Origin of the sequence: Parapedobacter pyrenivorans, assembly GCF_014636865.1 — a bacterium.
Classification (GTDB): Bacteria; Bacteroidota; Bacteroidia; order Sphingobacteriales; family Sphingobacteriaceae; genus Parapedobacter; species Parapedobacter pyrenivorans.
The window spans coordinates 1,798,175-1,855,845 of sequence record NZ_BMER01000001.1 but is presented as its reverse complement, the minus strand read 5'-3'; the positions used below and the strand labels follow the sequence as shown (position 1 = coordinate 1,855,845).

The window sequence follows — 57,671 nt, the reverse complement described above, 5'->3', positions numbered from 1 at the left end:
CCACAATTGCTTGATCCAAAAAGCTGGCGACAAAAGTAAAAATTATATTGTTAATTCACAAATAGTTACACAAATGACGCTTGATTTTTAACATTATTTAACGTACCTTTTTCGGTTATCTTTATGTAAAAAACCAATGCTGCAACCAATTAACCCGTATTTTTGACTACCTTTGCAACTCATATTTCTTACGGTAAAAAATCATGCCATTTAGTAACAAAAGGAACAGTCGCGACGACAAATCCAGACGCACACGAAAATCAACCTCCAGCTTTTCAAATCCCAAGGAAGGCAAGTTTCGTAGCCATGACACACCGGGTAACGACAAGCGACAACCTAATACCAAATCAGGCAATTTCGGCGAAAAGCGCCGAGGTTCCGAACAATCCAGTAACCCCGACCGGGATAGTGCCCACAAAAGAAGCGGTCAAAAACCTCCCTACGGCAAAGATAAACCATACAGCAGAGAGAATCGCGGGTTCGGCGGCAAGCCTTTTGATCCAACAAAGAAACGACGGGAGCGTACCGATATCCGCCCTAAACCAGCCACTTGGAATACACCACAGGATGATGGGCTCATTCGGCTCAACAGATACATAGCCAATGCCGGTGTCTGTTCAAGACGCAAGGCCGATGAATTGATCGAAGCGGGCGTCGTTACCGTAAATGGTCAGGTCATCACCGAATTGGGTGTAAAAGTAGATCCCGCTAAGGATGAAGTCCGTTACAACGGCGAGCGTTTGAAGCGCGAAAAGATGGTATATGTACTATTAAATAAGCCGAAAGATTACATCACAACCACAGACGACCCCCAGGAAAGACGTACAGTCATGCAGTTGGTGACCAAAGCTACTAGGGAACGGATTTACCCCGTGGGCAGGCTTGACCGCAACACCACCGGATTGCTGTTACTAACGAATGACGGCAATCTTGCCGAAAGGCTATCCCATCCACGCAATAACGTAGTCAAGATATACAATGTAGAGTTGGACAAAAATCTAACACAAGGTGACTTTAATAAGATTACCTTCGGATTGGAGTTGGAAGATGGGTTTGTGAAACCCGACACATTAAGTTATGTGCAAGGTGGAAGTAAACGCGAAATCGGCATTCAAATCCATAGCGGGAAAAACCGCATTGTACGGCGTATCTTTGAGCATCTGGGCTACGATGTCGTTAAATTGGATCGGGTAGTCTATGCAAACCTGACCAAAAAGGACCTTACCCGTGGGCGCTGGCGTTACCTGGAGGAAAAGGAAATCATCCAACTCAAGCATTTTATCAAATAGTTTTTACTTTTAGCTTTTCAATATCATAAAATGACGGATCCCAAAACGTTGACGGCTGTCGCCGAGTTTCACAAAACATTTAAACATCCCATCCTACAGCATCCGTCAATACCCGACGAGAAGCGCTGTCGGTTACGGGTGGCTTTGCTGGCTGAAGAACTCAAAGAGCTCGAAGAAGCGATAAAAGACAACGACATTACGGAAATTGCTGATGCATTATGCGATCTGCAATACGTTTTATCCGGTGCTGTGCTGGAATTCGGATTGGCGGACAAATTTGCACAGCTTTTCGACGAGGTGCAACGTTCCAATATGAGCAAAGCATGCAAAACCATTGAAGAAGCCGACGCAACCGTTGCTCACTACCAGCAGAAGGGAGTTCCCTGTTTTTATGAGGAGGCCGACGGCCATTATTTGGTGTTCCGTACGGAGGATCGGAAAACACTTAAATCTGTCTTTTATTCACCAGCAGATCTGAACGGAATCTTACTCCCCTGATAAGCTTCCCGCCGTTCCAATTCTTTATCAATATAGGTCTGGATTGCTGACTTTCCCTTACCCCAATTGGGAGCAATTAACAACTCTTGGTCCGCCAGTCCAAAAAGTCGCTGGATCACGATATCAGTGCGCAGCAACGGGATAAACTCGCAGAGGAAATCTGTGTACTCTTCCAAACTGAACACATGAAACGGCTCCCGCTTGTATTGGACTCCCATAATGGAGCCTTCAACGATATGGAGATGGTGCAGTTTGACGAATTTGATCTGTGGGAAACGGTTGATTTCATCGGCATATCGTAGCATCATATCTTTGGTTTCCCAAGGAAATCCAAATATGGTATGCACGCAGATATCCAGCGGACTATCGGCCACCAGTCCAAGGGCATTTACCAATTCTTCGTGCGAGCAACCCCGATTTATCCGATTGAGTGTGTCGTTATAAATGGATTCCATCCCCATCTCTAAGTCGACATCATAACGATCAGCATAGCTCTCCAGTAAAGCCACCTTCTCCGCATCGATGCAATCGGGCCTAGTGCCGACTGACAATCCGACTACGTGCTCGGGGGCGACGCTTAGCGCCTCATCATAAAGTGCTTTGAGGTAATGGGCAGGCGCGTACGTATTGGTATTAGGTTGGAAATAAATCACGAATTTCTCAGCTCCATACCCGTTTACGGCACGCTTGATGCCTTCTTCTACCTGCTCCCGGATATCCGGTTGCCTACGGGCGGAGTCGGGGGTAAACGAATCAACGTTGCAATATGAACATCCACCGAACCCCTTACTACCATCACGGTTGGGGCAGGTAAAGTTGCCATCTACAATGATCTTGAATACACGCTTACCTTCGTATTTAGCACGCAGGTAAGCGCCGTAATGATTATAAGGCTTTTGTCCGATGTCCAAGAGGGTACCCATAGTGGTGCAAAGATACAACAAACTTAGAGAAGCGAACATCAATAAAAAAACCGCCAGGCAGAAATACCTGGCGGTTTAACCTATTTTATCAGCAACCTATTACAGCTTGCCGACCACCAACTAATCTTCCTCTTTCGAAGCCAACAGTTGATCATATTCTTCTTGAGAACCCACAATAATGCCCTCGTAATCACGCAAGCCCGTTCCAGAAGGAATCAGGTGGCCTACGATGACGTTCTCCTTCAAACCAAGTAGATTGTCTCGCTTACCTGCTATGGCAGCTTCGTTCAACACCTTCGTCGTTTCCTGGAACGATGCCGCAGAAATAAATGACTTGGTACCTAACGATGCTCGGGTAATCCCTTGCAACAGCGGACTGGATGTGGCAGGTATTGCATCCCGCACTTCTACCAATTTGAGGTCACGACGCTTCAAACCGGAATTTACATCCCGCAATTTGCGTAGTGAAACAATCTGTCCGGGCTTCAACTCGTTGGAATCTCCGGCCTCTACGACCACTTTCTTGTCGAAAATATCGTCGTTCTCTGCTACGAAATCCCACCTGTTTACCGCCTCCCGTTCCAAGAACCGCGTATCGCCCGGGTCTTCGATTTCCACCTTCTGCATCATTTGATGTACGATGGTTTCGAAGTGCTTATCGTTGATCTTCACCCCCTGTAAGCGGTAAACTTCCTGTATGCCGTTCACGAGATATTCCTGTACCGCAGATGGGCCCTTGATATTCAAAATATCAGCAGGGGAAATAGATCCGTCAGACAACGGCATGCCCGCTTTTACAAAGTCATTGTCCTGTACAAGGATATGCTTGGACAACGGAACCAGGTATTTCTTGATTTGCCCGTCGCGCGATTCAATGGATATTTCGCGGTTACCACGCTTCACACCACCTAACGTCACCACGCCGTCTATCTCCGTCACTACCGCCGGATTAGATGGATTGCGCGCTTCAAACAATTCTGTAACACGTGGTAAACCTCCCGTGATATCTCGCGTCTTGCCTGTCGAACGGGGTATTTTGGCGAGGATTACACCTTCCTTGACCGCAATACCATCATTCACCGAAACGTGTGCCCCCACGGGAATGTTATACGTCCGGATCACAGCACCCTTGCTATCCACAATCTTGATAGCCGGGTTCTTCGTTTTATCACGCGTATCGATGATCACCTTTTCACGGTGTCCGGTCTGTTCGTCAGATTCCTCCCGGAATGTTACTCCTTCGATAATGGCTTCAAATTCCACTTTACCACCAAACTCGGAGATAATCACGGCATTATAAGGATCCCAAGAACAAATACGCTGTCCTTTGGTTACCGTGTCCCCGGCATTGATATAAAGGTACGAACCATAAGGGATATTATTGGTCATCAACACCTTCCGCGATTCCGGGTCGACAATCCGGAACTCACCTGAGCGGCCAATAACCACTTGGTCAGGGCCTTCTTCTCCAACATGCGGTACCGAGCGGATATTTTCCAATTCAACGACACCGTCAAACTTCGCCAATATCTGCGATTCCGCTGCAATGTTAGACGCCGTACCACCTACGTGGAACGTACGGAGTGTAAGCTGCGTGCCCGGCTCACCGATGGATTGTGCTGCAATAACACCCACAGCTTCACCTTTTTGCACCCGCTTACCGGTTGCTAGGTTACGGCCGTAGCAAAGTGCACAAACACCGCGCTTGCTCTCACAGGTTAATACCGAGCGGATTTCCAAACCCTCTACTGCAGAGTGCTCGATTTTCGAGGCGATTTCCTCATCAATATCCTGATCGGCAGCGACCAGCTGATCACCGGTTATCGGATCAAAAACGTCATGCAGGGAAACGCGGCCGAGTATACGATCATACAACGGTTCGATGATGTCTTCATTATCTTTCAGCGCCGTAGTGTACACGCCTCTCAATCCACCGCAATCGCTATCCACAACGATCATATCCTGGGCCACATCATGCAAACGCCGGGTCAGGTAACCTGCATCGGCTGTCTTCAATGCCGTATCGGCAAGACCCTTACGTGCACCGTGCGTAGAGATGAAGTATTCCAATACAGATAGCCCTTCCTTGAAGTTCGACAAGATCGGGTTTTCGATGATCTCCCCACCTGACGAACCGGATTTCTGTGGCTTGGCCATCAGTCCCCGCATCCCACAGAGCTGGCGAATTTGCTCCTTGGAGCCGCGCGCTCCCGAATCGAGCATCATATAAACGGAATTGAACCCTTGATTGTCGGTCGAAAGGATTTCCATCACATTCGCGGTCAACCGGTTGTTGATACGCGTCCAGATGTCGATGATTTGGTTATAGCGTTCGTTATTGGTAATGAAACCCATGTTATAGTTATTCATTACCTCGTCCACTTCCCGCGTAGCCTGCTCAATCAAGTCAACCTTCGCATCCGGGATGTTCAAATCTTGCAGATTGAAAGACAGACCGCCCTTGAATGCCATTTGAAAACCCAGCTCTTTGATATCGTCGAGGAACTTCGCGGCCCGCGCCATACCGGTGATTTTCACCACCTGGCCAATCGTATCCCGCAACGACTTCTTTGTCAGCAATTCGTTGACATAGCCAATCTCTTGGGGAACAACCTGGTTGAACAGCACGCGTCCTACAGTAGTTTCAATGATGCGGTCCTCAATACTGCCATCCTTGCTCATCACCTTGGTTTTCACCTTGATCAAGGAGTGCAGCTCGATTTGCTTTTCGTTATGCGCAATAATTACCTCTTCGGGAGAATAGAAGGTCATGCCTTCCCCTTTCATCACCCGCGTTTCATCCGTCTTACGGCCTTTGGTCATGTAATACAGACCCAGTACCATGTCTTGTGAAGGAACGGTAATCGGCGTTCCATTTGCCGGGTTGAGGATGTTGTGTGAGGCAAGCATCAATATCTGCGCTTCCAAAATAGCTGCATGACCCAAAGGCAGATGCACCGCCATTTGGTCACCGTCAAAGTCAGCGTTGAATGCTGTACACACTAGCGGATGGAGTTGGATAGCCTTGCCTTCCACAAGCGTCGGTTGAAATGCTTGAATACCCAAACGGTGCAGCGTAGGTGCACGGTTAAGTAACACCGGATGCCCCTTCAGCACATTTTCAAGGATATCCCATACAACGGGGTCTTTGCGGTCCACTATCTTTTTTGCGGACTTTACCGTTTTCACAATCCCTCGCTCAATCATCTTGCGGATGATAAACGGCTTATACAATTCGGCCGCCATATCTTTCGGTAGGCCGCATTCATGTAATTTCAAGTTAGGGCCAACCACAATGACCGAGCGCGCGGAGTAGTCTACCCGTTTACCCAATAGGTTTTGGCGGAAACGGCCTTGCTTGCCCTTCAGGATATCCGAAAGCGATTTCAATGCCCGGTTACCTTCTGTTTTCACAGCATTCACCTTCCGGGAGTTATCAAAAAGGGAATCTACCGCTTCCTGCAACATCCGTTTTTCATTGCGGAGAATCACTTCTGGCGCCTTGATTTCCATCAAGCGTTTCAACCGGTTGTTGCGGATGATCACACGGCGATACAAATCATTTAAGTCCGAAGTGGCAAAACGTCCGCCCTCTAAGGGCACCAATGGCCGCAATTCAGGCGGGATAATCGGCACGATTTTCACAACCATCCATTCTGGACGGTTCTCGATCCGATCCCGGGAACCACGGAACGCCTCCACTACCTGCAACCGTTTCAGGGCTTCATTCTTCCGCTGCTGCGATGTTTCGTTGGCAGCTTGGTGGCGCAGATCATAAGAAAGTTGATCCAAATTGAGACGTTTCAATAGCTCCTCCAACGCCTCCGCACCCATCTTGGCGATGAATTTCTGCGGATCGGTATCATCAAGGAACTGATTTTCTTTCGGCAGGGTATCCAGAATATCCAAGTACTCCTCTTCCGTCAGGAAGTCCATGTATTGGATGCCGTCTTCTTCCTTCACGCCAGCTTGGATCACCGCATACCGTTCGTAATAGATGATCATATCGAGCTTTTTGGTGGGCAAGCCCAGCAAGTAGCCAATCTTGTTTGGCAACGAACGGAAGTACCAAATATGTGCTACGGGCACAACCAAGCTGATATGGCCCATACGCTCACGGCGCACCTTCTTTTCCGTTACCTCCACGCCGCAGCGATCGCATACAATGCCTTTGTACCGGATGCGTTTGTACTTACCGCAATGGCATTCATAGTCCTTTACTGGACCAAAAATACGTTCGCAGAACAAACCATCACGCTCCGGTTTGTATGTCCGGTAGTTGATTGTTTCCGGTTTCACGACTTCACCGCTGGAGCGCTCGAGAATGGTCTCGGGAGACGCCAAGCTGATGGTAATGGAGGTGAAGTTGCTTTTTATCTTGTTATCCTTTTTGTAAGACATACTTTCGTTTCTAAAGTTAAAGCGCTATGCTTGATTAATCCAACGTGATATCCAAACCTAAACCACGCAACTCATGCACGAGTACATTGAACGATTCGGGCACGGATGGTGTCGGCAAGTTATTGCCCTTGACAATGGATTCATACGTCTTGGCCCTGCCCACCACATCGTCAGACTTGACGGTCAGGATTTCTTGGAGGATATTTGAAGCACCGAATGCTTCCAAAGCCCACACTTCCATCTCACCAAAACGTTGTCCACCGAATTGCGCCTTACCACCAAGCGGTTGCTGGGTGATGAGTGAATACGGCCCGATGGAACGTGCATGCATCTTATCGTCTACCATGTGACCCAGTTTCAACATATAGATCACACCCACCGTAGTCGGTTGGTCGAAACGTTCTCCTGTCAAACCATTGTATAGGTAGGTCCGTCCAGATTCGGGAAGCTCGGCTTTTTCCACCCAGCCTTCTACTTCTTCGGTGGATGCACCATCGAAAATCGGCGTTGCGAATTTAACCCCAAGCTTTTGCCCGGCCCAGCCCAGTACCGTTTCGTAGATCTGGCCAAGGTTCATCCGCGAAGGCACACCCAGTGGATTCAGCACAATATCTACCGGCGTTCCGTCTTCCAGGAACGGCATGTCTTCGTCACGCACAATCCGCGCCACGATACCTTTATTTCCGTGGCGGCCGGCCATCTTATCCCCTACTTTGAGCTTACGCTTCTTCGCAATGAATACTTTGGCCATTTGTACAATGCCCGAAGGCAGTTCGTCACCCACACTAATGGCAAACTTATCCCGCTTATAGGCACCGAGCTCCTCATTGAGCTTAATGTTATAGAAATGGAGCGCCTGCTTGATTAGCTCGTTCTTATCCTCGTCGGTAGTCCATCCGGTAGGATTGACATTTACATATTCCAGATCCGTCAGGATTTTCTGCGTGAACTTAGCTCCCTTGGGTACCAACAGCTCCTTGTAGACATTGTAAATCCCCTGAGAAGTCTTGCCGTTTACGATCGTAAATAACTTATCGACCAGCTTATCCTTCAGCACTTTCAACGCTTTTGCGTGCTGGGTATCCAATTGATCGAGGGCTTTCTTCTCTTCTTCCTTGGCTACCTTCTTTGCCCGCGAAAACAGTTTGGTATCAATCACCACGCCATTGATAGACGGTGGGGTTTTCAACGAAGCATCCTTTACGTCACCGGCCTTATCGCCAAAGATTGCACGCAGCAACTTTTCCTCAGGCGAAGGGTCTGATTCGCCTTTGGGTGTAATCTTACCGATCAGGATATCGCCGTCACGAACCTCGGCGCCCACGCGGATGATACCATTTTCATCCAAATCCTTGGTGGCTTCCTCGGAAACGTTAGGAATATCAGCGGTCAATTCCTCCTCGCCGCGCTTCGTATCGCGCACTTCCAGCTCAAACTCTTCAATATGCAGTGAAGTGAAAATATCCTGGCTAACCACCCGCTCCGAAATCACGATCGCATCCTCGAAGTTGAACCCTTGCCATGGCATGAACGCCACTTTCAGGTTTCGTCCTAATGCCAACTCCCCATTCTGGGTCGCATAACCTTCGCACAACACCTGCCCCTTCTCCACCTTTTGCCCTTTTTTGACAATGGGCTTCAGGTTGATGCATGTACTTTGGTTCGTTTTCTTGAACTTGATGAGCCGATAAGTCTTCACGTCGTCGTCAAACGATACCAACCGTTCATCATCATTACGTTCGTAACGGATTTTGATTTCATTCGCATCTACATATTCCACTACACCGTTCGCTTCCGCGTTGATCAACGTACGCGAGTCACGAGCAACCCTTCCTTCCAAGCCCGTACCTACAACCGGAGCCTCCGGCCGCAATAATGGCACCGCTTGACGCTGCATGTTTGACCCCATCAGGGCACGGTTTGCATCATCATGCTCCAGGAAAGGAATTAAGGATGCTGCGATGGAGGTGATCTGGTTTGGCGCGATGTCCATCAGGTCCAGCTTCTCCGGCTCAATAACCGGGAAGTCACCTTCAAATCTCGCCTTCACTTTCGGCGTAATAAAATTCCCTTTATCATCGTACTCGGCGTTAGCCTGAGCGATGGTTTTGCCATCTTCATCCTCGGCAGAAAGGTAAATCACCGGTTCTTCAACCACAACCCGCCCTTCATCAACTTTCCGGTATGGTGTTTCAATAAAGCCAAGGTTATTGATTTTCGCGTGTACACACAGCGAAGAAATCAGACCGATGTTGGGACCTTCCGGCGTTTCGATGGTACATAGTCGGCCATAGTGTGTATAATGCACGTCGCGCACCTCAAAGCCCGCGCGTTCACGTGAAAGGCCGCCGGGTCCTAACGCCGATAGCCTGCGCTTATGCGTGATCTCCGCCAACGGATTGGTTTGGTCCATAAACTGCGACAGCTGGTTTGTACCAAAGAACGAATTGATCACAGACGATAAGGTGCGTGCATTGATCAAATCGGTAGGCGTAAACACCTCGTTATCCCGGATATTCATCCGTTCACGGATGGTACGGGCCATACGTGATAACCCTACCCCAAACTGCGAATAAAGCTGCTCTCCGACGGTACGTACCCGACGGTTAGACAAGTGGTCGATATCGTCGACTTCCGCACGCGAGTTAATGAGGTTAATCAAGTACTTCACGATCGCGATGATATCCTCCCGGGTGAGCACCTTGGTTTCGTCCGGCGTACCCAACTTCAACTTGCGGTTGATACGGTATCGGCCTACATCACCAAGATCATATCGTTTGTCGGAGAAGAACAAGCGCTCGATGATGCCACGAGCCGTTTCCTCATCGGGTGGTTCGGCATTACGCAACTGGCGATAGATGTGTTCTACAGCCTCTTTCTCCGAATTTGACGTATCCTTTTGCAAGGTATTGTAGATGATGGAATAGTCGGCATTGTTGGCCGCATCTTCTTTCGTCAGAATGATGGATTTCACGCCCGCGTCAATGATCAGATCAATGTGATCGTCTTCCAATACCGTTTCACGCTCCAATATCACCTCATTGCGGTCTATGGAAACCACTTCACCGGTATCTTCATCTACGAAGTCCTCTATCCATTTCTTTAATACCCTTGCGGCCAGCTTACGGCCTACATATTTCTTGAGTCCGGATTTGCTCACTTTTACCTCATCAGCTAATTCAAACAATTCCAAGATATCCTTGTCGGAATCATAGCCGATTGCGCGCAAAAGCGTGGTTACCGGAAACTTCTTTTTACGGTCTATATACGCATACATCACGTTGTTTACGTCCGTAGCGAATTCAATCCACGACCCTTTAAACGGGATAACCCGAGCCGAATACAACTTCGTGCCATTGGTGTGGCGGCTTTGGCCAAAAAACACACCCGGCGAACGGTGCAGTTGCGAAACGATGACACGCTCAGCGCCGTTGATCACAAAGGTCCCTTTCGGGGTCATGTAAGGAATAGTCCCCAAATAAACATCCTGCACGATGGTTTCGAAATCCTCATGTTCCTCATCATTACAGGAAAGGCGAAGTTTCGCCTTCAGGGGGACGCTATAAGTCAGCCCGCGTTCGATACACTCCTGGATACCATAACGCGGTGGATCAATGAAATAATCCAAAAACTCAAGTACGAAAATGTTCCTTGAATCAGAAATAGGAAAGTTTTCGGAAAATACCTTAAACAGCCCTTCCTGGTGGCGGTTGTCTGAAGTTGTTTCGAGCTGAAAAAACTCCCTGAAAGATTCCAATTGCACATCCAGAAAATCGGGGTAATCGATTACCTTTTTGCTGCTTGCAAAATTCACTCTTTCTTTTTGAATACTTTTGTTTGCCAAGGGAATAAGATTTTAGTTTAACTATTTAAACTGCACTTTTGATGCTGTTTTTGCCGTGTGAGGCATCCATATACAGCGTGGATATGATGGTAAGAGGAAAAGTCATAAACAGGGATAGACTCTGACGAAATCCACGTCAGAGTCTAACCCATTCAGGTACGTTGTATGATCTGAATTAGTTGATCTCAACAACTGCTCCTGCTTCTTCAAGTTGTTTCTTCAAAGCCTCAGCTTCGTCTTTCGCAACACCTGTCTTGATTTCTTTAGGTGCTCCGTCAACCAAGTCTTTCGCTTCTTTCAGGCCGAGACCAGTCAAATCCTTAACCAACTTAACCACGGCTAATTTCTGACCGCCAGCTTCTTTCAAAATCACGTCGAAAGAAGTTTTCTCTTCAGCAGCGGCAGGTGCATCACCGCCAGCAGCCGGACCGGCAACAGCAACAGCTGCAGCAGCAGGCTCAATACCGTACTCGTCTTTCAAGATTTGAGCTAACTCGTTAACTTCCTTTACTGTCAAGTTTACCAACTGCTCAGCAAACGCTTTTAAATCTGCCATTTTATTTTTAATTTTTGAATTTACTTTTTAAAAAACTATTAACAATCCTTTGGGTGTTTTGATTGGAGGAACCCATTTAACCTCTTTCTTGTAACGTCTTAACCAATCCGGCCAATGTATTGCCTCCAGACTGGAGTGCAGAAACAACATTCTTGGCAGGTGACTGCAACAGACCAATGATGTCACCGATGAGCTCATTTTTAGATTTGAGCTTGCTCAGCGTGTCAACTTGATTGTCGCCGATAAAAACGGCCGCATCGATATAGGCACCCTTCAGTACCGGCTTATCGCCTTCTTTCCGAAGCTCCTTGATCAATTTAGCCGGCGCGTTACCTGTTTCCGAAAACAGCATCGTAGACGACCCTTTCAGTATGCCGAGCAGGTCTTCTGAATCCACACCGGCCTCAACAAGTGCCTTTTGAATCAAGGTGTTCTTTACTACCTGGATCGCGATGCCCCTATCAAAGCACTTACGACGGATGCCATTGATCTTAGCCACAGTCAAATCAGCAGTGTCGGTAATATAAAAATTACCGTACGATTTAATCTGCTCAGCCAAAGCTTTAACAATTTCTTGTTTTTCTTCTCTTTTCATGATTAAATTCCCGCTACTGATTTAGTTTCAACATGGATACCCGGACTCATGGTAGAAGATAGGTAAATGCTTTTGAAATACGTACCTTTAGCAGCCGAAGGCTTCAATTTGGAGATTGTCTGTAACACCTCCAATGCGTTCTCATAAATTTTTTCCGGAGAAAAAGACGCTTTGCCGACGGATGTATGGATGATTCCGGTCTTATCAACCTTGAAATCAATTTTACCTGCCTTCACTTCAGTCACCGCCTTACCGATATCGGTCGTTACCGTACCTGTTTTAGGGTTAGGCATCAAGTTACGTGGCCCTAATATGCGGCCCAACTTACCCACCTTCGCCATCACACTGGGCATGGTAATAATGATATCAATGTCGGTCCACCCACCTTCGATCTTACTGATGTAGTCGTCCAATCCCACATGGTCTGCTCCCGCAGCTTTGGCTTCTTCCTCCTTATCAGGAGTACAAAGCACCAATACGCGAACGGTTTTACCCGTGCCATGTGGCAATGTAGCGATACCACGTACCATTTGGTTTGCCTTTCGGGGATCCACGCCGAGGCGCACATCAATATCCACCGAAGCGTCAAACTTGGCATTGGTAATATCCTTCACCAAGGCGGAAGCCTCTTGCAAAGAGTATGCTTTACCAATTTCAATCTTGGATAGTGCCGATTTTTGATTTTTTGTTAATCTTGCCACTTTCTTAAACTGATTTCGTTAATTAATTATTCCAGGGCGCACTACCGTTCACGGTAATACCCATACTACGTGCCGTTCCGGCCACCATGCGCATGGCTGACTCCAGCGTGAACGCATTCAAATCAGTCATCTTATCATTGGCAATGGTCTCTACTTGTTCCCAAGTTACCGAACCAACCTTATTACGGTTAGGCTCACCCGAGCCCCCCTTTATGCCCGATACCTCCATCAATTGTATGGCAACGGGAGGGGTTTTAATGATAAAATCGAACGATTTGTCGCTGTACACGGTAATGACAACGGGCAATACCTTACCAGGCTTGTCTTGGGTACGTGCATTGAACTGCTTGCAAAACTCCATGATATTGACCCCCTTTGCGCCCAATGCGGGCCCAACTGGAGGCGATGGATTCGCAGCGCCGCCCTTCACTTGTAATTTTACTAACGCACTGACTTCTTTTGCCATTTCTCGATCTTGAATTTAATTAATAAATGTTTGTTAGTAAGTTGGAAGCATTTAACGTAACATTTAGATTTTGAAGCGCTTATCGCTTTAATTGCAAACGCACCCCAAAATGGAGTGCAAAGGTACAATTTTTTTTCAAATATAAAGCAAAATGAAAAAATAAAGGCTCATCCTATCCAGGCGGCCTCCATCACTCCTTCTCCACTTGTATATAATTCAATTCCAATGGTGTCTTGCGGCCAAAGACCTTCACCATCACTTTCAATTTCTTTTTCTCTTCGTTCACTTCCTCAATCTCACCGGTAAATCCATTGAACGGACCATCGTTCACCTTCACCAATTCACCAACGTAGAAAGGTACATTTACGAGTTCGCCCTGTCCGGACATTTCGTCTACTTTACCCAAGATTCGATTAATCTCGGCCGGACGCAACGGAATCGGATTGCCCGATTTATCACCCAAAAAGCCAACAACACTATTGATATTTTTGATGACGTGCTCCAGTTCACCATCCAATGCAGCTTCCAATAACACATACCCTGGGTAGAAATTACGCTCTTTAGCCACTTTCTTGCCATCGCGCATCTGGTAATATTTCTCCATCGGAATCAGCACCTGAGGAACAAGATGATTGATACCCAATCGATTTATCTCAGCCTCAATATACTGCTTTACCTTCTTTTCCTTACCACTTACAGCCCGTACAACATACCATTTCAGCGCTTGATCTGCCATTTCTTCTTTCCCGTCTTAAGACCCAATGTTATAGAACAATTCCAGCACGTTACTCGATGCTTTATCCATCGCAAAAATAAGCAATGCGATGATGATAGACGCTACCAATACCACAATAGCAGAACTCTGCAGCTGAGACCAAGTGGGCCAAGTAACCTTTTGGCTCATCTCGGTATAGGAGTCTTTTATAAATTCAAGTACGTTTGCCATGTTCTGTCGATAATTAGCACGGGCACCAGGATTCGAACCCAGATCAAAGGTTTTGGAGACCTCTATTCTACCATTGAACTATGCCCGTGTTTAAATCATGTATTAGACACGATTAGCTAATCAGCGCATTCACTGATTAGCTAATCGGTTGGAATCGCAATCCCAAAGAATTGCAATTATTTAATGATTTCAGTTACCTGTCCGGCACCTACTGTCCTACCACCCTCACGGATAGCGAAACGAAGGCCTTTCTCCATTGCAATAGCGTTGATCAGCTCAACAGTAATCGTCACGTTATCACCAGGCATTACCATCTCTACCCCATCAGGAAGCGAGATTTCGCCCGTTACGTCTGTGGTGCGGAAATAGAACTGCGGACGGTATTTGTTGAAGAACGGCGTGTGACGTCCACCTTCTGCTTTCGACAAAACGTACACTTCAGCTTTGAATTGTGTGTGTGGCGTTACCGAACCTGGCTTGCAGATTACCATGCCCCGACGGATATCGGTCTTTTCGATACCACGCAACAACAAACCTACGTTGTCACCAGCTTCGCCACGATCCAATATCTTACGGAACATTTCCACACCCGTAACGGTAGATTTCAGGTTCTCGGCACCCATTCCCAAAATATCAACCTGATCTCCGGAATTGATCACACCACGCTCAATACGACCGGTAGCCACTGTTCCACGGCCAGTGATAGAGAATACGTCTTCCACAGGCATCAGGAACGGAAGCTCTGTCAACCGTGGAGGAATTGGGATGTAGTTATCTACAGCATCCATCAATTCCATGATTTTGTCTACCCACTGAGGCTCACCATTCAGACCACCAAGGGCAGAACCGCGAACTACAGGGATATCATCACCAGGGTATTCGTAGAATGACAACAACTCACGGATTTCCATTTCTACCAAGTCCAACAACTCGGGATCGTCTACCAAATCCACTTTATTCATGAATACGACCAATGCAGGTACACCTACCTGACGAGCCAATAGGATGTGCTCGCGAGTTTGGGGCATGGGACCGTCAGTAGCGGCTACTACGATGATAGCACCGTCCATTTGGGCAGCACCCGTAACCATGTTCTTTACATAGTCGGCGTGACCGGGGCAATCAACGTGTGCATAGTGACGGTTTGCTGTTTGGTATTCTACGTGCGATGTATTAATGGTGATACCACGCTCTTTTTCTTCTGGAGCGGAGTCAATCGAATCAAAAGAACGGACTTCAGAAAGTCCCTTATCTGCCAATACTTTTGTAATTGCAGCAGTAGTGGTTGTCTTACCGTGGTCAACGTGACCGATCGTACCAATGTTTAAGTGCGGCTTACTGCGGTCAAATTTCTCTTTTGCCATGTTGTATGCGAATTAGTAATTTAAAATTTTAATTGTATGAATGTTAACCTTATGTTACCCTTACGAGCCAATGATGGGACTTGAACCCATGACCTCTTCCTTACCAAGGAAGTGCTCTACCGCTGAGCTACATCGGCTTTGTGCCTACAATCCAAATCTCCGCCAATTCACCAACTTGATGGGCTGACGGAGTATTTTTCAACACATTATGAGCGGAAGACGGGTCTCGAACCCGCAACCTATAGCTTGGAAGGCTATCGCTCTACCAATTGAGCTACTTCCGCTTTGTGTGGGGGGAGAAGGATTCGAACCTTCGAAGCCGAAGCAACGGATTTACAGTCCGTCCCATTTGACCGCTCTGGAATCCCCCCAACTTAGAGCCCCCTGCCGGGATCGAACCAGCGACCTACTGATTACAAGTCAGTTGCTCTACCAGCTGAGCTAAGGAGGCAAATCTTCAAAAAACACCCCGTTTTCTTAGGGACTGCAAAGATATACAAACTTGGTTTAATACAAAAATTATTTACAAAAATCTACAACAGCTTCATCAGCTACCCTTGTCGGGCATTGCTTTCCACCACTAATCCGTATCTTCGTCCGCATTAATTGTGCTATGGGAGTAATATTACGTTGTCTTTTTTGTTTAGTTATCGGCGGCACGGTGCTGTCGGGCTTTGCCCAGGAACGGAAGAGCATCTGGGAACACAAGCTCATCAAACGGTTCATTTCTTCCGAAAAGGACAGTACCCGCTCGGCGGGCTTTGTGGTGGTCCCCGCATTGGGCTATGCCCAAGAAACGGGATTGGAATTTGGCTTGGCCGGTGTCTACAATTTTTACCTCAACAAGGCCGACTCCACAATCCGCACGTCCAACGTCACGTTTATCGGCACATTTACCACCGAGCGGCAGACCAACATCAAACTGGAATCCGATATCTGGACTACCGGTAATCGATACCACTATATCAGCGAACTTCGTTTCCGCAATTTCCCTTTCAATTTTTATGGCCTAGGCAACGAAACGGCCGCGCAGGATGAGGATGTCGTGCTTATGCAATTGATCCGTATACGCCTCGAAGGCGAGCGCCGCGTAGCTGCCAACTATTATGCCGGACTCAACATGGCGTATGAGCGTTTCGCTTTTTCCGATAAGGAAGCCGGCGGTATATTCGAAAACGCTTCCCCCTATGGACAACGGGGCGGGTATCACCTCCTTTTCGGGTTCTCCCAGCTGTTTGATACCCGGAACCGCAATACGTATACCACCGACGGATACTATGCGCGGGCAAAGTACATGTATTCACCGGGATTCGGTGGCGGCAGTAATTTCCAGGGAAGCGTAGTGGATATCGACCTGCGGGGGTTCTTTCCACTGAGCGGCACACTTACATTGGGTTTGAATGCCCACTATAAAACGTCATTCGGCAACCGAATCCCCTTTTATGTCTACCAAGAGTTGGGCGGCGATATGATGATGCGCGGTTATTATACCGGGCGTTATCGCGATCGTAGTTTACTGGCTGCACAAAGTGAGCTTCGCTACCGGTTCCATCCAAGGGTAGGGATGGCCGGCTTCGTCGGCACCGGCTCCACATTTAGCCACGGGTTGGCCCATGCACGTTTCGTACCATCTTTTGGCGGCGGACTCCGATATTTCTTCGACCTGGAGCACAACAGCAGCATAAGGCTTGACTATGGTTTCGGTGAGCAGCGCCCGGGCGAAAAACGCCAAGGCGGCTTCTACCTTTCGTTAAGCGAAGCGTTCTAGATCAAAACTCCCGATCCAAAACCTCACCCCAATCCGTATCAAGTGCCACCGCAAAGCCATTGATCGTGCCCGAATTCCCCAGCAAACGACCCGAGAGCCGAAGGCGGACATTGTTCCCCATGTCTTGCGATATCGTCACCGTGTTGAGTACAACGTCCCCTTCACCATAGGCGGTTAGCTCGTAGCTGACATTTTTTGTGCCGTCTAGCGGGCCGAAAAACTGATTCAAGGCTATCTGATAGTCCGCTGGTCTGTCAAACCCACTGAATGTGATGGATTGTGCATCGGACATCGGCAAATTCGCCGGAGTACCAAATGGGGTATACAGGTAGTTGTCGTGCCCTCTCGTCACCACAATTTTCTTGACGGCCTGCAAATCGGTTGACAAGTCTGTAAAGTCGAATTCCACGCGGCTGTAACACCTGGTCAACGTCGCCGTTTCAACCGCATCCGATCCGGCTACCTCCACATCTTCCAGTAGCACCGAATAGGTGACGGCACGGTGGTCATCAAAGTGCTGGCCAAAATAATACGCATTGGCATTCGTCAGGTCTTCAGGCAATAGGACTCCCTTATCGGATCGATACGCCAAAAACAACACATCGTATCGCCCCTCAGCCAGCTTCACATCCAGCGTACCGTCTTCACCAAGCACGTCCATCGCCATTGATTGTTGTTGGATTACGCTACCGTCTGCAGCCGAGAAAATGTAATAGTGCAACGTGCTGGGTATGGTGGGATCTCCAGGTTCGACTTCCGTATTGTATACGCCAGAGACGCGGATGTTGTCAAGTTTTAAAGTACCCGTATTTTCATTGTAATCACTACCCTCCCCCCGGTCGCCAGCAAAAAACTCAAACTTCAGTTTTAACATCCCGATGCCGATAAATTGCGGAAAAGAACTGATGTCAAATGAGTATCGATCACGTGTCGAGGTGCCAAACGGGTTAGTTGCGCTAAGCACTTCATAAGTATTACCATCATCCACGGAATACGAAAGTGAAAAATCTTTCGGCCCGGTACCTGAACTACTTATGTCGAAGTCGAAAGCCGTAAGCGATTCAATCTCCTGCATAGGAAGACTGATTTCCAAGGATTTTGCACCCGTTATACTCAATGCCCTGCCCGCTTCAACAGGAGCGAGCCCGAACCCGCCAACAAAATCCGGTTCCGTATTTTTTCCAACAAACGCTATCCCCGCTCCCACCTCGTCCACGGCGATATGCGGCTCCAACGTCTCTTCATTGAACGACCAATAATACAGATACTGCGGCTCCAAACCGGGCTCGATATTACGAAGCGCCTGCATTCCCCGCTTCGGAACACCAAGGGCTAAACGGGCCGTTGATTGCGCATCCGATAGCGGCGAGATTTCAGCTTCAAAACCAGATAGCTTAAACGTAATGTTGCGCAGTTCATCTGTCGGTGGTATGGGGATGTCTCGTTTACAGCTCACAAATAAACAAACGGCTACAAAAGCACAGGAATGTAAAAAAAGAGGACGGTGTTGTAAAAGTTTCATAGGTATATAATTAATGAGGTGAAACATACAAATTCAGGCATCTACCTAATCTTGCTTTTCAGCTTTCACCATTAATTAGCTACGTTCTGTTCTTTCGATGCAAGGGAGGCAGAAATTCAAGGCATGAGCGCCTGTGTAATCCAAAAATACGTTATTCATCTCTAAAAAGCGCCCTAAAGGCGATTTCGTGAACCAATCTTTACAATCCTATAAAAAAGAATAACAACTAGCATAATGGCTAGCGTACCGTTTATACATTAGGCACATAATTTACCTAAATAGAAATGGATATCGTTCGGCTCACATGGGTATACGCATTGAATCAAAAAAACCTCCCAATTAAAGCAGATTGTTTGTTGATAACAAACAAACATTTGCTTTAACTTTGACTAGTTATAGGAATAACCTAACGACCTCCGAATTTTACTAACAAACGCTTCGTAACTAATAAGTACAAGGATAAGACATTATTTGCAGTGAGTCCAAGGTGAGTCCGACATGAGTCCGAGGTGAGTCCGACTTTTTACGGTAAATCCTCGGACTCATTATGGATTCACTACGGTTTCTTCTTTAACTCATGACGAATAAGGTACGGACGTGGTCTTAAGCAGACACCTGCAGTGTATATATGAAGCACTTAGCGGTAGGGAATTGGTATCGGTGACTGGATAAAGATACAAAAAGATATCGATTATTCTCAAACATCTGCTCTTGGGTCGACACTTGCTTTTGGGTAACTCTCCTTCAAATGCTGGATTTCGTATACAAGGAAAATTGCTTCGGCTAACTTTTCAAAATAACCGATCGTCTTGAACGGCTCGTCTACATAATTAAATAATCCCTCATCGCCTTCCTTATAAGCGTAGATCAACAAATCATCCATAAGCGCTCGCCACTCGTCTAGGCTATGGAAGGTGAAAAAATCATCCAGAAACACCCGGACATCATTCTTCTCCTCGCGGTTTAGGCAGTTATAGTCGTTTTCATAACTTCGCACGTTGCCTGGTTTCAAATCCAAATCGGTACAATGCAAAACAAAAAGAATCTCAATTACCTTGATGATCTGTATTTGGTTGTAACCAAAACTTTTGCTGACTCCAGCATAAAACTCTTCCTTGTAGGAATAAGCCGTCTTCAGTAGGTCCAAGATATCCTGCCTGAGATAACAAAGTTCAGTCTCCTGCACACAAAACTCGTTTACGAAGCTGAATGGATTCTCCGTCTCTCCCGCATTCAAATACCTGAAATGTACTTGGCTTAAGGTTATTGGCTTGTTTTCCATGATTTGAGATTTAAGTTTAACAATGAATTTGACAACACAAAGATAATATCTTTTGATATATCACGTCACATCAAACTAATATTTTTATCACGATTAAACACAACCGACTAATAATCAACCAAAAAAAACCTGCCCACACCTTACTATGGTGGGCAGGTCATAGGTATTAAAAACACGTTAACCTACGCTAAGACTTATCTACCGACAGGGCCTTCGCTATCATGAACAGTAGGTTCTTGCGATGGGCGTCCGTTTGGGCGTCCGAGCCTGAAGCAGCGTCACCCAATTTAGTTTTGAGATCGGCGAGGGTTGCCAACGCAGCCGCCTTACTCGCATGGTCATAACCTGTTTTAGCCTCCAAGATACCGCTTAGCGCAGTCACATAATCGGTTTGTAGGTTCTGCCTAACAAGGTCGACGCTTCCACCCAAATCTGCATCAAAAATAGTTTCCGTTAAATCCTTCATCACCTCAGCTACGGAGTATTCATTTCCATATAAACTGCTGTTGTTAATACGCGAAAGCGTGGTTGGATGCAGGATATGCGAAAGCGTGCTTACCTGTAGCGACCTGAATGTATTCTGCGGTTTGTAATCTTCCGTACCGCTGAAGAAATTAAAACCCCTTCGCTGTGGCTGTAAATACGGAAACAATGCGTAATCTTCCTTGAATGCATCAGGCGCAAAAACATAGTTACCCAGCAATTCCATTGCTTTCTTCTGGGTTGCTAGTGGTACAGGGGTATACGGCTGTATGTCTGTTTCTTGCCCTACGAAACTGCGATCCACATACACGCCCCCAATGTAACGGCTGATCGCTGCCGCCATACTAAACCGCTGGCTGTTCAATTGGCTATAGCGCTGGAGCAATTCCTGATACCCTTGATTGGGACGACTGAAGCGACTCTTCAATTTCGGCATCATATCGTTTACCAATAAGAAGCGTTCCTCACCATAGGCCATCATGTCATTGGAATGATCGTTTACGTTCACCCGCGGATCGATGGCTTTGCCGGGGCTGCGCATATCATCCGCATCGTTTCCGAAAGCAAGCTGCGGGTCTGTACTCTTGCTCAATATCCTGGTCAGCCCTCTTTCTTCCTCCGCTGGAGTGAAAGGCGTATAACCATATTCAATTGCCCAAATGTCATAGGGACCGGCCTTGGTGGTGTAGTAGTCGCCTTGTTTGCTACGGTCTCGGCTCACATTGATGGCCGGATAGTCCATTACCGATCCTTGCAGGCCGATTTTGCGCGTCAGCTTCGTATCGTGCAATTGCTCGGGACTTAGCATCTGGCTTGCCCGCATGTTGTGGTTCAACCCCAAGGTATGTCCCATTTCATGCATGATCAGGTAGTACAGGAATTGCTTGTGCATCTCCCTTACGGTTTCGGCTCTGCCGGCATCACTGGAGCTCGCGTCCAAGGTTTCTACCGCAACCAGTCCGGTTTGGTACTGCATGCTCAGTTCGTTTGCCATATTACAAAGTGCCATGCGGTTTATCTGCGAATGGTGTATATAATCCACCTGTGGCGCCACCGCCTGTGCTGGATCTTCCCAAGGCAACGACGCCGTCATCGCATTGCTGCCGTTGAACAGGTCATCCATTACCGGTGTGCCGGCACCTGATTTCCACTCCACGGTGATATCCGCGCCCAAGATCTGCCCTGTCAATGGATTGAAGAAGCTGGGGCCGATTGCTCCGTAACTTGGGCTAGCCGACGATTTCCAGCGGATTACGTTGTAGGCGATATCCGCCGGATCCCAGTCTACGTCATCCGGCATCTGCTTCATCACGATGGCATTTTTGAATCCCGCAGCTTCAAATGCCTCGTTCCATTTCTCACCTGCTTCCTTGATAATGGGCCGATATTCCAGCGGTGTGGTATTTTCTATCCAAAATATAATCGGCTCCACGGGCTCGGTTATCCGGGCATTCGGATTTTTCTTTTCCAAATGCCAGCGGCTGATGAAATCGCGGTAAGGCGTGGGCGATATTGACGTTAGGTCATCCACCTGTGCACCGAAGTAGCCCACCCTTGGATCGTCCCGCCGCGCCCGGTAGCTATTCTGCGGTACTTCCAAAAACGAGTGCTGCATCTTCACCGTCACGTAACGTGCATCCGTGATATCCTTTCCGCCGCCGCTCATCGGTGCTGGGTTCTCATAGGTCAGTCTCACCACCACATCCGTATTTTTCGGGAAAGAACGTATGGTATCATAGCTCGATTTTCCGGTGCTCAGGTTACCTAGATTGAATACGGTAGGCGGCGTACCCGGAGGCATCACTGGTTTTACCGCATCCAGTTTGTTGCTGATAAACAGGCCATCGATCGGAATGAGGTAACCAGCGCTATCCGACGCGGCGATCTTTTCCGAATGGAATATCGTTTCCGCCACGTCCGCATTGGCCGCCTTACTCACCGGGTTGTCCGGATCGTAATAAAATGCCGTGTTCTGCTGCAGGAACTCGATCTTGTCGTTATGCTTACGGATACTGAACAGCCACGTATCCCGGATCATATTCTGGTTGAGGTATAGCGCCGTAGGGCCACCCATGGAAAAACTCTGATAAATAAAATTCTTATCCAGCTGTTCTTTCGTCAGGTAAAGCTGCAAACTGGCGTTAGCGGTATCCTGGTACAACGTAAAAAGTCCATCGATTTTCTTGCTCGATTTAATCTTTTCGTCAATGGTTGGCTTTTCATCCTTTTTTTTCTTTGCCGAGTCGGCGGCGGCCGTCTTTGTACTGTCGGGCGGCACTACCTTGGTGGTGTCAGGTTGCTTTTTGGAAAGGGTGTCTTGTAAGGAATACATCCTCACATCGGCCGAGGCAGGCGTAGCGAAAAACAGGCTACCCGCAACGGCTAATAGTAATACATACTTCATGCGATTTAGTTAAAAATTATACATTCATGTGCCGGTCCTTTGGAGACCAAAGCCGGGGCTCATCTTAATTGGACGCTCCAGAACCAGATTAGTTGCTTGCGAACATCGGAAATTACTACATTAATGAATGTAATACTTTTGTTACGAAAAATCAACGGTGCTTTCGCCATCTGAAAAATGCCATGGCGGCAATAGCCAGCGTAGTCAGGCTCGCAACCCAATACAACCACCTGTAATCTTCATAAAGTGGTGTCCGATCACCAATCAATGCCAAACCTGCCCAATAATAGGGGTGTGCCAGCCGGTCATCTTCAGCCCGTATCCACCGAAGTTTTGACTCCCTCAATGCTTCACTTTTGCTTTTGCCTTTGGCCAAGTACTCGTAGAATTTAGCAATGATATCCGTGCTCGCTTTTTCATCGATCTTCCACAGGCTCATCACAACGCTCGGGCATCCTGCATGCATAAAGCTGTGAGCCAACGAAATAACACCTTCACCATCACGCCAGGCACCGGCTCCCGTTTCACATGCCGTGAGCACGGCAAGCTCGGCGCGCAGCTGCATGGCGTAAATTTCGTAAGCATACAGGTAGCCATCGTCCGTGTTTAGCGTATCCTCTGCAAGCGCCTTGGCAAAGAAAAGCCGCGACTGCAAAGGTGATTCGTTGTTTACCTCGGCATGGGTACCGAAGTGCAGGATCCGGTATTCGGGAGCCAAACGCTTGAATAGATACTCCTGTGCGAGCTGCTCGGCATACAAATCATTGTTTACCCATCTTCCAATCTTCAGGGCGGCCTGCAGGGAAAAAGGCTGCCGGTAGAGGTATAAGTAATCGTCATCCGCCTGGCCGGACAAACTTTCCCGGTAGTCCGCCTTCATCTTATCGGTGAATACTGGAGCGAACAACAAGGCCCGTTCCTTTGATTCCCCACGGAACGCTTTTCTAAATTGCATGGCACTCGCTGCCGACAAGAGATACGACACGTCGTACTGGTGGATAAGATAGGGCATCTTCGAAAATAATTTCGTTGGTCGGTCGGATATCAGTATCTCAAAATTGAGGGCATAGAGTGCTGCATCGGGAACGATTAGCAACCGATTTCCAGCAAAATGCGACTTCACCGGTTCGATAAGTGCCTGGTATAGTGCGAAAGCACGTTTCCCAAACGATTCGGCTGTTAGCCCATGGAGCTCCTTCAAGTATTTTATGCCGTCAAGGACCGCCCGGTCAGCGCGGTGCACATGGAACGATGTGGGCGTCAAGACGAAAATAAACACTGATTGGTCCGTAACGGCATATTCGATCAATGTCTCACCCCGCCGAAGCAAGTGTTTCTTGATCTCGTCAATGGGATACGGATCCAGCTCATGTTTCACGCGGAGGGTCTTATTTTCCAATTTCTTGAGGCTATCCTGAAAATCACGGTATCGCTCCATGGCGTTCGACAATAAAGTGAGGAGCGAATCGTCCCGCCCGCCGTTCAGGTATTGAAGATTCAGTACACCAATCCGCGTGCGAAAGTCCCGGTCACGTGTCTCCACAGCATCCTTTTCCCCGCCCTGCGCGTCGACCAACATGTTGTTGGCGGCAAGCCGCAGCAACAGCGCCTTGCCACGTTCGGCGTATCCAAAAGCACGCGCCAGATAACGGTGTTCTTTCTCTTTCTCTGCCAGTTCCCAACAGGCTTCTACGGCCATCGAATAGATTTCCTTATTGACTCCGGCCAGATCGATGAGCGCAGCCTGCGAGCGGAAGACATGCAGGTTGTTCGAGATCAAATCCGCGTAATTATCCGTAAGCGACAACAGCTGAATGAGGAAGCTACGATTACACGACTCGGCATGCAACTGTTGCAGGATCTCCATGCGTCTGTGGATATATATGGAGGTATTATGGCTGAACGGCAACCGGGAAACCCAATGGGCTGCATTACCAGGTAGCGTGCTACACATCAGTATCTCCACGAAGACGCTGTCGGAAAAAGCCAGGGCTTCCTTCGATCGACCAGCATCGAGGTAAAGCCCGCTGATGCCATGCAGTTTATCTGCGATGGTTTCATGACCGTACGGGTATATTTTTCGAAACTCAGCCAATACTGTTCGTTGAAGTGCCAAGGCCTCATCCACCTGCCCGGCAGCCGCCATCGTTACGGCTAGGTTCTTTTTGGCATATAATGCCAGTTCCGTATGCTGGGCGCCCGACTGCCTGTATCTATCCAACGCCTTTAGGTACCATATGCCTGCTTCCTGGTATTGTGCCTGATCGAAATACCAATCTCCCAAATAGACTTCCACATATGCCATTCCCGCAACGTCATCCCCTCCCTGCTTTTGTTGCACGTCATAAGCCTTGGCCAGCCATCGCCTGGCCTCTCCATACTGTCCAACCTTGGACTTATGGACTGCCAGATCCACCCATACTTTCACCATGCCCAGACCTTCTTCGCCATAGGTCTGCTCCAGCAGCTTACTGCCTTTCTCCAGGTACTCCTGAGCCAGAAAAGGCTCGTTGACGTATCCGTATAATTGTCCTAAATTCTGGTAGGCAGCCGCCAATGAAAATCCATTTTTGGTGTTGATATAGTTGCCGAGCTGGATATTCACCGACTTTTGCCGATGATGGAAAGCCTCTTCATAACGATGCAGCGTCTCATAGATGATTGCCAAACTGTTGTGCATCACGCCAATGTTCGGATGATCCGGGGGATAGTGCAGCTGGATGACACGTTGAAATTCCTTTGCATCCACCAATGCCTGCTGATAATCTTCGCTGTAACGGCTGATGTAATACCGGACCTGCAAAATCATAGGCATATCTATCCCATCCTTACCTTCAAGGGCCGCATTCATATCATACGCACGCTGCACATATCGCATGGCCGGCACAAAATCCTCCAGCGTGAGGTGCATCACCGCAATATAGTTATAAAGCAACACGTAGTGCCTATTGGGCGGTTTTGAAGATTCCACAGCAGCCTCCGCCCTACTAAAATAGTTTGCCGCAGCCTTAAAATCGTACTGTTGGGTGAGCAGCTGTCCCATCCGACTGTAGGCTGCCACACGTGCTACGCTTTTCAGTGGCAGTTTTCTAGCTACGCCCACCGCAGTGTCCATCACATCAAGGGCCTCTTCCAATCCGGTCTGCGTCCAAACGACGAGTGCCTGCTGCACATATGAAAACACGAGGCTGTCCAGTTGTGCATGCTGCTGATAACGTGTTACCGCACTGGCGATGTAATGGCCTGCGCTGTCCAGTTTGTTTTCGCGATAGGCGCGAATGGCCTTATCATAGTCGCCTTCTTGTGCCAGGACAGATAGCACAAGGCTGCTACTCAATCCGACGAATAACAAGGCCAACCGTCTCATAGCTTATTCCAGCTTTTTCAGCAATTCTGCTGCGTGTTCGTTACCATCAATACGTTTCAGCAAGGCGACAGCCGTTTCCCGATTACCCTGTCGGAGGTAACAAAGCGCCAGGTACCAGACTGCCTCTTCATAGCATGCCGACAGGCGATTGCTGGCTACAGGAAATAATTGCTCGATTGCCAGTTCTGTCTGTTCAAGCCCCATATAAGCCATGCCACTGAAATAGCGAAGGGTATCCGTCATCTCCCCAGCTTGCGCCAGCGGCGCCCACTTGGCCAATGCATCGGCATACTTACCTTCTTTGTAGTCGATCATACCGTCATAAAACATATAGTGGCTTGTATCCGTTCCGCTCATTGCCACCGGGAGCCCGGTATCCTGCACAAAATACGCTTGGTATAACTGTTCATCCGACTGTTCAGAAAATACGCCCCACCATACGCCCAGCAACACCGCTGCGGCCATGGACGCGGCCACCCACCATCGGCGATGCAACCATCGGGCCTTCGCCTCACCCCCATTCGTACTCCTCACCTCTTCATGCCATTCATTCAACTGATCAACCAGATTGGCCTCACGCACGCCAACACGGAGCGTCTTCACTTCACTGACCTTTTGTTGCCAGGTTGGATCGGTATGGAGCCGTTGTTCAAATGCTGCCTGTTCGATGGCGCCTAATTCCCCATTCAAGTATTGGCTGATGTAAGCCAGTTCTTCCTGCGACAATTCGTATGAAGGTTTTTCATCCATTATTCACTCCTTTTAATACCAACTCGCGCAATTGTTTTAAACAACGGTATTTGTTATTCTTCGCGCTAGCCTCCGTCCAGTCAAATATCGCCGCTATTTTACGCAGGCTCTGTTTATGGAAATAAAAACGGCCCAGTAATTCCCTACAGCGTTCGCCCAAGTGTTTGTACTGTCTCTTCACGGTATCGATGTAAGCATCGGTTTGGTCTGCTTCCATTTCCGACACCATGCTTAATTCATGTTCGCCGTCCATCGATACCTGATGCTTATTTTTATTCTTCCTCAGCTCATCGATCCATTTGTTTTTTGCGACACGGCTAAGATAAGCAGCAAATTCACCCTCGTCATTTGGCACAAACCGATCCAGTTGCACATTGCGCCATACGGCGGTGAAAGCCTCTTGATAAATGTCCTTTGCATCATCGGACGAGCCGCTATTTCTTTCCACATAGTGTTCGATATTTTTGTAATACCGGAGATACAATGCCTTCAACATCGTTCCATCTCCCGACTTCAGCAGGTCGGAAAATTGTCGCTGGTTGAATTGCCGGAATTCAAGTTGATCCATACTTAGGTTCAAATGTTTCCGGCTAATTTAATTAAATTTCCATATCCATTTTATGAATGACAAAAAATGTGCTACCATCGGAACATAAATATCGATTTCCCTGTGCTATCGCTGCCTATCGAAAAAATCATCAGAACTGATCAATATCCTGCCAGCCAATGGTCTCATCGAAGGCTATAAAATTCACCACATTGATGAAGCCATTCAGCGCAACCTCCGGATTGGGCTGTCGCCGCCCGTTCGTCGTCGCAGCAATGCAGGTTCCCTCCCCATTGCGGTACAGCATCGCGAAGGTGCCGGGCAGGCTACCCCACCAAAACCATTCGTCGCCCTCTACCACCCAGCCACATCCGAAGTTAAATCCAAATCCCTTACTAGCGGGCAGCACAGTTGTCATCGTTTTTATCGCTTCAGCATTCAACAAATCGGGGCGTCCCGGTAGCCCATCCACGGCGTTAGCAAACCGCAACAGGTCCGTCGGTGTACTCAACCAGCCCATGGCACCATTGCCCCGGGCAAACTGCGTGTAGTCATAAACGTAGTTAGCATCACCGCCCTGCCCGTAGTATTTCACCTCGTCCGTTTGGCGGTCCGCCAACGTTGCGCCCGCGATGGTCGTCTTCGTAGCCCCTACTTTCTCCAGGATCTCGCTTTTCACATACTGCTCATACGATTTTCCGCTTGCTTTCTCCACAATCTTCGCTAACAGCATGTAGCCAAAATTGCTATAGGCAAAAGTTGTCCCCGGCGCGCCAGATAGTGCCCTGCTATCGAGGGTCTGGTTGATGACCGCCGTTGCATCGAGGTGCTTGTCCCAAAAAGCAGGGTCGTTGTCCTGACCCCAACCACCGATGGTATGATGCAGCAGGTCGTTGAGGGTAATCGCCGTTACGTGAGCCTTATAGGGCTGCGTGCCGTACTCGGTACCCAACACGCCTTCGATACCAAAAACCCGCTGGTTGATAGAAAGTTTACCGTCCTGAATCAGCTTCATAACAGCAGCTGACGTGATCAACTTACTCACGCTGGCTATGCGGAATCGTGAGTCGACAGTCACCTTCGCGCCGCTTTCCTTGTCGGCAAGTCCATAGCCTTGCCGATAAACCAGCTTTCCGTTTTTGCTTATCGCCAACGATCCACCCGGAAACCCGTAGTCCGTAAGGAATTTCTCCACCGATTGGTCTACTTCAGCAATAGCCACCTGTACTTTCTCCTTTTCCGGAGGTGTTTCATTGTCTTTTGAGCAGGCTGCCAATACCGCGATTATCAAAAAGACCAATATCCATGCACGAAATGTAATTGTTGTCATGAGCTGTATACTATTTTTATCTATATCGATGGAATTAAAAAAGGTCATCAACATGAATAGCCTTTTGCGCAAGACCGGCAAAATATTACCAGCATATAACCATAGCATACGATATAAAAGGCGCCCTGCCACGCAGCAGGACACCTCACTAACACATGAAACGGTCGAAAATCAAGTAACAAGGGTCGTACATTGAATTTTACGCCCAATGCAACACACATCGGACACGTAAGCGAAAGGTCTACCAGAAAATTAAAATCCTTAGTTAACGAAGGATGCCTCAATTATACTTGGTTCTCTAGACGGGACAAATCGGGGAAGGCAAGAAGTAAAAAGATGTCGGATCATTGACGAAAAAATGTCGCTACCGAGCCATCAAGATTAAAATAGATATCCCATGCCTCGCGTGAGCCATCTATACGGTTTGGATACCATCGGGTAATACCGCTATGGATAATCAGATAAACGTGATCGGTGGATCCGGCACCTTCCACCAAGCTGGCTTTATCGTTGTAGTTGTCCACTACAATGGCAGCGGTACGGAGCGGTACACGGTCCAGCGCGACCAACCGCGACGAAATGTTTTCATGCACCGAAAGCTGCACGGCCACCGGTCCACTCCACTCCCCATTCCGGTAATTATACGCATCCACATAGTCCGGATTATCCGGGTGTTGCAGTTTGGTCATGATGCGCCCATCATCATAGAAATGGATGTCCGCGTAAAGAAAGATTGGCTTTGCGCGATATTGGGGTAACTGCCGCAATAACTTCTCCGCAAGGTCTAATGCCGCGGTGTCGCGTACGAAACCGGTTATCCGCTCACCGGAAGCGGCAAGAATCTCCGCCTCTTCGGGTTTGGTATTGAACGTATCCCGTATACTTTTTGATACTTGTTGGCAGCTACAGACCAGCAGGGCCAACAAGCAGAGCATTCCTTTTACTAGGTTATTCCAATCACGTATTGCCATATTTCATCCGCTTTTATCCATCAAGATCGGTTGCAAAAGCCACTTTTTGCGGCTGATCCGCCAAATAAAAAATCGGAATGGTTTCCGCACGGGTAACCGCCATGTCCAATAAATTGACCACCTTTTTGAAACTGGCGTGGTGCGTCTTTCCCTGCTGGTCTTCGTATTCCAGTTCAAAACGCACCTGAGGTTGCTCGTTGATATATGTGCCGGTTTGTTCCGCGCCCAACAACCGGGCTTCGGCCCGATACCCTTCGTATTTCAACCGCAGTGCATCACCAGTGCCCATAAAAAACTTTCCAAGTCCGCCCCTCATAAACCACCGCATCCCCAGCAACACAAGCGGACAGATCAACAACGGGTGAAAAAAAGTTAGGAACCGCCAACCGGTACCTTGGTGCTCGTAATGATAGCTGAATACATAGTAGCTAGCTATGGCACCCAATAGCAACAGCCACCCCAAAAGAGCTAGCCACCACCTTAAATGATCCCGTTCGAATTCAGCATCCACAAACGCAATAAGTGGACCCTTGGTCAGTTTCCTGCTCAACCGAAGGCGCACCCGCTGTCCGACAGCGAACCGCCCCAATTCGGGACGCATATCCACGATAGGTAGGGATTCACGGATGGGGGTGCCTGAAATATTCTCAAACTGGACCTCCAATTGCACCTCGGGATGCCCTTGTACCTGCTTTCCTATATTTTTAGCGGAAACCACTTCGGCATCCCTGGGTACGCCCTCACGCGCCAGTTGCTGTAGTGCACGTTCTTCCTGCAAGGGCCGGATTACCCAAAGCCGGAAGTAACGTACTAGCAGCAAACCCCATAGCACCACCGAGCCGGCTAGGTAAGCCAGCGCCCAATAAGGGTTCGAAAGCGTGAATACATGCCGTGTCCCCCCGCCGCCATAGGTAATCGGATAATACAGAATCATCGGGAATGGCACGGCGAAGAAAAGTGCATACAAGGTCCAGAACACGGAAAATCCTTTTCTACCCATATTACAAATATAGAATTTATTGCCAAAATGCAAAATCGACGATGTGCACAAAATCAATCAAAGTTTGTACATTAGTAGCGTACACCTAATTAATTAACGTATCAATACATGGAAAGAAAGATTTTTTTAAATGAACGCGACCTGCCTACCCAATGGTATAATATCGTGGCCGACATGCCCAATAAGCCGCTACCTCCACTCCACCCAGCTACCAAGCAACCGGTAGGACCCGAGGATCTCGCACCGCTTTTTCCGATGGCACTTATCCAACAGGAAGTATCCAGCGAGCAGTATATCGACATTCCGGAGGAGGTGCAGGCTGCCTACCGCATTTGGCGCCCTACTCCCCTAATCCGTGCGACCAACCTGGAAAAGGCACTCGGCACGGACTGCAAAATCTACTATAAATATGAAGGCACCAGCCCGAGCGGCTCACACAAGCCGAACACCGCCATTCCACAAGCGTACTACAACAAACAGGAAGGCGTGAAACGCATCATTACCGAAACCGGGGCCGGCCAATGGGGTACGGCATTGAGCTTTGCATGTAACCAATTCGGCATCGACTGTGAAGTGTATATGGTACGTATCAGTTTCGACCAGAAACCTTATCGTAAGATTTTAATGAATACATTCGGTGCCAAAGTCTATTCCTCGCCTACCAATAGCACGCAAGCTGGACGGAACGCGCTCGCGGCCGATCCCCATACACCGGGAAGCCTGGGTTTGGCTATATCCGAGGCGATCGAAATGGCTGTCGGGGACGAACATACTAAATATGCACTGGGCTCTGTGTTGAACCACGTGCTGCTCCACCAGACCATTATCGGCCAGGAGGCGAAGAAGCAACTGGAATATACGGGTGATTATCCCGATATCATCATTGCTCCGTTGGGCGGTGGTTCCAATTTTGCGGGCCTCACCTTCCCGTTCATTAAAGATAAAATCGCAGGCAACGCTGTACGTTGCATTGCCGTGGAACCAGCCTCGTGCCCCAAGCTTACCAAAGGCAAATTTATGTACGACTTTGGTGATACACAGGGGTATACTCCGCTATTACCCATGTACACATTGGGGCATACGTTTACCCCAGCTGCCATCCATGCCGGTGGCCTACGTTATCACGGTGCCAGTGTACTATGCAGCCAACTGTTAAAAGACGGACTTATCGAAGCCCAGGCTATCCAACAGTTGGAATGCTTCGAAGCCGGCGTGCTGTTTGCAAAGGTCGAAGGTATCATACCTGCTCCGGAGGCTAATCACGGCATCGCCCAGGTCATCCGGGAGGTCAACAAAGCTAGGGAAGAGGGAATATCCAAGACCATCCTCTTCAACCTCTGCGGGCATGGCTTTGTGGATATGGTAGCCTACCAGGATTATTTCGACGGCAAACTGCAAGATCATTCGTTCAGTGACGAAGAACTGACTTCAGAAATCGAAAAATTGGAGGCATTGCAACCTTGATCGGCCAATCTTGGGTAACGGAGGACTTCGGAAACCGACTTTTTAAAATCGGATGCGGAAGTTCTCCTTGGCCTGCCCTTCGCGCAAAAAGACCAAGCCCAAATGGAATAAATCGATGGTGACGGTCACATCCGGCCGCTCTTGGATAGTACGCCATAATTCTTTCATCCGCCTATCGCGATATAGACCGACTAGTATCAAGACACCACCCCGGCGAAACTGTGGCCAAACCCGTCCTATTTGCATGGCAATCGCTTCCGAATCCTTCCCCTCGGCGATCACCAAGCTCATCGGATATATTGGTAGCGGGTCGCCTATTCTGTAAACGCCTTCGGGGCCGAACCGGTTAATCAGGCGGGATATTAGCCGTTGAACCTTCGCGCTGGGTTCGTCCAATTTTCGGGGTGCATAGATTACCTCATCCACTAACTGGTACACGAAAGGTGAATGCGTACCATGACGCGAATGGGACGCCAGGAAATGTATCACGTAATCCACGTAAAAGCGAAAGCTGTTCATCGGATCAAAGATAGCAGAAAACTACCTTTTACTTCCACCGACGGTGCGACCATAGCCAATATGCCGGGGCTTTCCTGATGGTCGCTTGTAAATGTGCCGCAAAACTCCGGGTTATCTGGCCCGGCAATGTCTCTTTTGCATGATCGGTAATCAATAAGAAGCGCACATTCCATCCGTTTTCCGGCGCTCGCTCAAGTTCAACGTAAAAAACGACCGCATCGATTGCTTTGGCCAACTTTTCAGCACCATCAAACAGCGTGGTCGGTTGGTTCAGAAATTCCACGTGACATCCCTTATCCTGTCCGGGGAACTGATCGGCAATGAAGAGGTTCAAAGCAGCTTTGTCTTGGGTTTTTACCAATTGCCTCAACGCTTTATCTGCAGGAATCAGCTTCATGCCGAACCTCGACCTGATATGCCTTACTATGCGGCACAGCAGTGTATTCGATAGGGGTTTGTATAGGGCATTTACTTCAAAGGGCAGGATACTGGGTAAGATATTGAGCCCCTCCCAATTGCCATAGTGCCCAAGTAAGGCCACCATGGGTCTCCTTTGCCTGTGGTAATCGATCGGCAGATCTGCATTGGCTACGCGAACTCTGCCAGCCAATTCCTGCCCACTAATAGAAGCCGATTTGACAACATCAACTACCAGACAGGAGAAGTGCCGATAAAAATCCTTAGCCAGTTTGTGGATCTCCGCATAGGGTTTGTCTGGAAACGAGCGTGATAGGTTTTGAAGTACAACATGATATCGGTAGCGTGTTACCGAATAAGCCAAAAAATAACAACAACGGCCGACCGTGGCCTGCAACACCTGGTAAGGAAGGAGACTGACGAGGACGATAGGAAATCGGGCAGCACGATATACTGCCCGATTCAGAAAAGCCAGCATTGTTTACAGAATCTTGAATCCCACGGAAAGACCGAATACTCCGGGTCGTTGGCCAAGCCCTTCATGTACGTCGGTAAGCCCAAGACTATATCGAGCATCAAAAGTAACCCGGCCCATGTCTACCCCCGCATTCAGCACGCCGCCCACGCTAAACCGTTTGTAAGCGGTGCCCGCTGGCGCATCGGGGCTGTTCAGGTTGAAATTCACATCCGGCCCCAAAGATACCCGTAAATTCACGTGGCCGTTATCGATGAGTTTATATCCAGCCATCACGGGTATATTCAGCTGCCTGAACATCGGTGCGTAGGTTTCTCCATCGTAACCGTATTCCATACCAAAAGTAGAAAAATTGAGTTCCGGCTGGAAGTAGAAGGTGTTGCCGGTACGGGCAAATAACCCAACATGTAACCCCGTTTTTCCTGACGCGCCGCTCACCGATTCGGAGCTTGTGTGGAGGGATCCGAAATTAACGCCCGCTTTGACCCCAACATCAGCGGTTTGCGCGTTCGCAGCACCGGCCGTCATCAGCATGACCATTGCCGTCAAGTAAAATCCAATTGCTTTTGTCTTTAGCATGTTTTTAACTGTTTTCATTGTTAAACCATTAATCTATATGCTAAGACAGCTTCACGTGGGTTTACCCTTATCGATCAGCCAAAAAACTTGATTAGCTATGACTTCTGAACCCTACCAGCGGTACCGCACGCCACCATAGATACCTAGGCGTAAAGCTTTTGAAGTCTCGTTTTGGCCATGGGGATACGCATAGTTGACGGTGGGACCGACCACGGCAGCCCAATGGCGTCCCAGGCTGAGCTGTGGGAGCAATCTGAACGACAGCCGCGATTCGCTATCTTTCTTGAAATCGGTACTGGCCCGATGGACAACTTCCCCATCGAGGCCAAATGCTCTCGCTTGCATGATATGTAGGCCCAACCCGGTTTCCAGTGCGTAGCGCATCGGATTACCGTTCACATAGTAGCCCGCACCGATTAATCCATACAAAACCCGTCCGCCCGAGCGGAAGGTGAGCTGCGCCATCCCCGATTCGTCAAGCCCCGCTGTAACGCTTTTGCTGCCGTTTTTTACTAAATTAACAATACCGATAGGGTAATCACTACTGTCGGCCACGTTGACCAGTGCTGCCAATTGGACACCCGTCACCCGCTTCGCGACATTTACGATGCCGGCTATCTGAATGCCCCGGATGTCCTTTGCGACATTAAATGCGCCAGCAAGTTGCGCCCCGCTAACGCTACCTGTACGATTATTCACTCCCGCCACCTGAACACCTGAAACCCCCTGCATGACAATATTGGACGCTCCCGCCACTTGTACACCAGCCACATTGTTACCCACCAGATTGAACACCCCCCCCACTTGGAAGTGACGGACATTCGTTTGATTGATGTTGAATACACCACCGACTTCGATGCCGTTTACACCGGCGGTATGGCCACCGATGACATTGAGCGATACTTGGTTGACTACCTGGCTATTGAACAGTCCCTGCGAGCTTAAACCGGGCGTAAATGAGACCTGATAAGGGTTGTAGGCAAAGAAACCACCAAGATTAATCCGCTGGATACGCTGTTTCGAACTGGTAAAAAAACGGCCGAACGCGGTACCCTCCAACCCTGCACCAATATCGTCAGTCGGATAGAACCAATAACGGCGGCCTTTTTGAGTTGATCGGACCTGCACGGGCGGCAGCAGTGCGATGGTGGTATCTCGGTAGTTTTCCTTACTGACGGTGAGCCACACGGTCTCTTCAGGTCGTTTGATGGTGAGCCTAAAATTGCCGGTGGGACCGGAAAGCGTGGAGACCAGTACATTCCGCTCGTAGATGCTGGCTTGGTATATTCCCTTCTCATTCCGGGCATCCTTTATCTGCCCTTCTACGACCAATGGCCTTCCGCGTTCTTTTTCCACATGAACGGTCAGTTCCATCGTGCCGGGAGCATAGCGGATGATGACGTATCCAGGACTCTCCTTAAATTCGTAGCCATCGCCAAGCGTTTGTCGAAGGAAATCGACCAACGGTCCCCTGTAATCCCGCAAACTCACCATCCGCTCAGCATTAACCGCGTCACTGTTGTAAGCAAAATAGAAACCTTGGCTTTCGCTGATCCGATCCAACAGATCACCGACACGTTGGCGACCGGGGTCGTTGACTGTAATTTCACTCGTGAGGTAGTGCTGCGCGTAGCAGGTAAAACCTGCTAACATGGCAAAAGTCGCCAACAGCGACTTCCCGAAGAACCGACTAACCAAAGCATCTATTATCATACGAATACTCCCCAGCAAACTAATCAAATATAATGATATTGCCTTGTTGTGATACCGTTATCCCCAACGTTTCGGCAATGACGTTCAGCGTTTTCTGCAGGGTGTCACCATGGAGGGTGGTCGTCATCGGCAGGTTACGGATGTCCGCATTTGTGATCTTAACCTTAACCCCGTAGGTCTCTTGTAGTATTTCTGCGATACGCCAAAGTGGTGTATGATCCAATACGCCCACCACCACGCTTTCATCAAACCGATCAGTCGCGGTATTAATCGTCACCTTTTGCCGCGCCTCCAGTTCAACCGCTTTGTCAAGTCCGGCCACTCTTACTTTTCCGGTCTCTACAATGACTGTTGTTTCGTCACCAGCTCGGATGACATGGAACGAGGTGCCTAATACGGTAACAGTTACATTGCCCGATTGGATGACAAATGGTTTATCCCGATCGGGTGCCACTTTGAAAAATACCGCTCCACCGCGGAGTTCAACATGTCTTCCCCGTTTGAATAACCCTTGGGAAAAGCGTAATGAAGCATGCCTGTCGAGCGTAATGACCGACCCATCGGCCAGCGTATCCGTACTGACCGCATCGGTCGTCTCGTGGACCGCGCCCAACAGCGGAGCGGCATTTTCGGGTAAAAGTATTTGGTAGCCACCAAATGTGGCAATCGATCCCAAGACGAGTACGGCGGCGACACGCAGCCAGCCCATCCGCCGGAGCATGCCTTTGGATGATCGGCCGGATTCGTCGCTTGCATGCTTCCTACGCTGTTGGAAACGTTGCCACGCTTCCTGCTCATCCACCTTGCTTTCAAGAGCTACGGATTGACTGGTATCCCATATCAAGCGAAGCCCGGAAAAACGTTTTTCATTGTCGGGATGTGCCGAAATCCACCTGCGCACTGCCATGGCTTCTGCCTCGCTCGTTTCCCCTAACAGGTATTTGGTCAATAAAACATCGTCCATAGCACTATAAATTGAGCAATACAATAATCAAGGAAGGGAGGAAGTCAGCCAGCTGTAGTCGAAGCAATTTCAATGCCTTTCCCATATGTGCCTCCACCGTTTTGAGGGAAATCCCCAGTCTATCGGCGATTTCCTGGTACCGCAGTTCTTCGAAACGACTGAGCTGGAATACGGTCCGGCATTTTTCGGGCAGTTGCTTCAGCGCAGCCTGTAACTGGCGCCTCAGCTCATTATCAGCCGTCACGTCGTCCGCTTGCCGCTGCTTATAATCCACCATCGCTTCCGCCATATACTTACGTTGTACTTTCTGGTGCTTCAAGTAATTTAAGCTTTCGTTATAAACCGATTTATAGAGGTATGCCCGTAATGAGGTATGGATGGCCATCCGCTCCCGATTTTCCCACAGCTTCAAAAAAACGGTCTGCACGATTTCCTCCGCCATGTCTTCATCCTGAAGCATCGTGTGCGAGTAAGCATGCAACGCTTTGAAATTATTCTTAAACGCCTCTTCAAAGGCTGATTCATGTCCCGAATACACCAAGTTGTTTTCGCTTTTGGCCAAAGTTACTTCCATTTGCTTAGTCTGACAACTTTGGATCGCTTTACCCTTACTTACCAATCACTTTTTTTCGATAACGTGATGGGTCTTCTAGTGGCAATAAATCAAATAGTTTTTCATAACTTTGTAATGATGAATGAGAAAGAACTGGATTCATTGATCAAACTGCTTGATGACCCGGATGCTGAAATATTCCAGCATGTCGAGCAGAAGCTAATCACGATGGGTCCCGAGGTAATCACCCGGTTGGAATCGGTTTGGGAACAATCATTTGATGTCGTGCTGCAAACCCGTATCGAGAACCTGATCCATAAAATACAGTTTGAAGACGTACTGCAGGAACTGGAGCTTTGGAAATTGAGCGGTTCATTCGATCTGCTCCAAGGTCTAATTATCATCAACAAATACCAGTATCCCGACGTGGATGAGCAGAAAATCATCAACCAGATCGAGGCAATCAAAAGGGATGCTTGGTTAGACATGATTTATAGCATGAGCGCAGTGGAGAAGGTACGGCTGATCAACAACATCCTGTACAATACCCACGGCTTTTCGGGAAATACAAGTAATTACCACGATCCGCAAAATTCCTACATCGGCCAAGTACTGGAGAGCCGCAGGGGCAACCCCATCCTACTGGCATGTATTTACAGTATTGTAGCGCAGAAGCTCGACATACCCATCTATGGTGTAAACCTACCCAAACACTTCATCCTCGCCTATACCGAAGACCACACGCCCGTTGAAGATAAAGACGGTATATTATTTTATATCAATGCGTTCAACAGGGGTCAGATATTTGGGCGGCATGACGTCGTGGCCTTCCTCAAGCAGCTCAACCTTGCGCCCAATGATCAATTTGTGTTGCCCTGCAGCAACGTAGATATTATCACCCGTGTGCTGCGCAATCTCACCACATCCTATTCACAGGCTGGCAATTCAGCCAAAACAGAAGAAATAAACAGGATGCTGGAATTACTTGGCTAGTGTTATTGAGTCGCTACTCCCCGCACATCCAATGCAACGCCGAAGGGTCTGCGGGCATTGTCCAGGGTATCCAAAGTTACTGTTTCTTCTGGGGCAATATTCCCACTTGCTGAAAAGCTGAACCTCGATACTTTCCGTCCATCACGATCCGCGACAAAAACCGTCCTTCTACCTGCTTCCCCCCGGGGGTCTATAGCAACGTCGACCGGACCCACCAGACCCGTTGCCGCCCCGCTGATGGTGCGCGTGGGTGATACGGTAGCTGAAGCGCTCTTTAAATGTGCTTTTATACCTTCAATGATGTATACCTTCCCGTCGGTTACGCGAGCTCCATCGGCACCTACGGCACCGTAGTCCGCCGCGACCAATACATCTAATGAGTCGACAAATGCAATCCCTCGGATGGCTGTCGCACCCGCGATGCGAATCGTGGAAAGCGCAGGTAAATCAACAGCTGATGTGTCCCTTATTTTGGATAAGTTACCGTACAGCGACACCCCGCCGTTGGCTCCCGAATTGGACACCAGCAGACTATCGCCCCAGAGCAGCATGCCCCATGGCCGCATAGCATTACCCAACCGCAACGTCCGATCAGGTTTGGTAAAGCCATTACGATTCATCGGCTGGTAAAAACCATAAATCGTAGTTGTTGTCGTACTGCTTGTGGCGTTGCTTGCTACATATAGCATTTGCGTAGGATGATGATAGACAATTCCCCGCATCTGGCTCAACAATCGATTGCCTATACTACCCGAATTCTCCAATGAACCCAAGTTTCCTACCGCAATTACCCGGATCGTCGTATCGTTATAGCCCGCCTGGAACAGACGGCTTACAAACGGATTGAAATAAATGCCCGCTCCACCAAGTGCATCGGAATCATGATTAAGCGCGACATACATCCCCAGGGTGTCCGCCGGATCAATCAACACCACATTATCGATGTCGTCCTTCGATGCGTCTCGCTGATAATCCTCAATCGAAACATACAAGCGTGCTATCGGCCGTACCGGATATACCGGTTCATCATCGTTGCGCACACAACCGCCGACCAACAATATACCAATGATTACAAGCAGAATAGCAAACAACTTTTTCATCAAACGGAATTTTATGCAAAGGTATAAATTTTACACGGGACGATTGCCTTGGTCAGGTAGCAAAACAAACTCCGTCTCGCCCGGTACCGGGTCAAACCGTTGCTCCAGCCACCGCTGCTTCGCTGCCGCTATTTTTTCCCGACTGCTCGAAACGAAATTCCAATAGATATGGCGTTCTTCAGGAAATGGTTCGCCACCGAATATGTAAATCGTGGTATCCGCATGGATGGTAAACGTACATAGTGACGTATCCTTGGCCACCAAGATTTGTTTAGGCGTGTAGGTATGTCCGTCACTTTCGATGCTTCCTTGGAGGATGTACAACCCCGATTCGCCAAATAGCTCCTGACCAATACGTAATTGTTGCTCACTGGTGCTGTGTATCTCCAGAAAAAATTGTCTGCTATAAACGGATACGGGTGATCGGCGTCCAAAGGCGGTTCCCGCGATGAGCCGGAACGTGACTTCACCTTCTTCCCAATATGGTATGTCTTTGGCTTCCACATGTTGGAAAGAAGGCTCCGCGTCTTCGAGCTCTCGCGGCATGGCCACCCAGATCTGCAAACCGTGCAAGCTTTTGTCTGAATGCCGCAGGTATTCGGGTGTCCTCTCGGAATGGACTACGCCGCGGCCTGCTGTCATCCAGTTGACCGCTCCGGGCTGTATTTCCACTTCCGTACCCAGGCTATCGCGATGCATCATACTGCCTTCAAAGAGGTAAGTCAGGGTGGAGAGGCCGATATGCGGATGTGGCGGCACGTCGATATTCTGTGTATCACTGAGCTTCGCTGGTCCCATGTGGTCGATAAAGATATAAGGACCTACTGTCCGTTTGCCCCGGAACGGCAAGAGACGGCCTACCATGAAATTGCCGATATCAGCCGGTCGCTCTTCAATGATCATTCCTACGTTTGACATGGTGTGTATTTTTTGACAATATGACGTCACACAAACTTACGGATAAAAACGGAAAGCCAAACAGTAAGGTACCATCACTTGCAACAATCCCTGATTATCGTTAATATTGCAGTTGCAATACAAGTTGGTACTAAGATGGATAACACGGAACTTAAACGGGAAAAACTGGAGCTACCCAACGGCGAAAACAAACTGCTGCTGCACTCCTGCTGTGCACCCTGCTCCGGCGAAGTGATGGAAGCGTTAATTGCGTCAGACATCGACTTTACCATTTACTTCTACAACCCCAACATCCACCCCCGTAAGGAGTATGACCTGCGCAAGGATGAAAACATCAAATTTGCGGAAAAGCACAACATTCCCTTCGTGGATGCCGATTATGACGTGGACGATTGGTTTGCCCGTGCCAAAGGAATGGAGCACGAACCCGAGCGTGGCATCCGTTGCACGATGTGTTTCGATATGCGCTTCGAGCGCACGGCCCTATATGCCTATGAAAACGGATTCCCTATCATCACAAGCTCTTTAGGCATCTCCCGGTGGAAGAATTTCGAACAGATAAACGACTGCGGTGTTCGGGCGGCAGCGCATTATCCGGGCATCGCCTATTGGACGTTTAATTGGCGTAAAAAGGGCGGTTCTTCACGGATGCTGGAAATCAGCAAACGCGAACAATTCTATATGCAGGAATATTGTGGCTGTGCTTACTCACTGCGCGACACGAATCACTGGCGATTGCAGCATGGCCGTGAGCGGATTGAAATCGGAAAGAACTATTACGGCGATGAAGGCGTTACGCCAGCTTGCTCCTAAAAAATTCAACCGTCCGTTTCCACGCTAGTTTCGCAGCGTTCGCATCATACCGGGTAGGTGAGGTATCGTTGTTGAATGCATGGTTTACCCCGTCGTAGACGAACAATCGGTAGTCGATGCCATGTGCTTTCAACGCTTCTTCATACGCCGGAATACCCGCATTGATGCGTTCATCGAGCCCTGCATAATGCAGCATCAGGCTGGCCTTGATTTTCGGCACATCAGCAGCGTTAGGTTGGCCGCCATAATAGGCTACGGATGCCTGCAACTCCGGATCGTTTACAGCGAGCCGCCCGGCCATCGCGCCCCCCCAGCAAAAGCCGACACAACCTACCTTACCATTGCTTCCTTCCAAGTTACGCACATGTTCAAGTCCTTTCAGGTAATTCTGGATATTCTTCACCATATCCAGCTTGCCAATCAGCTCGCGCCCCTTATCTTCGTCGGCGGGCGTACCACCAAACGGTGAAAGCGCATCGATACCCAGCGCGATGAAACCCTCCGCGGCTACGCGGTTGGTTACTTCGATGATATGGGGATTCAGTCCGCGATTTTCATGGATGACTACCACCGCACCAATACCCGTTTTTGCCTTGGGCTTCGCCAGCACGGCCTTCACATCACCATCTACACCCGGATAGGTTATATTTTCTGTGGTGATGTCGTCGCTGTGGAATGAAGCCGCAACGGCGTAGTTGTTCTGCAGCATGGGTAAAATCGCCATTGCCGCCGCCGTACCGCCAACAAGCTTAGCCAGCCGCCTCATGAATTCTTTACGGGTAAGTTGGCTGTGCGTGTACTGATCGTAGAGATGAATGATTTTCTGTTCCATATACAATTGGGTACTTCTGTGGATAATCGCAGCTATATGTATCGCTTTTGACTAACTGTATCCCAAAGTTAGGTAAACTATTCGCTTTTTGAAAGTAAGTTGCCCTATTATCCACATTCCATCATCAACAAAAAACTTTCATATCTTATAATTTATATATACCTTTGCAGGCTCAATTGTGGGGCGGTGAATTATTTGAAGCAATATCGGATTCCCTTCACGGGGCTGGGTTTGGGTACGCACGACTTCGAGTTTGGCATTGATAAGGCGTTCTTTGATTGTTATGACTATTCCATAGTGAAAGATGGCAATCTAAAAGTGGTCGTCAATCTACTCAAACAGGAAAACATGATGGTACTCCAATTCCACATCACCGGTACGGTGGTTTTGACGTGCGATGTCTGTCTGTCGTCATTTCCGGCAAAGACCGATATTGAGGAGAGGCTGATTGTCAAGTTCACGGACGAAGATATTGCTGAAAGCACCGAAGAAATCATGGTGTTGGCCAGGCGGGAACACGAACTGGATATCGCCGGATTGCTATACGAGTACATCAATGTTGCCGTGCCGCACTACATTAAATGCAGCGAACAGGGCGACAACATCACGTGCGATGAAACCGTGCTGGCGAAACTGAATGACCTGGCAGGTGAACAACAGGAAGAAAAACAGGAAAAGCAAGCAGATCCCCGTTGGGAAGCATTAAAAAAAATAAAATACAATTAAAATAACAATACGAGATGGCACATCCAAAACGGAAGATCTCCAAATCACGGAGAGACAAAAGAAGGACACACTATAAAGCTGAGCGACCAACCTTGGCAACTTGTAAGGAGACGGGTGCCGTGCACCTGCCACACCGTGCATATTTAGTAGATGGCAACCTTTATTACAATGGCAAACTGATCATCGAAAACACTGCCTCCGCCTAAATTGATCTTTCAAAAAATTAAGCATCCCATAACGTGTAACTGGTTTTTTATACGTTACTTTGGGGTGTTTTTGCGTATTATTGGATTCAAAGACAATAACGGATGAAGATTGGTTTAGACATATTGGGCGGTGATTTTGCGCCGGAAGCAACAGTAAAGGGAGCCATTTTGGCATCAAAACAGCTTTCGGAAGATCAGAAAATCGTGCTCATCGGCGACCAAGCTATTGCTAAGCGATACATTGAACAAGCAGGGGAAAATCCTGCTTTTTTTGACTATGTACATGCGCCCGATAGCATAGGCATGGGTGAACACCCTACCAAGGCTATTGCCCAAAAGCCCGATTCGAGTATCAGTCGTGGATTTCAATTGCTGAAAGAGGGCAAGATAGATTCATTTGCCTCTGCCGGTAATACCGGAGCGATGCTGGTCGGCTCGGTATTAAGCGTAAAAACAATCCCCGGCGTGATGCGACCGGCCATTGCAACTAATGTACCCAAAATCAAAAGCGGCTTCGGTATCCTCCTAGACGTCGGTGCCAACGCAGATTGCAAGCCCGAAATGCTTCCTCAGTTCGGATTGCTGGGCAGCCTGTTCGCCGAACACGTCTATGGCATCACCAACCCTACTGTAGGACTGGTTAATATCGGCGAAGAGGAAGAGAAGGGTAACGCGCTTACACTCGCTGCCTATCCGTTGATGAGGGAAAATGGCCGCATTAATTTTATCGGAAATATTGAAGGACGCGAACTGTTTGACGAAAAAGCCGATGTGATGGTATGCGATGGGTTTGTTGGCAACGTGGTGCTTAAACTGGCGGAATCGTTTTACGTCCTAACCCGGAAAAAGGGGTTTCAGGATCCGTTTTTTGACCGCTTCAATTACGAACAATATGGGGGCAGCCCGATATTGGGTGTAAATGCCCCCGTGATCATCGGACACGGCATATCCAGCCCCGAAGCCATCAAAAACATGGTGTTGCTATCCAAGACCATGATTGAATCCGATATCATCGAAAAAATCAAACGCGCTTTCAACTAACTCGCTATATGTCAAAAATACATGCTGCCATCACGGCTGTACACGGGTACGTTCCTGATTATATCCTCACCAACCAGGAACTCGAAACCATGGTGGAGACGAATGATGAATGGATCACTACTCGCACGGGAATCAAGGAGCGGCGGATACTGAAGGGTGAGGGCAAAGCCACCTCGGACATGGCCGTACCCGCGGTAAACGGCCTGTTGGAAAAACGGGGTATTGGCGCCGACGAAATCGATTTGATTATTTTCTGCACGGTGACACCGGATATGCCGTTCCCCGCGGCGGCAAACATCCTAGCGGATAAGATAGGCGCAGTAAATGCCTGGGGTTACGATCTGATGGCTGCCTGTTCGGGCTTTATCTATGGCCTGACTACGGGTGCCCAATTTATCGAGTCGGGCATGCACAAAAAGGTATTGGTAGTAGGTGGCGATAAGATGTCGTCCATCATCAACTATAAAGACCGCGCAACCTGCATCATCTTTGGTGATGGTTGTGGCGCTGTATTACTCGAGCCAAACGAAGAAGGACTGGGTGTAATGGATTCCATATTAAAAAGCGATGGCTCTGGCTGCCCTTACCTCAACATCAAGGCTGGGGGGTCGCTGCTCCCGGCTTCGCATGCGACGGTGGATGCCGACTTGCACTATGCCTATCAAGAGGGCCGCACTGTATTTAAATTTGCGGTGACCAATATGGCGGATGTGGCGGCCGAAATCATGGAGCGCAACAGCCTTTCAGGCGATGATGTCGCCTGGCTGGTACCCCATCAGGCCAATAAGCGCATTATCGATGCGACGGCGGAACGCATGGGCCTTAGCGAGGAAAAGGTGATGGTCAACATCCAACGCTACGGCAACACAACAGCAGGTACGATCCCATTGTGCTTATGGGAGTGGGAAAACCAACTGAAAAAAGGAGACAACCTGATCTTGGCTGCTTTCGGCGGTGGATTTACATGGGGTGCCGTTTACCTGAAATGGGCTTACGGAAGCTGAACAATTTATACGGGCACAAAATAAATCCCGATTTTATTTGTTAAATAATAGATTAGCTAATATTTTTGATTCTTATTATCAAACCTACTAAACAATGAGCATGGATATCAAACAGATTCAAGACCTGATTAAGTTTGTGGCTAAATCAGGGGTGAATGAAGTATCTATCGAAGAAGAAGATTTCAAGATTACGATAAAAACCAATCAGGCACCGACGTATGTAACGGCTACGGTACCCACGGCGGCCGTACCCCTTCCGCAGCCTGTGGCTTCCGCAGCTCCGGCAGTGGAAGCACCGCAACCATCGGCCCCAAAAGCTGAAGATACGTCGAATTATGTAACCATTAAATCGCCGATGATTGGTACCTTCTATCGCTCATCTTCGCCAGACAAACCCGTTTTCGTAAACGTGGGCGATGAGATATCGGCCGGCAAAGTAGTATGCATCGTGGAAGCGATGAAACTGTTTAACGAAATCGAATCCGAAGTTTCGGGGAAAATAATAAAAGTGCTGGTAGACGATGCCCAGCCGGTAGAGTATGACCAACCGTTGTTTTTGGTCGAACCCAAATAACTTGGTTGCGCTGAATCCATCAAAAAAAGCACATACTACCGAAGATAGCTAAACATTCATGTTCAAAAAAATACTTATAGCCAACCGAGGGGAAATCGCATTGCGTATCATCCGTACCTGCCGTGAAATGGGTATTAAGAGCGTAGCGATATATTCGACCGCCGACCGCGACAGCCTGCACGTACGCTTTGCCGATGAAGCAGTTTGCATAGGGCCGCCCCCCAGCAAAGAATCATACCTCAACATACCTAACATCATATCTGCCGCTGAACTGACCAATGCAGATGCGATACATCCCGGATATGGATTCCTTTCCGAAAACGCACGCTTTTCGTCCATCTGCAACCAGTATGGCATCAAATTCATTGGTGCTACCGCCGAGCAGATTGAGCAAATGGGCGATAAGGCGTCGGCCAAAGAAACCATGAAGAATGCTGGTGTCCCCACCATTCCCGGTTCAGATGGACTAGTCAAGGATGTAAAGGAAGGCATCAAGATTGCCAACGAAATTGGCTATCCCGTTATCCTTAAAGCCACCGCCGGCGGCGGCGGGCGAGGAATGCGTATTGTCTGGAAAGACGAGGAGTTTGAGCCGGCCTGGGATTCTGCACGCCAGGAAGCAGGGGCTGCTTTCGGTAACGATGGTATCTACCTTGAAAAATTTGTGGAAGATCCCCGACATATCGAAATCCAAGTAGTGGGCGACCAATACGGGACGGTGTGTCACCTTTCGGAACGTGACTGTTCCATCCAGCGACGTCACCAAAAACTGATCGAAGAAGCACCTTCCCCTTTCATAACGCCCGAACTGCGCAAAGCCATGGGCGAGGCAGCAATCAAGGGAGCCAGGGCAGTCAACTATGAGGGAGCGGGTACCATCGAGTTTTTAGTGGATAAGCACCGCAACTTTTACTTCATGGAAATGAATACCCGTATCCAAGTAGAGCATCCGGTTACGGAAGAAGTGATCAACTTCGATTTGATCAAAGAACAGATCAAAGTAGCAGCGGGCATCCCCATTTCGGGCAATAACTATGAACCAACGATGCACGCCATCGAATGCCGCATTAATGCCGAGGATCCATTCAATGGATTCAGGCCATCTCCCGGAAAGATTACCAATTTCCATTCGCCGGGCGGCCATGGCGTACGGGTGGATACCCATGCGTATTCCGGTTACGTTATTCCGCCAAACTACGACTCCATGATTGCCAAACTCATATGCGTGGCGCAGACCCGTGAGGAAGCAATCTCCACCATGGAACGGGCGCTTAGCGAGTTTATTATCGAAGGTATCAAAACGACGATTCCGCTGCATTTGAGGTTGATGCGCGACCCCAATTTCAGAGCGGGTAACTTTACCACCAAGTTTATGGAAACGTTTGATTTAAGCGAATAAAGGCGGGCCATGAGCAAATTATCCGGAAAGAAACTGATAGAAACGATCAAGAATAAAGGCAAGAGTCTCGAAGCCGAGATGTCGTTTTTTGACCACCTCGAAGTATTGCGCTGGCACCTCATCCGGTCGGCCATCGCGGTAGCGGTCTTCATGGTTGTCGCATTTTCCTTTTACGATTTTATTTTTGATACCATCATCATGGGGCCCAAAGATGCTAATTTCTGGACCTATCGGATGATGTGCAAGATTGCTGACTGGGTAAACGCGCCTGATTTCTGCGTAACAGAGGTGCCTGGCACCATTATCAATACCCAAATGGCAGGGCAGTTTATCCTGCAGATCAACTCCTCGCTGATCATCGCCGTCATGATGGGCGTTCCATACTTGCTATACGAAGTATGGCTTTTCGTCAAACCGGCGTTGAATGATCTGGAACGAAAATCAGCCAGCGGGTTTGTTTTTTATGCCAGCCTATTATTTGCTTTGGGGGTGTTATTCGGCTATTTCATTGTCGTGCCCCTTGCCATGAATTTTTTGGCCAACTACTCGATCAGCACAGATATATCGAATACGATCACCATCGATAATTACCTCTCCTTCGTGGCGACACTTACGTTGGGATGCGGCATCGTATTCGAACTTCCGATGATTATCTACATCCTTTCGAAATTGGGGATCATGACGCCGCAATTTATGCGGAAATCCCGCCAGTATGCCGTCGTCGTGATCTTGCTCATTGCAGCAATTATCACCCCTACCCCGGATATCATCACCATGCTCACCGTTAGCTTTCCGATGTTTTTGCTCTACGAGCTAAGCATCATCGTGGCATCCCGTGTACATCGGAAACGGATGAAAACCGATTTGGATTTTTATAAGGGAGAAAAGCAGGAGGAATAACCATGACAGTACACAAAACGATAGCCATTGGCGGTGACCATGCGGGATTTGAATACAAAGACGAACTGGTAAAATTTCTCGCAGAAGCGGGGTACACCGTCAAAGATTTCGGTACTTCTACGGGCGACTCCGTGGACTACCCCGATTTTGCGCATCCCGTGGCAGCGGCAGTGGAAACCGGCGAGTTTGATCTGGGTATCCTGGTTTGCGGCAGCGCCAATGGCGTAGCCATCACTGCGAACAAACATCAAGGCGTCCGTGCTGCCATCTGTTGGCAAGAAGAGTTGGCCGTTTTGGCGCGTCAGCACAACAACGCTAACATTGTTTGCATTCCCGCCCGGTTTATCGACATCACGTTGGCGAAATCGATCGTCGGAAGATTTATGTCTACTGACTTTGAAGGGGGCCGACATGCCAATCGGGTGAATAAGATTTCCTGTTAGCACTTGGTTATTGGTGGCCAAGGGTGAGCGGTCAGTAGTCTAGTCTCTGATGTCTAGCTTCTGATAGCTAATATCTCAAAAATAGCACAAATGAAGCAGTTATTATCCCTATTTTTCCTTGTTCCTGCCTTTTACGGATGTATCATGGCCCAGGACCCGGTGCAGTTGAAATATGCGGGTGAGATCACGCCCGAAACTGCAAAGTCCCATCTTTCGATCCTCGCGTCAGCAGCATTCGAAGGACGTGGTACCGGCGAGCCGGGTGGTGAGAAAGCCGCGGCATATATCGCTGAAGAATTCGAGAAATTGGGATTGATTGGTCCGGTAAATGGTTCGCACTTCCAGCCCGTAAAGTTGACTCGCACCCTGTTTGACGTCCGCGATTTCACCATCGATGGAAAATCGTTTGCCAATGGTAAAGATTTTTATTTCGTGGGCAGCGGCCCAGAGACCGCGATCAATGCCAACGAAATCGTATTCATCGGTTACGGCATCAGCGACGATAAGTACGACGACCTCGCAGGTATCAACATTGAAGGCAAGGTCGTGTTGGTATTCAGTGAGGGCGAACCTAAAGATGCCCAGGGCAATTCGTTGATTACCGGAACAGACACCCCCTCAGAATGGGTGACCTCCCGCACCAAGCGCCTGCAAAACATTACGGCAAAAAACCCCAAACTGATCATTGCCGTATCAAACAACATCCAGGAATCATTGGAACGCTTCGGAAACCGGCTTACCCAACCCCGTATAGCGTTGGAAGAAAGCGGCACCAACCCTGCGGCGGCAACTACTGGCACACCTGTGGCCAATATCAGCCCGGAAATGGCAGACCTACTGCTGGCTAGGGCCAAGACCTCCGTCGCTAAGCTAACCGGCAAGATAGGCGATACGCACAAGCCCCAAAGCAAAACATACAAAACCCGGCTCAAAACGATATTTGGCGCCGTTACCGAACCCTTTACATCGGATAACGTATTGGGCTACCTCGAAGGCTCCGATCTCAAGGACGAACTGCTTGTCATTACCGCACACCATGATCATGAAGGTAACCAAAATGGCATTATTTTCTTCGGTGCGGACGATAACGGCTCGGGCACAACAGGTGTCTTGGAAATTGCCCGTGCCTTTGCCAAAGCCAAGGCTGATGGCCACGGACCAAGGCGCAGCATTTTGTTTATGACCGTTACCGCAGAGGAAAAGGGGCTGCTTGGATCCAATTATTATTCACGTCATCCCATATTCCCGTTGGAAAATACGGTCGTCAACCTGAATACGGATATGATTGGTCGGATTGATGATAAGCACCTTCGTGGCAATCACAACTATGTTCATACCATCGGTTCGGATAAGCTCAGTTCGGAGCTGAAGGTCATCAACGAAAATGCCAATGCCACGTACACCCATATGGAACTGGATTATATGTATGATGATCCGAAAGATCCCATGCGCATCTATTACCGCTCGGACCAATATAATTTCGCAAAGCACGGCATCCCCGTAATTTTCTATTTCAGCGGCTTGCATCCCGACTACCATACCCCGGCAGATACGGTTGATAAAATCAACTTTGAAATGCTGGCCAAGCGCGCTCGACTGGTCTTTCACACCGCTTGGGAAATTGCAAACCGCGACAAGCGGCTAGTCGTGGATTCGAATAAAGAATAAGTGATAAAAAAATAAATTATGCTACCCCGTATCAATTTAACAGCAACCCAAGCGTACAAATACCTAAGCAATCATTACATCGATATCGCTCCGAAACACCTCAAGGAATTATTTGAGGAAGATAAGGACCGGTTCGAAAAATTTTCGATTGCCTTCGATAACCTGCTGTTTGATTATTCCAAGAATCGTATCGACGATACCACCAAGGCATTGCTGCTCCAATTAGCCCGTGAATGCAAATTGGACGAGGCCATCAATGCACTATTCAGCGGGGAAGCCATCAACGAAACAGAAGGCCGGGCAGTGCTACATACCGCGCTCCGTCATCAAGGCCCCAACCCCGTATTGGTGGACGGGAAAGACGTGATGCCGGAAGTCCGAGCGGTACTCGCCAACATGCGCCGGTTCTCTGAAAACGTAATTTCCGGAGCATGGAAAGGCCATACGGACAAACCAATTACCGATGTGGTCAACATCGGTATCGGCGGCTCAGATTTAGGTCCCGTAATGGTTACCGAAGCACTCCGGCCGTTTAAAAATCACTTGAATATCCATTTCGTCTCTAACGTAGATGGCACACACATTGCCGAAGCGCTCAAACGTGTAAACCCCGAAACGACCCTCTTTTTGATTGCTTCCAAGACATTCACTACACAGGAAACCATGGCCAATGCGCACACCGCACGGCAATGGTTGCTCGAAAGCGGTGCGGCCGAAAGCGATGTTGCCAAACACTTTGTAGCACTGTCTACCAATGCCAAAGCCGTCGCCGATTTTGGAATCGATACCGAAAACATGTTTGAATTTTGGGATTGGGTTGGTGGAAGGTATTCTTTATGGAGCGCCATCGGACTGTCCATCGTACTGAGTATCGGTTACGAAAATTTCGATCAGCTGTTGCAGGGTGCCAACGCCGCAGACGACCATTTCCACCACACGCCCTTTGAAGAAAATATTCCGGTGATCATGGCCTTACTTGGCATTTGGTACAACAATTTTTTCGATTCCGAAACACAAGCCATATTACCCTATGACCAATACCTGCATCGGTTTGCTGCGTATTTCCAGCAAGGTGATATGGAGAGTAATGGCAAATACGTAGACCGTACCGGCGCGCCAGTTGATTACCAAACCGGGCCGATCATCTGGGGTGAACCAGGCACCAATGGCCAGCACGCGTTCTACCAATTGATCCATCAGGGCACCAAACTGATTCCCTGTGATTTCATCGCGCCAGCACAGAGCCACAATCCCATAGGCGAGCACCATACCCTGTTGCTCTCCAATTTCTTCGCACAGACCGAAGCGTTGATGAACGGCAAGGAAGAAGACGAAGTTGTGGCCGAATTGAAAGCTTCCGGCAAATCCGATGAAGAAATCAGCCGGCTGAAAACCTTCAAAGTGTTTGAAGGGAACCGGCCGAGTAACTCATTCCTTATCAAAAAAATCACACCGTACACCCTGGGTTCGCTCATTGCGCTGTATGAACACAAGATTTTTGTACAAGGCATCATCTGGAATATTTTCAGCTTTGACCAGTGGGGCGTGGAACTTGGCAAGCAACTGGCTGGCAAGATTTTGCCCGAACTGCGGAACAATGAGCCGGTGTCCACGCATGACGCATCAACCAACGGATTGATCAACCGTTATAAAGCGTGGCGGTAATTCTTGCACGGAATTTGTGCGTTATCCTTCATGGATATGCAACATCATTTTCGGCAACCTATCACACTATTGGGCATTCTCGCTTTGCTAGTGGGCAGTTCCTGTCAGGGCCCAGCGTCATCGTCGGATGAATCGACTGATCGTACCGAAACCATACAGCCAGATGCCGAGGTGTCGCCAGCGGTAACAACCTGTTACCTTTATACACATGGCCAAGACTCAGTGCATCTCGTACTCATTGATGACAAAGATACCGTTTCGGGAACGTTACATTTCAGGAACCATCAAATCGATGGCAGCCAGGGGACCGTCCATGGCCGGTTCCGTGGTGATACCCTTTTTGTCCTATACGAATTCCAAGCAGAAGGAACGCATAACATCACGGAAGAGGCCTTTTTGAAAAGAGGAGGTACGTTGATACGGGGGTTCGGCGACCGTTCTCCGAGCGAAGAAGTATACCGGTTTACGGACCACGGGGCCATTGATTTCTCCGAAGGCCAGGTCTTTCAACCGGTATCTTGCACCAAAAAAGAATAAGGTAACCAAGTGGACTTATGCCAGTGCCGCTAATGCGTTATCGTAGTTGGGCTCACTGGTGATTTCGGGAACCTGCTCCGTATAGTTAACGGTGCCATCTTCAGCAACCACTACCACCGCGCGGCTCAACAGGCCCGCCAACGGGCCATCAGTCACTTTCAATTGATAAGCTTCGGAAAAATTACCATCCTTATACTCGGAGAGCGTTTCCACATTGCTAATGCCTTCTGCCGCACAGAACCTACCTTGCGCAAAAGGCAAATCTTTGGAAATACAGAGCACAACGGTATTGTCAAGCCCAGCTGCTTTTTGGTTAAATGTCCTTACCGATGCCGCACACGTCCCTGTATCGATACTCGGAAAAATATTGAGTATGACTTTCTTGCCTCGGTAATCACTCAACGACTTCGTTGAAAGATCACCCGCTGTCAATTTAAAATCCGGGGCCTTGCTTCCCACAGCCGGAAGACTTCCAGCCGTATGTACTTCGGTACCTTTGAATGTGATTGTTGCCATAATATTTGATTTGGTGTAATGATAACAAATTGTGGCGGGGTTTAAAAAATTTATCCAATTGATGACAGCAGGGTGATATTAAGGCATCACCACCTTCACCATTACGGGGAAATGATCGGAGGGTGTCCTGGCCCGATAGTCTTTCAACGATACTTCTTTGGGAAAATTACTTGATGTATACGCCTCATCCTGATCTTGTAATTTTGAACGATAAGTATCTGTCAGTACGCCATATTTAATCACTTCGAAATCTGGTGTCACAAATATGTGGTCTATTCGGCTCTCCGTCTTGCTATTTGGGTTAAAGCTATTGAATGTTCCGTTCGTGGCGTACTTCACTTCGGCGATATCAAAGGCATCCTTCATTATCGGCGTTCCTGTGAGTTCGGCATAACTGGGACTATGCTGATCTACGTTAAAATCTCCGGTTAATACGGCCGTATGACCGCCCGCCAGTTCCTTCACTTTACGGATGATTAGTTTTGCGCTTTCACTCCTCGCCACGACGCCAACGTGATCAAAATGTACGTTGAAAAAGTACAAGGTCTTTCCGTTTTCCAGCAGTTCCAGTTTGACCCAGCTGCAGATGCGGGGCAATGCCGCATCCCAACCCTTATTCGGAAAGCCGGTCTGCTCGGAGAGCCAAAAATCACCGTGTTCCAATGCTTTGAATTTTCTCGTATCGTAGAAGATTGCCGAGTATTCACCGGCCTGCTTCCCATCGTCCCTGCCTTTGCCCACATAGGCATACCCCGGTAGGTTTTCCTTCAAGTCTTCCAATTGATGGAGAAGTGCTTCTTGGGTACCGAACACGTCAAATTCATGGAACCGAATCAGGTCGGCAATAACGGGATATCGGACTTTCCATCCATCGCCGCGAACCGAATCTGACGAATTATTATCGTTCCTCACGTTGAACGTTGCTAAATTCAGTTCTTGGGCGAAAACGCCCGCGATACCAAAAAAGAGACCTACGATGATGATTGATAGTAAACGCATGATTTTTCTTTTTTAACGAACCAAACTTAATGAAATTAATCGTGACCTTCTACGCAATATTCCGTTGAACGATGTATTTGCTTTATGAACGCAAATGTACGTCCGGGAATGGGCTCCCATTAATTTTGGTGGCGATTGGCCCAGCACGCATTTGAAATAAGACTAGGACAAACTCGCTATCTTCTCGACAATATGTTCCGCCAATCCGAAAGAAAGTGTCATCCCCGCCCCGCTAAGTGCATTCAACGCATATACATTGCTGCCGAGTTGCTCAAAAACATGGTTTTCACCGTTGGTCATTTTCGCATATACGCCGTTCCACGATTGGGACAAACTGCGGTCTTTGAAGCGGGCAAATGTACCGAGATAATCTACAATCAACTGGTTAATCGTTTGCCGGTCAAACGGATCGGGACTCAGGCCGTATTCGTGCGAATCACCGATCGTAAGCTCTCCGTTGCCATGCTGGGATACCATCACGTGTATACCCCACTTCAAGTAGTCGGCCATTTCCTGCTCGGCCCATTGCCGAAGTGGCTGAATCGTATCTGTGGCTTGAAACGATCCGTAGTGTAACAACGACAGCCCGCCGCATAAGGGCGGTCCGATGCGCCAGTCATTGGGCTGGGGTACCAGGCGCATCATCTGCAATTTGCATTTGGTAATAGGCAATGATGCAAACCGATCGGGATAAAGGGTCTCGAAATCAGCACCGCTACACAACACAACCAAATCGGCTTTTTGAGCGACCTTCCCAGCCACATAGACCGCTGAATCGGAAACCTGATTAATACAGATATTCCACCGGAACACGACACCGCGCTGCTCGGCGAGGTACGTTGCTACCCCGCTTATCGCTTCCCGCGGGTCCACGATGACCTCTTCTGCACTCCACAACGCTCCTTTCAGTCCGGAAGAGTTCGCTGCCGGCGACTTTTGGACAACCTGTTCGGGGGTGAGCACCGCGCAGTCACGATCCCGTCCGTACAGCGACACGTATTCTTCCATCACCGCAATTTCCCGATCGGCATACGCCAGATGAAGGGATCCTGTTTGTTCATGCCATATCCCGCCTTTGGCGCAAATGTCTTTCCAAATGTCGCGTGAACGGATGGCCCATTGGTAAGCTGCTCCAGCGGGTTGCCCCACCGGCCAAACCATCCCGAAATTACGGATGGATGCACCCAACGCCTGCGGATGACGCTCGTATACCGTTACCTGAAAATTCCGTTCGGCCAACGCCTTCGCGGCGGCCAGTCCGACGATTCCTGCGCCGACGACAACGGCCGTCGGTTTTAGTGTACTGTTCATATGCCTGAATAACTAACTGTCCCTTCTACCAATGGATGTTTACTTTTTCCCCTTTTACTCCCCCACTTCTGGTGGAAATACAGCAGGGAGAGGCTTACCAAAATTACGCCCAGCAGTGCCGCAATCAACAGCGCCTGTTTATAAAATGCACCCCAACTTAGGTGTACAAACCCCAGCTCCTTCACAACGAGCACGCTTACGCTACCGAGGTAACCGATGGCATCGGCCACGTACATCACGAAACCGATATTGCCCCGATGCTGAAAACTGGCCAGCATGCGTTCGAAAAAAATAGCGTTGTAGGGAATGTACACCATATATACCCCCAAGCCGGCGACCGTCATCCAGCCGATACTTCCGATGCTCCCTTGTTGGAACAGCCACGTCGCCAGACCGGCACACACACATCCGCAGATCACCATCAAGTGAATTAAGGTAAAGGCTGTCTTGTTGTTTTTTACGAAAATCAGCAAGGCCATCATCATCAAAACCGCTAAGGCGATTGCGGTATCGGTCTGTGCATAGATGTGTTTATCGGAGATGCCCACTGCCGACCAAATCTCGACTTCGAAATTATCACGTACATCACGGATAATCGTAAATAACAAATAAGCCCCTACCGTGAGCACCAATCCGGGGAGATAGGTCTGGATAAACGTCTTCCGTTCCTGCTTCCCCATTGCCTTCCGCTCAGTACGCATCACCTTATCCTGCGCATCTGGCGACGGCAACCATTCCAACAACAGCGTACATGCCAACAATGGAACCACGAAAAGCAATCCCGTGCAAAACGGCATCCAGGTTTCAGAAATGTGATGGCTTTCAATGAGGGTCCGGCCCGTGGTCTTGACGAAGCCCGAGGCAAATACCAGGCTTACACTCATCACCGACCCGAGGAATTCCGTGGCCCGGCGTCCTTCCAGGTAGGAAAAGACGAGCCCCCAGATCATTCCCAATGGCAGCCCGTTCATAAACAGGAAGACAATGTTGTAAGGGGCAGGAATCACTGCAAATCCCAGCAATGCCACCCAGGCAATACCTACGAGTATGATAATCTTATACCCCCTGCCCCGCTCTCCAAGCTCAGCGATAAACCGGATTCCATAGAATTTGCTCAGCATGTAACCAAATACCTGTGCAATGACCAACCACACTTTATAGTCGATCCCCCAAAAGGAAATTCCTTCAAATGTTCCGGCCGTAAATGCCTTACGGAAGGCATACATGCTGGTATAGCAGCCAAAGGCGGCTAGCCCCATCAGCAACATCGCATACCGGTAAGGCAATTGCCCTACGTTGTTCCGTATCGTGCCAACCCAATGTCGCATGTCAGGCAGATACGATATCCATCACGTCAGCGATGTCGTCGATGATGTGCGTCGGATGGTAAGGTTCGAGCTGCTCACGGGTATAGGCTCCGGTTGTCACACCGACTACATAGCGGCAAGCCGCATTCCGGCCCTCATTGATGTCTACTTCGGTATCGCCTACTTTGGCCACCTGCAAGGGATCCTCGACACCCGCTTTTGCCATCAATTTATGGATCATATTCGGATAAGGTCTTCCGCTCGACACTTCATCAGACGCGATCATAAAATCAATCAATTGCCGGTCAAACCAACCGAGCTTCTCAACGATCACGTCCGCGATATTCCGCGAAAATCCGGTATTGAGGGCGACTTGGATTCCTCGTTCGTGCAGTTTGGCAAATGTCTCTTCGACATGGGGCAACGGTTCGATTTCCCGGGTTTCGTAGTACCGTACCATGCGACCCACGAACGAGCGGTGGATGGCGGCGACATGATCCTCATCGATGACCTCCGGGCCTCCCTGATAGGTTTTGAGGATCTCCCGGATCGCCTTGTTCTTTTCGTAACCCATATATGGATTGATCTGCTCCAACGGAATTTGGTAACCGAACTTATCCAGGGCCGCCTGAAAGGCTTCACCCACGTTATCATTATCTCGGACAGTTGTTCCGGCAATATCAAAAACTACTAATGCAATACTCATCGCTCTCTTCTGCTTTTTATTTTTTACTTTTTACTTACTATTTAGTTAACCGGTTCTTCAAAGCCTGTGAAAGCTGGTTTGATGGGTCGCCCAATCCATGCATAGGGCTGGGTAATGCCCAAGGCAAACGCTGCCGTTGCCGCAATGTCATAGGTATAAGTGGGTTGCTGCACCACGTACCCAGGCTTTACTCCCGGGCCGGTGATGAGGATGGGGATGGTGACCTCTTCGGGATGCTCGCCACCATGGCCATGGCCAATACCGCCATGATCGGAAGAAATGAGCAGCAGCGTCTGGTCTGCAATCCCCGCATGGGCAATCC

Annotated in this window: 51 protein-coding genes and 5 tRNA genes (1 of these 56 cut by a window edge); 17 read left to right on the top strand and 39 right to left on the bottom strand. The window is 48.7% G+C overall.

Annotated features, from left to right (window positions below; all coding sequences use genetic code 11):
- Positions 1–203 precede the first annotated feature (203 nt).
- Positions 204–1,289 (top strand): pseudouridine synthase, encoded by a 1,086-nt coding sequence (locus IEV98_RS07285; RefSeq protein ID WP_188505209.1) that lies wholly within the window; start codon positions 204–206, stop codon positions 1,287–1,289.
- 30 nt (positions 1,290–1,319) lie between these two features.
- Complete coding sequence (locus IEV98_RS07280) at positions 1,320–1,787, top strand: pyrophosphohydrolase domain-containing protein (protein ID WP_188505208.1); 468 nt, start codon at positions 1,320–1,322, stop codon at positions 1,785–1,787.
- Here IEV98_RS07280 and mnmL read toward each other — a convergent pair.
- The 15 genes from mnmL to IEV98_RS07205 form a co-directional block, all read right to left on the bottom strand.
- On the bottom strand, positions 1,748–2,710 hold the full coding sequence (gene mnmL, locus IEV98_RS07275) for a tRNA modification radical SAM protein MnmL/YtqA (protein WP_188505207.1): 963 nt from the start codon (positions 2,708–2,710) through the stop codon (positions 1,748–1,750). The genes IEV98_RS07280 and mnmL overlap by 40 nt on opposite strands.
- Before the next feature lie 120 nt (positions 2,711–2,830).
- A complete protein-coding gene (gene rpoC / locus IEV98_RS07270; RefSeq protein WP_188505206.1) occupies positions 2,831–7,111 on the bottom strand; it encodes a DNA-directed RNA polymerase subunit beta' in 4,281 nt (1,426 codons plus the stop codon).
- A gap of 34 nt (positions 7,112–7,145) precedes the next feature.
- Entirely contained in the window at positions 7,146–10,955 is a 3,810-nt protein-coding gene (rpoB, locus tag IEV98_RS07265; RefSeq protein ID WP_188505205.1) for a DNA-directed RNA polymerase subunit beta, read from the bottom strand.
- 175 nt (positions 10,956–11,130) lie between these two features.
- Positions 11,131–11,511 carry a 50S ribosomal protein L7/L12 gene (gene rplL, locus IEV98_RS07260; RefSeq protein ID WP_188505204.1) on the bottom strand — a complete coding sequence of 127 codons (381 nt, stop codon included), beginning with the start codon at positions 11,509–11,511 and terminating at the stop codon, positions 11,131–11,133.
- A gap of 76 nt (positions 11,512–11,587) precedes the next feature.
- Positions 11,588–12,106, bottom strand: a complete 519-nt coding sequence (rplJ, locus tag IEV98_RS07255; RefSeq protein ID WP_188505203.1) for a 50S ribosomal protein L10 — start codon at positions 12,104–12,106, stop codon at positions 11,588–11,590.
- A 2-nt stretch (positions 12,107–12,108) separates the two neighbouring features.
- On the bottom strand, positions 12,109–12,807 hold the full coding sequence (rplA, locus tag IEV98_RS07250; protein ID WP_188505202.1) for a 50S ribosomal protein L1: 699 nt from the start codon (positions 12,805–12,807) through the stop codon (positions 12,109–12,111).
- Positions 12,808–12,829: 22 nt separating this feature from the next.
- Positions 12,830–13,273 carry a 50S ribosomal protein L11 gene (gene rplK, locus IEV98_RS07245; RefSeq protein WP_188505201.1) on the bottom strand — a complete coding sequence of 148 codons (444 nt, stop codon included), beginning with the start codon at positions 13,271–13,273 and terminating at the stop codon, positions 12,830–12,832.
- Positions 13,274–13,463: 190 nt separating this feature from the next.
- Positions 13,464–14,009: a transcription termination/antitermination protein NusG gene (gene nusG / locus IEV98_RS07240; RefSeq protein WP_188505200.1), complete on the bottom strand. Its 546-nt coding sequence runs from the start codon at positions 14,007–14,009 to the stop codon at positions 13,464–13,466.
- Positions 14,010–14,024: 15 nt separating this feature from the next.
- Positions 14,025–14,219, bottom strand: a complete 195-nt coding sequence (gene secE, locus IEV98_RS07235) for a preprotein translocase subunit SecE (protein ID WP_188505199.1) — start codon at positions 14,217–14,219, stop codon at positions 14,025–14,027.
- Positions 14,220–14,236: 17 nt separating this feature from the next.
- A tRNA-Trp gene (locus IEV98_RS07230) sits at positions 14,237–14,307 on the bottom strand.
- Positions 14,308–14,395: 88 nt separating this feature from the next.
- Positions 14,396–15,583, bottom strand: a complete 1,188-nt coding sequence (tuf, locus tag IEV98_RS07225; protein ID WP_188505198.1) for an elongation factor Tu — start codon at positions 15,581–15,583, stop codon at positions 14,396–14,398.
- A gap of 65 nt (positions 15,584–15,648) precedes the next feature.
- Positions 15,649–15,720, bottom strand: a tRNA-Thr gene (locus IEV98_RS07220).
- 74 nt (positions 15,721–15,794) lie between these two features.
- Positions 15,795–15,867: transfer RNA gene (locus tag IEV98_RS07215), tRNA-Gly, on the bottom strand.
- 6 nt (positions 15,868–15,873) lie between these two features.
- Positions 15,874–15,954: transfer RNA gene (locus IEV98_RS07210), tRNA-Tyr, on the bottom strand.
- A gap of 7 nt (positions 15,955–15,961) precedes the next feature.
- Positions 15,962–16,034, bottom strand: a tRNA-Thr gene (locus IEV98_RS07205).
- Positions 16,035–16,196: 162 nt separating this feature from the next.
- Here IEV98_RS07205 and IEV98_RS07200 point away from each other — a divergent pair.
- Positions 16,197–17,351, top strand: coding sequence for a BamA/TamA family outer membrane protein (locus tag IEV98_RS07200; protein WP_188505197.1), 1,155 nt, complete (start codon positions 16,197–16,199; stop codon positions 17,349–17,351).
- A 1-nt stretch (position 17,352) separates the two neighbouring features.
- Here the strand turns inward: IEV98_RS07200 and IEV98_RS07195 are convergent, their stop codons facing one another.
- The 9 genes from IEV98_RS07195 to IEV98_RS07155 form a co-directional block, all read right to left on the bottom strand.
- Entirely contained in the window at positions 17,353–18,807 is a 1,455-nt protein-coding gene (locus IEV98_RS07195) for a hypothetical protein (protein WP_188505196.1), read from the bottom strand.
- 763 nt (positions 18,808–19,570) lie between these two features.
- Positions 19,571–20,155, bottom strand: coding sequence for a hypothetical protein (locus IEV98_RS07190; protein WP_188505195.1), 585 nt, complete (start codon positions 20,153–20,155; stop codon positions 19,571–19,573).
- 187 nt (positions 20,156–20,342) lie between these two features.
- The gene (locus tag IEV98_RS07185; RefSeq protein WP_229738614.1) at positions 20,343–23,042 is read right to left on the bottom strand and encodes a zinc-dependent metalloprotease; all 2,700 of its coding nucleotides are present in this window, start codon (positions 23,040–23,042) and stop codon (positions 20,343–20,345) included.
- Positions 23,043–23,193: 151 nt separating this feature from the next.
- Complete coding sequence (locus IEV98_RS07180; RefSeq protein ID WP_188505194.1) at positions 23,194–26,409, bottom strand: CHAT domain-containing protein; 3,216 nt, start codon at positions 26,407–26,409, stop codon at positions 23,194–23,196.
- 3 nt (positions 26,410–26,412) lie between these two features.
- Positions 26,413–27,159, bottom strand: a complete 747-nt coding sequence (locus IEV98_RS07175; protein WP_188505193.1) for a tetratricopeptide repeat protein — start codon at positions 27,157–27,159, stop codon at positions 26,413–26,415.
- Positions 27,152–27,727, bottom strand: coding sequence for an RNA polymerase sigma factor (locus IEV98_RS07170; RefSeq protein WP_188505192.1), 576 nt, complete (start codon positions 27,725–27,727; stop codon positions 27,152–27,154). Before IEV98_RS07170 ends, IEV98_RS07175 begins: the two co-directional genes overlap by 8 nt.
- Before the next feature lie 130 nt (positions 27,728–27,857).
- Complete coding sequence (locus IEV98_RS07165) at positions 27,858–29,036, bottom strand: serine hydrolase domain-containing protein (RefSeq protein WP_188505191.1); 1,179 nt, start codon at positions 29,034–29,036, stop codon at positions 27,858–27,860.
- Between the two features lie 344 nt (positions 29,037–29,380).
- On the bottom strand, positions 29,381–30,007 hold the full coding sequence (locus IEV98_RS07160; protein ID WP_188505190.1) for a hypothetical protein: 627 nt from the start codon (positions 30,005–30,007) through the stop codon (positions 29,381–29,383).
- 13 nt (positions 30,008–30,020) lie between these two features.
- Positions 30,021–31,007 carry a DUF2933 domain-containing protein gene (locus IEV98_RS07155; RefSeq protein WP_188505189.1) on the bottom strand — a complete coding sequence of 329 codons (987 nt, stop codon included), beginning with the start codon at positions 31,005–31,007 and terminating at the stop codon, positions 30,021–30,023.
- Between the two features lie 108 nt (positions 31,008–31,115).
- Here IEV98_RS07155 and IEV98_RS07150 point away from each other — a divergent pair, with 108 nt between their 5' ends.
- Positions 31,116–32,471 carry a TrpB-like pyridoxal phosphate-dependent enzyme gene (locus IEV98_RS07150; protein WP_188505188.1) on the top strand — a complete coding sequence of 452 codons (1,356 nt, stop codon included), beginning with the start codon at positions 31,116–31,118 and terminating at the stop codon, positions 32,469–32,471.
- 42 nt (positions 32,472–32,513) lie between these two features.
- Here the strand turns inward: IEV98_RS07150 and IEV98_RS07145 are convergent, their stop codons facing one another.
- The 6 genes from IEV98_RS07145 to IEV98_RS07120 form a co-directional block, all read right to left on the bottom strand.
- Positions 32,514–32,990 carry a hypothetical protein gene (locus IEV98_RS07145; protein ID WP_188505187.1) on the bottom strand — a complete coding sequence of 159 codons (477 nt, stop codon included), beginning with the start codon at positions 32,988–32,990 and terminating at the stop codon, positions 32,514–32,516.
- Positions 32,991–33,018: 28 nt separating this feature from the next.
- The gene (locus IEV98_RS07140) at positions 33,019–33,885 is read right to left on the bottom strand and encodes a lysophospholipid acyltransferase family protein (RefSeq protein ID WP_188505186.1); all 867 of its coding nucleotides are present in this window, start codon (positions 33,883–33,885) and stop codon (positions 33,019–33,021) included.
- Positions 33,886–33,888: 3 nt separating this feature from the next.
- The gene (locus tag IEV98_RS07135; protein WP_188505185.1) at positions 33,889–34,461 is read right to left on the bottom strand and encodes a porin family protein; all 573 of its coding nucleotides are present in this window, start codon (positions 34,459–34,461) and stop codon (positions 33,889–33,891) included.
- A 111-nt stretch (positions 34,462–34,572) separates the two neighbouring features.
- Positions 34,573–36,174: a hypothetical protein gene (locus IEV98_RS07130; RefSeq protein ID WP_188505184.1), complete on the bottom strand. Its 1,602-nt coding sequence runs from the start codon at positions 36,172–36,174 to the stop codon at positions 34,573–34,575.
- Positions 36,175–36,193: 19 nt separating this feature from the next.
- Complete coding sequence (locus tag IEV98_RS07125) at positions 36,194–37,138, bottom strand: FecR family protein (protein WP_188505183.1); 945 nt, start codon at positions 37,136–37,138, stop codon at positions 36,194–36,196.
- A 4-nt stretch (positions 37,139–37,142) separates the two neighbouring features.
- Positions 37,143–37,712 (bottom strand): RNA polymerase sigma-70 factor, encoded by a 570-nt coding sequence (locus IEV98_RS07120; RefSeq protein WP_188505182.1) that lies wholly within the window; start codon positions 37,710–37,712, stop codon positions 37,143–37,145.
- Between the two features lie 114 nt (positions 37,713–37,826).
- On the opposite strand from IEV98_RS07120, the gene IEV98_RS07115 reads away from it, so the two are divergent.
- A complete protein-coding gene (locus tag IEV98_RS07115; RefSeq protein WP_371870650.1) occupies positions 37,827–38,684 on the top strand; it encodes a transglutaminase-like domain-containing protein in 858 nt (285 codons plus the stop codon).
- A gap of 2 nt (positions 38,685–38,686) precedes the next feature.
- Here the strand turns inward: IEV98_RS07115 and IEV98_RS07110 are convergent, their stop codons facing one another.
- Entirely contained in the window at positions 38,687–39,784 is a 1,098-nt protein-coding gene (locus tag IEV98_RS07110; RefSeq protein WP_188505181.1) for an SMP-30/gluconolactonase/LRE family protein, read from the bottom strand.
- Between the two features lie 30 nt (positions 39,785–39,814).
- The gene (locus IEV98_RS07105) at positions 39,815–40,702 is read right to left on the bottom strand and encodes a pirin family protein (RefSeq protein WP_188505180.1); all 888 of its coding nucleotides are present in this window, start codon (positions 40,700–40,702) and stop codon (positions 39,815–39,817) included.
- Between the two features lie 135 nt (positions 40,703–40,837).
- Between IEV98_RS07105 and IEV98_RS07100 the strand changes: the two genes are divergently transcribed.
- Positions 40,838–41,515: an epoxyqueuosine reductase QueH gene (locus IEV98_RS07100; RefSeq protein ID WP_188505179.1), complete on the top strand. Its 678-nt coding sequence runs from the start codon at positions 40,838–40,840 to the stop codon at positions 41,513–41,515.
- Here IEV98_RS07100 and IEV98_RS07095 read toward each other — a convergent pair.
- Positions 41,496–42,347 (bottom strand): dienelactone hydrolase family protein, encoded by an 852-nt coding sequence (locus IEV98_RS07095; RefSeq protein ID WP_188505178.1) that lies wholly within the window; start codon positions 42,345–42,347, stop codon positions 41,496–41,498. The genes IEV98_RS07100 and IEV98_RS07095 overlap by 20 nt on opposite strands.
- Positions 42,348–42,533: 186 nt before the next feature.
- On the opposite strand from IEV98_RS07095, the gene IEV98_RS07090 reads away from it, so the two are divergent.
- The 11 genes from IEV98_RS07090 (at position 42,534) to IEV98_RS07040 (ending at position 52,510) form a co-directional block, all read left to right on the top strand.
- On the top strand, positions 42,534–43,073 hold the full coding sequence (locus IEV98_RS07090) for a YceD family protein (protein WP_188505177.1): 540 nt from the start codon (positions 42,534–42,536) through the stop codon (positions 43,071–43,073).
- A gap of 14 nt (positions 43,074–43,087) precedes the next feature.
- Entirely contained in the window at positions 43,088–43,279 is a 192-nt protein-coding gene (gene rpmF / locus IEV98_RS07085) for a 50S ribosomal protein L32 (protein WP_188505176.1), read from the top strand.
- A gap of 102 nt (positions 43,280–43,381) precedes the next feature.
- A complete protein-coding gene (gene plsX, locus IEV98_RS07080) occupies positions 43,382–44,320 on the top strand; it encodes a phosphate acyltransferase PlsX (RefSeq protein ID WP_188505175.1) in 939 nt (312 codons plus the stop codon).
- Between the two features lie 8 nt (positions 44,321–44,328).
- The gene (locus IEV98_RS07075; protein WP_188505174.1) at positions 44,329–45,324 is read left to right on the top strand and encodes a beta-ketoacyl-ACP synthase III; all 996 of its coding nucleotides are present in this window, start codon (positions 44,329–44,331) and stop codon (positions 45,322–45,324) included.
- Between the two features lie 94 nt (positions 45,325–45,418).
- Entirely contained in the window at positions 45,419–45,898 is a 480-nt protein-coding gene (gene accB / locus IEV98_RS07070) for an acetyl-CoA carboxylase biotin carboxyl carrier protein (protein ID WP_188505173.1), read from the top strand.
- Between the two features lie 58 nt (positions 45,899–45,956).
- Positions 45,957–47,297 (top strand): acetyl-CoA carboxylase biotin carboxylase subunit, encoded by a 1,341-nt coding sequence (gene accC / locus IEV98_RS07065; RefSeq protein ID WP_188505172.1) that lies wholly within the window; start codon positions 45,957–45,959, stop codon positions 47,295–47,297.
- Between the two features lie 9 nt (positions 47,298–47,306).
- Complete coding sequence (gene tatC / locus IEV98_RS07060; RefSeq protein WP_188505171.1) at positions 47,307–48,197, top strand: twin-arginine translocase subunit TatC; 891 nt, start codon at positions 47,307–47,309, stop codon at positions 48,195–48,197.
- Between the two features lie 2 nt (positions 48,198–48,199).
- The gene (gene rpiB / locus IEV98_RS07055) at positions 48,200–48,640 is read left to right on the top strand and encodes a ribose 5-phosphate isomerase B (protein ID WP_188505170.1); all 441 of its coding nucleotides are present in this window, start codon (positions 48,200–48,202) and stop codon (positions 48,638–48,640) included.
- Between the two features lie 90 nt (positions 48,641–48,730).
- A complete protein-coding gene (locus tag IEV98_RS07050) occupies positions 48,731–50,308 on the top strand; it encodes a M28 family peptidase (RefSeq protein ID WP_188505169.1) in 1,578 nt (525 codons plus the stop codon).
- An 18-nt stretch (positions 50,309–50,326) separates the two neighbouring features.
- A complete protein-coding gene (pgi, locus tag IEV98_RS07045; RefSeq protein ID WP_188505168.1) occupies positions 50,327–51,973 on the top strand; it encodes a glucose-6-phosphate isomerase in 1,647 nt (548 codons plus the stop codon).
- A gap of 36 nt (positions 51,974–52,009) precedes the next feature.
- Positions 52,010–52,510 carry a hypothetical protein gene (locus IEV98_RS07040; protein WP_188505167.1) on the top strand — a complete coding sequence of 167 codons (501 nt, stop codon included), beginning with the start codon at positions 52,010–52,012 and terminating at the stop codon, positions 52,508–52,510.
- A 15-nt stretch (positions 52,511–52,525) separates the two neighbouring features.
- Here IEV98_RS07040 and tpx read toward each other — a convergent pair whose 3' ends face one another.
- The 6 genes from tpx to IEV98_RS07010 all read right to left on the bottom strand — a co-directional run.
- The gene (tpx, locus tag IEV98_RS07035) at positions 52,526–53,026 is read right to left on the bottom strand and encodes a thiol peroxidase (protein ID WP_188505166.1); all 501 of its coding nucleotides are present in this window, start codon (positions 53,024–53,026) and stop codon (positions 52,526–52,528) included.
- Positions 53,027–53,104: 78 nt separating this feature from the next.
- The gene (locus tag IEV98_RS07030) at positions 53,105–54,025 is read right to left on the bottom strand and encodes an endonuclease/exonuclease/phosphatase family protein (RefSeq protein ID WP_188505165.1); all 921 of its coding nucleotides are present in this window, start codon (positions 54,023–54,025) and stop codon (positions 53,105–53,107) included.
- A 162-nt stretch (positions 54,026–54,187) separates the two neighbouring features.
- A complete protein-coding gene (locus tag IEV98_RS07025) occupies positions 54,188–55,336 on the bottom strand; it encodes a TIGR03364 family FAD-dependent oxidoreductase (RefSeq protein ID WP_188505164.1) in 1,149 nt (382 codons plus the stop codon).
- Positions 55,333–56,664 carry a DUF5690 family protein gene (locus IEV98_RS07020; protein ID WP_188505163.1) on the bottom strand — a complete coding sequence of 444 codons (1,332 nt, stop codon included), beginning with the start codon at positions 56,662–56,664 and terminating at the stop codon, positions 55,333–55,335. The genes IEV98_RS07025 and IEV98_RS07020 overlap by 4 nt, the downstream gene beginning before the upstream one ends.
- Before the next feature lies 1 nt (position 56,665).
- A complete protein-coding gene (locus tag IEV98_RS07015) occupies positions 56,666–57,349 on the bottom strand; it encodes a phosphonatase-like hydrolase (protein WP_188505162.1) in 684 nt (227 codons plus the stop codon).
- 41 nt (positions 57,350–57,390) lie between these two features.
- On the bottom strand, positions 57,391–57,671 hold the 3' portion of the coding sequence (locus IEV98_RS07010; protein ID WP_188505161.1) for an alkaline phosphatase family protein. Its footprint extends 643 nt past the window's final position; the window shows 281 of its 924 coding nt (coding positions 644–924); its start codon lies beyond the right edge, outside the window; it ends in the stop codon at positions 57,391–57,393.

Coding starts and splice junctions, on each gene's coding strand:
- rpmF (WP_188505176.1), top strand. CDS start 43,088: ATGGCACATCCAAAACGGAAGATCTCCAAATCACGGAGAGACAAAAGA.
- accB (WP_188505173.1), top strand. CDS start 45,419: ATGAGCATGGATATCAAACAGATTCAAGACCTGATTAAGTTTGTGGCT.
- tpx (WP_188505166.1), bottom strand. CDS start 53,026: ATGGCAACAATCACATTCAAAGGTACCGAAGTACATACGGCTGGAAGT.
- accC (WP_188505172.1), top strand. CDS start 45,957: ATGTTCAAAAAAATACTTATAGCCAACCGAGGGGAAATCGCATTGCGT.
- IEV98_RS07050 (WP_188505169.1), top strand. CDS start 48,731: ATGAAGCAGTTATTATCCCTATTTTTCCTTGTTCCTGCCTTTTACGGA.
- IEV98_RS07100 (WP_188505179.1), top strand. CDS start 40,838: ATGGATAACACGGAACTTAAACGGGAAAAACTGGAGCTACCCAACGGC.
- IEV98_RS07110 (WP_188505181.1), bottom strand. CDS start 39,784: ATGAAAAAGTTGTTTGCTATTCTGCTTGTAATCATTGGTATATTGTTG.
- IEV98_RS07140 (WP_188505186.1), bottom strand. CDS start 33,885: ATGCTGGCTTTTCTGAATCGGGCAGTATATCGTGCTGCCCGATTTCCT.
- IEV98_RS07190 (WP_188505195.1), bottom strand. CDS start 20,155: ATGGAAAACAAGCCAATAACCTTAAGCCAAGTACATTTCAGGTATTTG.
- IEV98_RS07095 (WP_188505178.1), bottom strand. CDS start 42,347: ATGGAACAGAAAATCATTCATCTCTACGATCAGTACACGCACAGCCAA.
- nusG (WP_188505200.1), bottom strand. CDS start 14,009: ATGGCAGATCAAGCGCTGAAATGGTATGTTGTACGGGCTGTAAGTGGT.
- IEV98_RS07025 (WP_188505164.1), bottom strand. CDS start 55,336: ATGAACAGTACACTAAAACCGACGGCCGTTGTCGTCGGCGCAGGAATC.
- IEV98_RS07075 (WP_188505174.1), top strand. CDS start 44,329: ATGTCAAAAATACATGCTGCCATCACGGCTGTACACGGGTACGTTCCT.
- IEV98_RS07015 (WP_188505162.1), bottom strand. CDS start 57,349: ATGAGTATTGCATTAGTAGTTTTTGATATTGCCGGAACAACTGTCCGA.
- rpiB (WP_188505170.1), top strand. CDS start 48,200: ATGACAGTACACAAAACGATAGCCATTGGCGGTGACCATGCGGGATTT.
- IEV98_RS07030 (WP_188505165.1), bottom strand. CDS start 54,025: ATGCGTTTACTATCAATCATCATCGTAGGTCTCTTTTTTGGTATCGCG.
- IEV98_RS07155 (WP_188505189.1), bottom strand. CDS start 31,007: ATGGGTAGAAAAGGATTTTCCGTGTTCTGGACCTTGTATGCACTTTTC.
- IEV98_RS07150 (WP_188505188.1), top strand. CDS start 31,116: ATGGAAAGAAAGATTTTTTTAAATGAACGCGACCTGCCTACCCAATGG.
- IEV98_RS07135 (WP_188505185.1), bottom strand. CDS start 34,461: ATGCTAAAGACAAAAGCAATTGGATTTTACTTGACGGCAATGGTCATG.
- secE (WP_188505199.1), bottom strand. CDS start 14,219: ATGGCAAACGTACTTGAATTTATAAAAGACTCCTATACCGAGATGAGC.
- IEV98_RS07130 (WP_188505184.1), bottom strand. CDS start 36,174: ATGATAATAGATGCTTTGGTTAGTCGGTTCTTCGGGAAGTCGCTGTTG.
- rplJ (WP_188505203.1), bottom strand. CDS start 12,106: ATGAAAAGAGAAGAAAAACAAGAAATTGTTAAAGCTTTGGCTGAGCAG.
- IEV98_RS07145 (WP_188505187.1), bottom strand. CDS start 32,990: ATGAACAGCTTTCGCTTTTACGTGGATTACGTGATACATTTCCTGGCG.
- plsX (WP_188505175.1), top strand. CDS start 43,382: ATGAAGATTGGTTTAGACATATTGGGCGGTGATTTTGCGCCGGAAGCA.
- tatC (WP_188505171.1), top strand. CDS start 47,307: ATGAGCAAATTATCCGGAAAGAAACTGATAGAAACGATCAAGAATAAA.
- pgi (WP_188505168.1), top strand. CDS start 50,327: ATGCTACCCCGTATCAATTTAACAGCAACCCAAGCGTACAAATACCTA.
- IEV98_RS07175 (WP_188505193.1), bottom strand. CDS start 27,159: ATGGATGAAAAACCTTCATACGAATTGTCGCAGGAAGAACTGGCTTAC.
- IEV98_RS07040 (WP_188505167.1), top strand. CDS start 52,010: ATGCAACATCATTTTCGGCAACCTATCACACTATTGGGCATTCTCGCT.
- rplK (WP_188505201.1), bottom strand. CDS start 13,273: ATGGCAAAAGAAGTCAGTGCGTTAGTAAAATTACAAGTGAAGGGCGGC.
- IEV98_RS07285 (WP_188505209.1), top strand. CDS start 204: ATGCCATTTAGTAACAAAAGGAACAGTCGCGACGACAAATCCAGACGC.
- rpoC (WP_188505206.1), bottom strand. CDS start 7,111: ATGTCTTACAAAAAGGATAACAAGATAAAAAGCAACTTCACCTCCATT.
- IEV98_RS07115 (WP_371870650.1), top strand. CDS start 37,827: ATGATGAATGAGAAAGAACTGGATTCATTGATCAAACTGCTTGATGAC.
- IEV98_RS07165 (WP_188505191.1), bottom strand. CDS start 29,036: ATGACAACAATTACATTTCGTGCATGGATATTGGTCTTTTTGATAATC.
- rplL (WP_188505204.1), bottom strand. CDS start 11,511: ATGGCAGATTTAAAAGCGTTTGCTGAGCAGTTGGTAAACTTGACAGTA.
- IEV98_RS07160 (WP_188505190.1), bottom strand. CDS start 30,007: ATGGCAATACGTGATTGGAATAACCTAGTAAAAGGAATGCTCTGCTTG.
- IEV98_RS07170 (WP_188505192.1), bottom strand. CDS start 27,727: ATGGATCAACTTGAATTCCGGCAATTCAACCAGCGACAATTTTCCGAC.
- IEV98_RS07125 (WP_188505183.1), bottom strand. CDS start 37,138: ATGGACGATGTTTTATTGACCAAATACCTGTTAGGGGAAACGAGCGAG.
- IEV98_RS07280 (WP_188505208.1), top strand. CDS start 1,320: ATGACGGATCCCAAAACGTTGACGGCTGTCGCCGAGTTTCACAAAACA.
- IEV98_RS07105 (WP_188505180.1), bottom strand. CDS start 40,702: ATGTCAAACGTAGGAATGATCATTGAAGAGCGACCGGCTGATATCGGC.
- IEV98_RS07020 (WP_188505163.1), bottom strand. CDS start 56,664: ATGCGACATTGGGTTGGCACGATACGGAACAACGTAGGGCAATTGCCT.
- IEV98_RS07185 (WP_229738614.1), bottom strand. CDS start 23,042: ATGAAGTATGTATTACTATTAGCCGTTGCGGGTAGCCTGTTTTTCGCT.
- tuf (WP_188505198.1), bottom strand. CDS start 15,583: ATGGCAAAAGAGAAATTTGACCGCAGTAAGCCGCACTTAAACATTGGT.
- IEV98_RS07180 (WP_188505194.1), bottom strand. CDS start 26,409: ATGAGACGGTTGGCCTTGTTATTCGTCGGATTGAGTAGCAGCCTTGTG.
- mnmL (WP_188505207.1), bottom strand. CDS start 2,710: ATGGGTACCCTCTTGGACATCGGACAAAAGCCTTATAATCATTACGGC.
- IEV98_RS07120 (WP_188505182.1), bottom strand. CDS start 37,712: ATGGAAGTAACTTTGGCCAAAAGCGAAAACAACTTGGTGTATTCGGGA.
- IEV98_RS07200 (WP_188505197.1), top strand. CDS start 16,197: ATGGGAGTAATATTACGTTGTCTTTTTTGTTTAGTTATCGGCGGCACG.